71 protein-coding genes and 1 tRNA gene (2 of these 72 cut by a window edge) are annotated in these 52,549 nt (G+C 61.8%); 42 read left to right on the plus strand and 30 right to left on the minus strand.

The window, feature by feature from the left end; genetic code table 11:
• The 3 genes in view from X743_RS163510 to X743_RS163500 are tightly spaced (at most 4 nt apart) and all read right to left on the minus strand, a layout consistent with a single transcriptional unit that may run on beyond the window.
• Window positions 1-182, minus strand: the 5' end (the start) of a protein-coding gene (locus tag X743_RS163510; protein WP_023764204.1) for a 3-keto-5-aminohexanoate cleavage protein. It extends 748 nt beyond the left edge of the window; only the first 182 of its 930 coding nucleotides appear in the window; it begins with the start codon at window positions 180-182; the stop codon falls past the left edge of the window.
• A 4-nt stretch (window positions 183-186) separates the two neighbouring features.
• Complete coding sequence (locus X743_RS163505; RefSeq protein ID WP_023764205.1) at window positions 187-1,572, minus strand: aspartate aminotransferase family protein; 1,386 nt, start codon at window positions 1,570-1,572, stop codon at window positions 187-189.
• 1 nt (window position 1,573) lies between these two features.
• Window positions 1,574-3,214, minus strand: coding sequence for a N,N-dimethylformamidase beta subunit family domain-containing protein (locus X743_RS163500; protein ID WP_023764206.1), 1,641 nt, complete (start codon window positions 3,212-3,214; stop codon window positions 1,574-1,576).
• A gap of 157 nt (window positions 3,215-3,371) precedes the next feature.
• Here X743_RS163500 and X743_RS1000000174100 point away from each other — a divergent pair, with 157 nt between their 5' ends.
• From X743_RS1000000174100 to X743_RS163485, 3 genes are all read left to right on the plus strand, one after another.
• The gene (locus X743_RS1000000174100; RefSeq protein WP_008875526.1) at window positions 3,372-3,620 is read left to right on the plus strand and encodes a ParB N-terminal domain-containing protein; all 249 of its coding nucleotides are present in this window, start codon (window positions 3,372-3,374) and stop codon (window positions 3,618-3,620) included.
• 168 nt (window positions 3,621-3,788) lie between these two features.
• A complete protein-coding gene (locus X743_RS163490) occupies window positions 3,789-4,274 on the plus strand; it encodes an SRPBCC family protein (RefSeq protein ID WP_023764207.1) in 486 nt (161 codons plus the stop codon).
• 81 nt (window positions 4,275-4,355) lie between these two features.
• Window positions 4,356-5,306, plus strand: a complete 951-nt coding sequence (locus tag X743_RS163485) for an alpha/beta hydrolase (RefSeq protein WP_023764208.1) — start codon at window positions 4,356-4,358, stop codon at window positions 5,304-5,306.
• Window positions 5,307-5,351: 45 nt separating this feature from the next.
• Here the strand turns inward: X743_RS163485 and X743_RS163480 are convergent, their stop codons facing one another.
• Complete coding sequence (locus X743_RS163480; RefSeq protein ID WP_023764209.1) at window positions 5,352-6,395, minus strand: 2OG-Fe(II) oxygenase family protein; 1,044 nt, start codon at window positions 6,393-6,395, stop codon at window positions 5,352-5,354.
• A gap of 114 nt (window positions 6,396-6,509) precedes the next feature.
• Here X743_RS163480 and X743_RS163475 point away from each other — a divergent pair, with 114 nt between their 5' ends.
• The 6 genes from X743_RS163475 to X743_RS163450 all read left to right on the plus strand — a co-directional run bounded on the left by X743_RS163475 (window position 6,510) and on the right by X743_RS163450 (window position 11,362).
• A complete protein-coding gene (locus X743_RS163475; RefSeq protein ID WP_023764210.1) occupies window positions 6,510-6,908 on the plus strand; it encodes a GFA family protein in 399 nt (132 codons plus the stop codon).
• Window positions 6,909-7,058: 150 nt separating this feature from the next.
• The gene (locus X743_RS163470; protein WP_013895824.1) at window positions 7,059-7,256 is read left to right on the plus strand and encodes a hypothetical protein; all 198 of its coding nucleotides are present in this window, start codon (window positions 7,059-7,061) and stop codon (window positions 7,254-7,256) included.
• 227 nt (window positions 7,257-7,483) lie between these two features.
• Window positions 7,484-8,356, plus strand: coding sequence for an undecaprenyl-diphosphate phosphatase (locus X743_RS163465; protein ID WP_023764211.1), 873 nt, complete (start codon window positions 7,484-7,486; stop codon window positions 8,354-8,356).
• A 143-nt stretch (window positions 8,357-8,499) separates the two neighbouring features.
• Window positions 8,500-9,126 (plus strand): transglutaminase-like cysteine peptidase, encoded by a 627-nt coding sequence (locus X743_RS163460; RefSeq protein ID WP_023764212.1) that lies wholly within the window; start codon window positions 8,500-8,502, stop codon window positions 9,124-9,126.
• Window positions 9,127-9,285: 159 nt separating this feature from the next.
• Window positions 9,286-10,077, plus strand: coding sequence for a phosphodiester glycosidase family protein (locus tag X743_RS163455; RefSeq protein ID WP_023764213.1), 792 nt, complete (start codon window positions 9,286-9,288; stop codon window positions 10,075-10,077).
• 217 nt (window positions 10,078-10,294) lie between these two features.
• Window positions 10,295-11,362, plus strand: a complete 1,068-nt coding sequence (locus X743_RS163450) for a GH25 family lysozyme (RefSeq protein ID WP_023764214.1) — start codon at window positions 10,295-10,297, stop codon at window positions 11,360-11,362.
• Between the two features lie 33 nt (window positions 11,363-11,395).
• Here the strand turns inward: X743_RS163450 and X743_RS163445 are convergent, their stop codons facing one another.
• Window positions 11,396-11,584: a hypothetical protein gene (locus X743_RS163445; protein ID WP_023764215.1), complete on the minus strand. Its 189-nt coding sequence runs from the start codon at window positions 11,582-11,584 to the stop codon at window positions 11,396-11,398.
• 399 nt (window positions 11,585-11,983) lie between these two features.
• Window positions 11,984-12,373 carry a VOC family protein gene (locus X743_RS163440; protein ID WP_023764217.1) on the minus strand — a complete coding sequence of 130 codons (390 nt, stop codon included), beginning with the start codon at window positions 12,371-12,373 and terminating at the stop codon, window positions 11,984-11,986.
• 111 nt (window positions 12,374-12,484) lie between these two features.
• On the opposite strand from X743_RS163440, the gene X743_RS163435 reads away from it, so the two are divergent.
• Window positions 12,485-13,450: a DUF3592 domain-containing protein gene (locus X743_RS163435; protein ID WP_023764218.1), complete on the plus strand. Its 966-nt coding sequence runs from the start codon at window positions 12,485-12,487 to the stop codon at window positions 13,448-13,450.
• 13 nt (window positions 13,451-13,463) lie between these two features.
• Here X743_RS163435 and X743_RS163430 read toward each other — a convergent pair whose 3' ends face one another.
• A complete protein-coding gene (locus X743_RS163430) occupies window positions 13,464-13,823 on the minus strand; it encodes a hypothetical protein (protein WP_023764219.1) in 360 nt (119 codons plus the stop codon).
• Between the two features lie 194 nt (window positions 13,824-14,017).
• Here X743_RS163430 and X743_RS0135480 point away from each other — a divergent pair, with 194 nt between their 5' ends.
• From X743_RS0135480 to X743_RS163420, 3 genes are all read left to right on the plus strand, one after another.
• Complete coding sequence (locus tag X743_RS0135480) at window positions 14,018-14,296, plus strand: TfoX/Sxy family protein (protein WP_051508506.1); 279 nt, start codon at window positions 14,018-14,020, stop codon at window positions 14,294-14,296.
• A 95-nt stretch (window positions 14,297-14,391) separates the two neighbouring features.
• Window positions 14,392-14,913 carry a hypothetical protein gene (locus X743_RS163425; RefSeq protein ID WP_023764221.1) on the plus strand — a complete coding sequence of 174 codons (522 nt, stop codon included), beginning with the start codon at window positions 14,392-14,394 and terminating at the stop codon, window positions 14,911-14,913.
• 58 nt (window positions 14,914-14,971) lie between these two features.
• Complete coding sequence (locus tag X743_RS163420; protein WP_245264161.1) at window positions 14,972-15,520, plus strand: hypothetical protein; 549 nt, start codon at window positions 14,972-14,974, stop codon at window positions 15,518-15,520.
• A gap of 29 nt (window positions 15,521-15,549) precedes the next feature.
• Here the strand turns inward: X743_RS163420 and X743_RS163415 are convergent, their stop codons facing one another.
• The 8 genes from X743_RS163415 to X743_RS163380 form a co-directional block, all read right to left on the minus strand.
• Window positions 15,550-15,756 carry a type II toxin-antitoxin system HicB family antitoxin gene (locus X743_RS163415; protein WP_023764223.1) on the minus strand — a complete coding sequence of 69 codons (207 nt, stop codon included), beginning with the start codon at window positions 15,754-15,756 and terminating at the stop codon, window positions 15,550-15,552.
• 4 nt (window positions 15,757-15,760) lie between these two features.
• Complete coding sequence (locus X743_RS163410) at window positions 15,761-15,961, minus strand: type II toxin-antitoxin system HicA family toxin (protein WP_023764224.1); 201 nt, start codon at window positions 15,959-15,961, stop codon at window positions 15,761-15,763.
• 6 nt (window positions 15,962-15,967) lie between these two features.
• Window positions 15,968-19,756 (minus strand): vitamin B12-dependent ribonucleotide reductase, encoded by a 3,789-nt coding sequence (locus X743_RS163405; RefSeq protein WP_023764225.1) that lies wholly within the window; start codon window positions 19,754-19,756, stop codon window positions 15,968-15,970.
• Window positions 19,757-20,420: 664 nt separating this feature from the next.
• Entirely contained in the window at window positions 20,421-20,732 is a 312-nt protein-coding gene (locus X743_RS163400) for a PilZ domain-containing protein (protein WP_023764226.1), read from the minus strand.
• 108 nt (window positions 20,733-20,840) lie between these two features.
• A complete protein-coding gene (locus X743_RS163395; protein ID WP_023764227.1) occupies window positions 20,841-21,329 on the minus strand; it encodes an NUDIX hydrolase in 489 nt (162 codons plus the stop codon).
• Between the two features lie 213 nt (window positions 21,330-21,542).
• Complete coding sequence (gene gpt / locus X743_RS163390; protein ID WP_013895807.1) at window positions 21,543-22,043, minus strand: xanthine phosphoribosyltransferase; 501 nt, start codon at window positions 22,041-22,043, stop codon at window positions 21,543-21,545.
• A 116-nt stretch (window positions 22,044-22,159) separates the two neighbouring features.
• The gene (locus tag X743_RS163385; RefSeq protein ID WP_023764228.1) at window positions 22,160-22,993 is read right to left on the minus strand and encodes a universal stress protein; all 834 of its coding nucleotides are present in this window, start codon (window positions 22,991-22,993) and stop codon (window positions 22,160-22,162) included.
• Between the two features lie 139 nt (window positions 22,994-23,132).
• Window positions 23,133-23,876: a competence/damage-inducible protein A gene (locus tag X743_RS163380; RefSeq protein ID WP_023764229.1), complete on the minus strand. Its 744-nt coding sequence runs from the start codon at window positions 23,874-23,876 to the stop codon at window positions 23,133-23,135.
• Window positions 23,877-24,029: 153 nt separating this feature from the next.
• On the opposite strand from X743_RS163380, the gene X743_RS163375 reads away from it, so the two are divergent.
• Window positions 24,030-25,046 carry an alpha/beta hydrolase gene (locus X743_RS163375; protein ID WP_023764230.1) on the plus strand — a complete coding sequence of 339 codons (1,017 nt, stop codon included), beginning with the start codon at window positions 24,030-24,032 and terminating at the stop codon, window positions 25,044-25,046.
• 53 nt (window positions 25,047-25,099) lie between these two features.
• On the plus strand, window positions 25,100-25,387 hold the full coding sequence (locus X743_RS163370; protein WP_023764231.1) for a hypothetical protein: 288 nt from the start codon (window positions 25,100-25,102) through the stop codon (window positions 25,385-25,387).
• A gap of 111 nt (window positions 25,388-25,498) precedes the next feature.
• Here X743_RS163370 and X743_RS163365 read toward each other — a convergent pair whose 3' ends face one another.
• From X743_RS163365 to X743_RS163350, 4 genes are all read right to left on the minus strand, one after another.
• Window positions 25,499-25,738, minus strand: coding sequence for a DUF2188 domain-containing protein (locus X743_RS163365; protein ID WP_013895802.1), 240 nt, complete (start codon window positions 25,736-25,738; stop codon window positions 25,499-25,501).
• A 28-nt stretch (window positions 25,739-25,766) separates the two neighbouring features.
• A complete protein-coding gene (locus X743_RS163360) occupies window positions 25,767-26,045 on the minus strand; it encodes a DUF982 domain-containing protein (protein WP_013895801.1) in 279 nt (92 codons plus the stop codon).
• A gap of 170 nt (window positions 26,046-26,215) precedes the next feature.
• Window positions 26,216-26,533, minus strand: coding sequence for an SH3 domain-containing protein (locus X743_RS163355; protein ID WP_023764233.1), 318 nt, complete (start codon window positions 26,531-26,533; stop codon window positions 26,216-26,218).
• Between the two features lie 130 nt (window positions 26,534-26,663).
• On the minus strand, window positions 26,664-27,767 hold the full coding sequence (locus X743_RS163350; RefSeq protein WP_023764234.1) for an NADH:flavin oxidoreductase/NADH oxidase: 1,104 nt from the start codon (window positions 27,765-27,767) through the stop codon (window positions 26,664-26,666).
• A gap of 158 nt (window positions 27,768-27,925) precedes the next feature.
• Here X743_RS163350 and X743_RS163345 point away from each other — a divergent pair, with 158 nt between their 5' ends.
• The 7 genes from X743_RS163345 to X743_RS1000000169785 all read left to right on the plus strand — a co-directional run bounded on the left by X743_RS163345 (window position 27,926) and on the right by X743_RS1000000169785 (window position 32,671).
• Window positions 27,926-28,522, plus strand: coding sequence for an NUDIX domain-containing protein (locus X743_RS163345; RefSeq protein ID WP_023764235.1), 597 nt, complete (start codon window positions 27,926-27,928; stop codon window positions 28,520-28,522).
• A gap of 49 nt (window positions 28,523-28,571) precedes the next feature.
• On the plus strand, window positions 28,572-28,757 hold the full coding sequence (locus X743_RS163340; protein ID WP_023764236.1) for a hypothetical protein: 186 nt from the start codon (window positions 28,572-28,574) through the stop codon (window positions 28,755-28,757).
• A 649-nt stretch (window positions 28,758-29,406) separates the two neighbouring features.
• Window positions 29,407-30,597 (plus strand): site-specific integrase, encoded by a 1,191-nt coding sequence (locus X743_RS163335; RefSeq protein WP_084555433.1) that lies wholly within the window; start codon window positions 29,407-29,409, stop codon window positions 30,595-30,597.
• Window positions 30,594-31,088, plus strand: a complete 495-nt coding sequence (locus X743_RS163330; protein ID WP_156934386.1) for a hypothetical protein — start codon at window positions 30,594-30,596, stop codon at window positions 31,086-31,088. Before X743_RS163335 ends, X743_RS163330 begins: the two co-directional genes overlap by 4 nt.
• A gap of 70 nt (window positions 31,089-31,158) precedes the next feature.
• Window positions 31,159-31,455, plus strand: a complete 297-nt coding sequence (locus tag X743_RS163325) for a hypothetical protein (RefSeq protein WP_023764239.1) — start codon at window positions 31,159-31,161, stop codon at window positions 31,453-31,455.
• Entirely contained in the window at window positions 31,456-31,650 is a 195-nt protein-coding gene (locus tag X743_RS1000000170360; protein ID WP_084555434.1) for a hypothetical protein, read from the plus strand.
• 367 nt (window positions 31,651-32,017) lie between these two features.
• A complete protein-coding gene (locus X743_RS1000000169785; protein WP_023764241.1) occupies window positions 32,018-32,671 on the plus strand; it encodes a hypothetical protein in 654 nt (217 codons plus the stop codon).
• 17 nt (window positions 32,672-32,688) lie between these two features.
• On the opposite strand, the gene X743_RS163315 is transcribed toward X743_RS1000000169785, so the two are convergent.
• Window positions 32,689-32,892: a hypothetical protein gene (locus X743_RS163315; protein WP_031257474.1), complete on the minus strand. Its 204-nt coding sequence runs from the start codon at window positions 32,890-32,892 to the stop codon at window positions 32,689-32,691.
• A 41-nt stretch (window positions 32,893-32,933) separates the two neighbouring features.
• Between X743_RS163315 and X743_RS1000000171925 the strand changes: the two genes are divergently transcribed.
• From X743_RS1000000171925 to X743_RS163270, 12 genes are all read left to right on the plus strand, one after another.
• Entirely contained in the window at window positions 32,934-33,188 is a 255-nt protein-coding gene (locus X743_RS1000000171925; RefSeq protein WP_156934387.1) for a helix-turn-helix domain-containing protein, read from the plus strand.
• 45 nt (window positions 33,189-33,233) lie between these two features.
• Window positions 33,234-33,785 carry a hypothetical protein gene (locus X743_RS163310; RefSeq protein WP_023764244.1) on the plus strand — a complete coding sequence of 184 codons (552 nt, stop codon included), beginning with the start codon at window positions 33,234-33,236 and terminating at the stop codon, window positions 33,783-33,785.
• Entirely contained in the window at window positions 33,782-34,006 is a 225-nt protein-coding gene (locus X743_RS1000000172720) for a hypothetical protein (protein WP_023764245.1), read from the plus strand. Before X743_RS163310 ends, X743_RS1000000172720 begins: the two co-directional genes overlap by 4 nt.
• Before the next feature lie 10 nt (window positions 34,007-34,016).
• Window positions 34,017-34,436 carry a hypothetical protein gene (locus X743_RS25860; protein WP_156934388.1) on the plus strand — a complete coding sequence of 140 codons (420 nt, stop codon included), beginning with the start codon at window positions 34,017-34,019 and terminating at the stop codon, window positions 34,434-34,436.
• On the plus strand, window positions 34,433-34,663 hold the full coding sequence (locus tag X743_RS163300) for a hypothetical protein (protein WP_023764247.1): 231 nt from the start codon (window positions 34,433-34,435) through the stop codon (window positions 34,661-34,663). The genes X743_RS25860 and X743_RS163300 overlap by 4 nt, the downstream gene beginning before the upstream one ends.
• A 186-nt stretch (window positions 34,664-34,849) precedes the next feature.
• Window positions 34,850-35,230, plus strand: coding sequence for a P27 family phage terminase small subunit (locus X743_RS163295; RefSeq protein WP_023764248.1), 381 nt, complete (start codon window positions 34,850-34,852; stop codon window positions 35,228-35,230).
• Between the two features lie 4 nt (window positions 35,231-35,234).
• Window positions 35,235-35,492 (plus strand): hypothetical protein, encoded by a 258-nt coding sequence (locus X743_RS0135495; protein WP_023764249.1) that lies wholly within the window; start codon window positions 35,235-35,237, stop codon window positions 35,490-35,492.
• Window positions 35,489-35,743 carry a hypothetical protein gene (locus tag X743_RS163290; RefSeq protein WP_023764250.1) on the plus strand — a complete coding sequence of 85 codons (255 nt, stop codon included), beginning with the start codon at window positions 35,489-35,491 and terminating at the stop codon, window positions 35,741-35,743. The genes X743_RS0135495 and X743_RS163290 overlap by 4 nt, the downstream gene beginning before the upstream one ends.
• Window positions 35,740-35,985: a hypothetical protein gene (locus X743_RS163285; protein WP_023764251.1), complete on the plus strand. Its 246-nt coding sequence runs from the start codon at window positions 35,740-35,742 to the stop codon at window positions 35,983-35,985. The genes X743_RS163290 and X743_RS163285 overlap by 4 nt, the downstream gene beginning before the upstream one ends.
• A 2-nt stretch (window positions 35,986-35,987) precedes the next feature.
• A complete protein-coding gene (locus X743_RS163280) occupies window positions 35,988-37,409 on the plus strand; it encodes a hypothetical protein (RefSeq protein ID WP_023764252.1) in 1,422 nt (473 codons plus the stop codon).
• Window positions 37,351-38,820, plus strand: a complete 1,470-nt coding sequence (locus X743_RS163275) for a hypothetical protein (RefSeq protein ID WP_023764253.1) — start codon at window positions 37,351-37,353, stop codon at window positions 38,818-38,820. Before X743_RS163280 ends, X743_RS163275 begins: the two co-directional genes overlap by 59 nt.
• Before the next feature lie 7 nt (window positions 38,821-38,827).
• Entirely contained in the window at window positions 38,828-39,562 is a 735-nt protein-coding gene (locus X743_RS163270; protein WP_031257477.1) for a LamG domain-containing protein, read from the plus strand.
• Between the two features lie 52 nt (window positions 39,563-39,614).
• Here the strand turns inward: X743_RS163270 and X743_RS1000000171930 are convergent, their stop codons facing one another.
• The 3 genes from X743_RS1000000171930 to X743_RS25815 form a co-directional block, all read right to left on the minus strand.
• The gene (locus X743_RS1000000171930; RefSeq protein WP_156934389.1) at window positions 39,615-39,812 is read right to left on the minus strand and encodes a hypothetical protein; all 198 of its coding nucleotides are present in this window, start codon (window positions 39,810-39,812) and stop codon (window positions 39,615-39,617) included.
• A 184-nt stretch (window positions 39,813-39,996) separates the two neighbouring features.
• A complete protein-coding gene (locus X743_RS1000000173235) occupies window positions 39,997-40,242 on the minus strand; it encodes a hypothetical protein (protein ID WP_245264176.1) in 246 nt (81 codons plus the stop codon).
• Between the two features lie 83 nt (window positions 40,243-40,325).
• On the minus strand, window positions 40,326-40,613 hold the full coding sequence (locus X743_RS25815; RefSeq protein WP_156934390.1) for a hypothetical protein: 288 nt from the start codon (window positions 40,611-40,613) through the stop codon (window positions 40,326-40,328).
• A 119-nt stretch (window positions 40,614-40,732) separates the two neighbouring features.
• On the opposite strand from X743_RS25815, the gene X743_RS1000000170370 reads away from it, so the two are divergent.
• From X743_RS1000000170370 to X743_RS163250, 4 genes are all read left to right on the plus strand, one after another.
• Window positions 40,733-41,029, plus strand: a complete 297-nt coding sequence (locus tag X743_RS1000000170370; RefSeq protein WP_084555449.1) for an HNH endonuclease signature motif containing protein — start codon at window positions 40,733-40,735, stop codon at window positions 41,027-41,029.
• A gap of 246 nt (window positions 41,030-41,275) precedes the next feature.
• On the plus strand, window positions 41,276-41,716 hold the full coding sequence (locus X743_RS163260; protein WP_023764258.1) for a DUF3102 domain-containing protein: 441 nt from the start codon (window positions 41,276-41,278) through the stop codon (window positions 41,714-41,716).
• Window positions 41,717-41,844: 128 nt separating this feature from the next.
• Window positions 41,845-42,333, plus strand: a complete 489-nt coding sequence (locus X743_RS163255; RefSeq protein ID WP_023764259.1) for a hypothetical protein — start codon at window positions 41,845-41,847, stop codon at window positions 42,331-42,333.
• Between the two features lie 59 nt (window positions 42,334-42,392).
• On the plus strand, window positions 42,393-42,722 hold the full coding sequence (locus X743_RS163250; protein WP_023764260.1) for a hypothetical protein: 330 nt from the start codon (window positions 42,393-42,395) through the stop codon (window positions 42,720-42,722).
• 11 nt (window positions 42,723-42,733) lie between these two features.
• Here X743_RS163250 and X743_RS163245 read toward each other — a convergent pair whose 3' ends face one another.
• On the minus strand, window positions 42,734-43,354 hold the full coding sequence (locus tag X743_RS163245; RefSeq protein ID WP_023764261.1) for a hypothetical protein: 621 nt from the start codon (window positions 43,352-43,354) through the stop codon (window positions 42,734-42,736).
• Window positions 43,355-43,423: 69 nt separating this feature from the next.
• On the minus strand, window positions 43,424-43,705 hold the full coding sequence (locus tag X743_RS163240) for a helix-turn-helix transcriptional regulator (protein ID WP_023764262.1): 282 nt from the start codon (window positions 43,703-43,705) through the stop codon (window positions 43,424-43,426).
• Window positions 43,706-43,896: 191 nt separating this feature from the next.
• On the opposite strand from X743_RS163240, the gene X743_RS163235 reads away from it, so the two are divergent.
• Both X743_RS163235 and X743_RS163230 read left to right on the plus strand, forming a co-directional pair.
• Window positions 43,897-44,595, plus strand: coding sequence for a hypothetical protein (locus X743_RS163235; RefSeq protein ID WP_023764263.1), 699 nt, complete (start codon window positions 43,897-43,899; stop codon window positions 44,593-44,595).
• 145 nt (window positions 44,596-44,740) lie between these two features.
• Window positions 44,741-44,992: a hypothetical protein gene (locus X743_RS163230; RefSeq protein WP_023764265.1), complete on the plus strand. Its 252-nt coding sequence runs from the start codon at window positions 44,741-44,743 to the stop codon at window positions 44,990-44,992.
• A gap of 54 nt (window positions 44,993-45,046) precedes the next feature.
• On the opposite strand, the gene X743_RS163225 is transcribed toward X743_RS163230, so the two are convergent.
• The 3 genes from X743_RS163225 to X743_RS163215 form a co-directional block, all read right to left on the minus strand.
• Entirely contained in the window at window positions 45,047-45,430 is a 384-nt protein-coding gene (locus X743_RS163225) for a hypothetical protein (protein ID WP_156934392.1), read from the minus strand.
• 348 nt (window positions 45,431-45,778) lie between these two features.
• Window positions 45,779-45,864 (minus strand) — tRNA-Leu (locus X743_RS163220).
• A 284-nt stretch (window positions 45,865-46,148) separates the two neighbouring features.
• The gene (locus X743_RS163215) at window positions 46,149-46,814 is read right to left on the minus strand and encodes an outer membrane protein (protein ID WP_023764267.1); all 666 of its coding nucleotides are present in this window, start codon (window positions 46,812-46,814) and stop codon (window positions 46,149-46,151) included.
• A 273-nt stretch (window positions 46,815-47,087) separates the two neighbouring features.
• Between X743_RS163215 and ade the strand changes: the two genes are divergently transcribed.
• Window positions 47,088-48,905 (plus strand): adenine deaminase, encoded by a 1,818-nt coding sequence (ade, locus tag X743_RS163210; protein ID WP_023764268.1) that lies wholly within the window; start codon window positions 47,088-47,090, stop codon window positions 48,903-48,905.
• A gap of 20 nt (window positions 48,906-48,925) precedes the next feature.
• Here the strand turns inward: ade and X743_RS163205 are convergent, their stop codons facing one another.
• Both X743_RS163205 and X743_RS163200 read right to left on the minus strand, forming a co-directional pair.
• Window positions 48,926-50,086, minus strand: coding sequence for an alpha/beta hydrolase (locus X743_RS163205; RefSeq protein ID WP_023764269.1), 1,161 nt, complete (start codon window positions 50,084-50,086; stop codon window positions 48,926-48,928).
• 141 nt (window positions 50,087-50,227) lie between these two features.
• Window positions 50,228-51,301: an alpha/beta hydrolase gene (locus X743_RS163200; protein ID WP_031257478.1), complete on the minus strand. Its 1,074-nt coding sequence runs from the start codon at window positions 51,299-51,301 to the stop codon at window positions 50,228-50,230.
• Window positions 51,302-51,712: 411 nt separating this feature from the next.
• Between X743_RS163200 and ilvA the strand changes: the two genes are divergently transcribed.
• Window positions 51,713-52,549: the 5' portion of a threonine ammonia-lyase IlvA gene (gene ilvA / locus X743_RS163195; protein WP_023764272.1), read on the plus strand. It continues 420 nt past the right edge of the window; only the first 837 of its 1,257 coding nucleotides appear in the window; the start codon lies at window positions 51,713-51,715; its stop codon lies beyond the right edge, outside the window.

Consider the following 52,549-nt stretch of genomic DNA (forward strand, 5'->3'; position numbering starts at 1 on the left):
GCGGTCGGGCGGCCATCCCTGGGGTCGCGGGCGTGGAGGTGCAGGATCGAGGCACCGGCTTCGGCAGCCGCGATGGCATCCGTCGCGATCTGGTCCGGTGTCACCGGCAGATAGGGCGACATCGACGGCGTATGCACGGAGCCGGTGACCGCGCAGGTGATGATGACTTTTCGCGGCGCCATTCCCTTACCCCCGGCCTTCGACCGGCAGGTCGAGCTCGGAAGCCAGAACCTCCAGCGCATCACCGATGATGGAGATGATCTCGCCGACCTGTTCGCTGGTCACGATCATTGGCGGCGCGACCATGAAATTGTCGCCGTCGACGCCACCCTTGACCCTGCGGCCATAGATGATCAGCCCGCGCGCATAGGCAAGGTCGAGCAGCCGCTGCGTCGCTTTCTTGCCCTGGTCGATCGGCCGCAGCGTCTCTGGATCGGCGACCATCTCGGCGCCGGTGAGCAGACCCTTGCCGCGCACGTCGGCGATAAACGGGAAGCGCTTGGCAAGTCCCTTCAATCCGTCCATCAGCACATCGCCCATGGCAGCCGCATTGGCGATCAGGTCGAGCCGGTCCATTTCACCCAGAACCGCAAGGCCGGCGGCGCAGGCCAGCGGATTGCCGGCATAGGTGTGGCCATGCTGGAAGCCGCCGGAGGCGAGCAACGGCTGCACCAGCCGCATCGGTGCGGCGAGCGCGCCGAGCGGCGCGTAGCCCGAGCCCAGTCCCTTTGACAGCGCGACGATATCGGGCCTGCAGTTCCAGTGGTCGCCGCCGAGGAATTTGCCGGTGCGGCCGGCGCCGCTCATCACTTCGTCATGGATGAGCAGGATGCCGTAGCGGTCGCAGATCTCGCGGATGCGGGCATAGTAGCTGTCCGGCGCCACCAGGGCTGCTGTGGCGGCACCGCCGATCGGCTCCATGATGAAGGCGACCACGCTTTCCGGCCCCTCTGTGAGGATCTTCTCCTCCAGCATGTCGGCATAGCGAACCCCGCGCTGCTCCATTGAAAGATTGTCGCGGTCGCGCCAGGCGGTCGGCGCCGGCACGGTCGGCATCGGCCGCATCATCGGCGCAAAGGTTTCGGACAGCGCATCGTCGCCGGTGATCGAGAGCGAACCCAGCGTGCCGCCATGGTAGGAGGGGAAGCGGGTGATCACCTTCCAGCGGCTGGCCTGTCCGGTGGCGACCGCCCATTGCCGCGCCAGCTTGATGCAGGATTCGGTCGCTTCCGAGCCGCCCGAGACAAAGAAAATGCGGTCCATGCCCTCCGGCAGTTTCCCCGCGAGTTCCCGCGCGAGTTCTTCCGCCGGCTCGTTCTCGAAATGCAGCCGATAGGCGAAGGTGGCGCGGTCCATCTGCCGCTTCATGGCATCGAGCACGTTGCGGTTGGAATGGCCGATATTGGCGACCATCGGCCCGCTCGATCCATCGATGAAGCGGCGGCCGTCCTGCGTCCACATGTAGATGCCTTCGGCGCGGTCGATCAGCGGTCGGCGCAAGCTGGAGAGATAGAACAGATGCGAGTCTCGCCGGACTTCAGTCGGTTGAGCGGCGGTCTGGGTTTTCGACATGTCAGGGCTTTCCGAGATAACGATCGAGGACATTTTTTGTGACGCGTTCGACCATCGGGTCTTGTCGTAGCAGGCCGGCAACCCATTCGCAGCTTCCGGCGTGGAACACCTCGCCCTTGCCGCGCGGAAAATTGACGATCATGCCGTTGCCGCGTTTGACTTTCTCCAGATTGGCGTCGCTGCCCTCGCCGAACAGCGTTTCGGCGCTGAAGCGGCCATCCTCGTCGGTGAGGAACTGGTCCTCGATCGGGATATCGGCGCTTTCCTCGACCTGGGAGGCCATGCCGACGGCGAGAACCTGCAATCCATCCGGCGCGCCGCTGTGTGCGGTGGGGTAGGGCAGCCCGCCGCGTATCTCGAAGTCGAGCCCGTCCACCTCATAGCCATAGACGTGGCTGTCGGCGCCCAGCAGGTCGCCGTAGTAGATGCCGGTGCCGGCAAAGGCCCAATGCTCCGGCCGATAGACTGGGAAACCGCGCACGCCGCGCGGCGCGCAGCCGCCCCAGCCGGCATAGAGGCCACGGGTGGCGTTCAGCCCGAAGGTTGCCGAGCCCGGCCGGCCGATTTCCGGCGCTTCCCAGGAATTGGTGGCGCGGGTCAGGTCGCCGCCGCGATAGGCGGGATCCTCGGCGCGGGCACGGTATTTGTAGCAGACCTGGCGGCGCCCCTCGTCCTCCAGCCGCGTCTGCCACATGAAGTTGCCCGCAAAGCGCGCCGCATGGCCACCGCGGTCCACATAATTGTCGACCGCGTCGCGCATCTCCCAGGTCCAATACTCGTCATGGCCGACGAAGACAGCGCAGTCATAGCCGTCGAGGATGTCGGGCGAGAAATGCAGGTCGTGCTGGCTGGCGAGGTCGACGGCATAGCCGGCCCGCTCGGCGAAGCGGAAGAAATGGCTATCGTAGCTGGCCCAGCCCGACGAAGCGTATTTCTTCGAATGGCCGGTGGCGAGCGCCCATTCCATGTGCGGATAGCGTGGCACCGTCTTCGGCGGCACGGCGACCTCCAGCGGCACGCGCGGCGCATCCTTCGGCAGCACGACGAAGCCACGGCACCAGGGGCGCTGCGTCGACACGATGGGCGAATACTGATTGCGGTCCGGTCCGGTGATGCCTTGATAGTGGTTGGAGCCGCCCCAGGTGTTGTAGGCGAGCCAGGTGCCCGTCGCCGCAACCTGCAGCACGCGGCCGGGCTTCTTGCCGGCCTGGGGGCTAACGATGAAAAGGTGGTGGGACTGGATCGGCTTGCCGTCGCGCCCGTCAGCGGTCAGTGTTGCCCGATAGGCGCCGGACGGCCAGTCGCCGCCGACCCGGAATTCGAACGAAGCCTCCCAGCCGCAGCCCTCTGCCGAGCATTGGTCCGGACTGTCCTGCCAGCGTGCCGCGATGCCCGATTTCTCGAACACTTTCGTCTCGGTGCCGCCGTCGCGGATGATCGTCATGCCGAAGGATGGAGCCGTCGAACTGACATGCAGCGTCACCGTCTCGCCGGGACGATAGGAAAATCGGTCCGAGTAGCACCAGATCTCGCCGCGCTCGCCGTCCATCCCAGGCCATTCGTAGTAATGGCCGCGCACCGCGTGGCGGCGCTGCTCTGGCGTTAGTCCGAAATCGGGGAATTCCGTGGGCAGATGGGTCATGAACACCGAAGAAGTGGCAAGCCGTCATTTCGGCGATCTGCAGGGCAAGCGTCAAATGGAAACGATCGGGCCAGCATTCGTTGGCCGCGCTCTTGGCCGCCGTTGCCAAAAAGACTATTTCCACAAACGGCGGCGTTTTTCCGCCACGGGGATCGGCATGCTCAGAGTGCAAAAGGTCAAGGTCGACGACATCTACGTGCCGACGGCGCGCAAGAAGACATTGCACCCCGAGACCGTCCGGCATCTCGCCGAGGACATACTGGAGAACGGCATGAAGACGCCGATCCAGGTCCGCCACGACGGCAAGCGCCATATACTGGTCGAAGGCCTGCATCGGCTCGAGGCCGCGAAGTGGCTCGGCGAAACCGAGATCGACGCCTATCTGGTGCAAGCCAAGCGCCACTGACACGGGCCGCTTTCCCGCCCACCCTCCAATCATACAAGCAGTGGCCAGATTTTCTCCAGTCGCCAGATTTTTTCACTGGCGGTGTCGGGTTGCGTTGCATCGGCTCGTCCTTGGGACGGAAGCCGGATCAACCCCCAGATCAAACAGATCAAACCCGAGGAGACCACCGTGGCCACCAAGCTCGACATCGCCCCCGACAACGACCGCGAACTGGTTCTTGCCCGCATCATCGATGCATCGCGCGACAGCGTCTATCGCTGCTGGACCGAGCCGAAGCTGGTCACGCAATGGTTCTCGCCAAAGCCGTGGACGACGCCGCGCGCCGAGATGGATGTGCGCACCGGCGGCTCGACTCTGGTTGTCATGGCTAGCCCGGACGGCAATGAGTTTCCCAACCCCGGTGTCTTCCTGGAAGTCATTCCCGGCAAGAAGATCGTCTTCACCGATGCCTACACACAGGCTTGGAAGCCGTCGGAAAAGCCATTCATGACCGTCGTGCTGACCTTCGAGGACGAAGGCGATGGCAAGACCCGCTACATCGCGCGTGTCCGGCACTGGAGCGTCGCCGACCGCGAGCAGCACGACGCGATGGGTTTTCATCAGGGTTGGGGCCAGTGCGCCGACCAGCTTGAAGACCTCGCCATGACGCTTTGACACCACAAGACGCTTTGACACCACAAGACGCTTTGAACCGACAGGACCGCTTTGACACCGGCAGGACTCGAGGAGACCGATATGTCCAGAACCCTGTTTTTCGCCATTCTTGCTTCGGCCGCGGCGCTTCTCGCCTGCCCGGGCACCACCAATGCAAAGGAACCTGCCATGACGACCGAAACGAGAACACCGCTGAAGCCGGAAAAGTCCGGGCTGTTACCGATCAACGGCCTGAATTACTATTACGCCGTCTACGGCAAGGGCGAGCCGCTGCTTCTGTTGCATGGCGGTCTTGGCTCTACCGACATGTTCGCGCCGATCCTGCCCAAATTCGCCGAAAATCGCACCGTCATCGGCGTCGACCTGCAAGGCCATGGCCGCACGGCGCTCGGCGACCGGCCATTCAGCGTGGAGGCGATTGGTGACGACATGGCCGATATCGTCAAGGCGCTCGGCTACGACACGGTCGACGTCATGGGCTATTCGCTCGGCGGCGGTGTCGCTTTCCGCATGGCTGTCCGCCATCCCGAGATGGTGCGCCGCCTTGTGCTGGTCTCGACCGGCTATGCCACGGACGGTTTCTATGACGAGATGCGCCCGCAGCAGGCTCAGGTGAGCGCCGCCGCCGCGCCGTTCATGAAGGACACGCCGATGTACAAGTCCTACGTCGCGGTCGCGCCGCATCCGGAAGACTTCCCCAAATTGCTTGACGCGCTCGGCAATTTCATGCGCCAGAACAGGGACTTCTCGGCCGATGTTCCCAAGCTGAAGATGCCGGTCATGCTGGCCTATGGCGACAGTGACATGTACAAGCCCGAGCATGAGGTCAAGTTCTACCAGATGCTCGGCGGCGGACTGAAGGACGCCGGCTGGATGCGCGAAAACCTGTCGCGGAACCGCCTGGCGATCCTGCCCAACCGCACACATTACGACGTCTTCTTCGCCCCGGAACTGACGGCCGCCGCGCTGCCGTTCCTCAACGGCGAGACCAAGGTGAAGAGCTGGGACGAGGTCGTCAGCGAAACGGAATAGCCTGTCATTTCCCCGCCGGTCGTCTCTGCAAATGGCCGGCGTTGCCTATGAAGCCTTGGCGCGGCGCGGCTGCCTGAGATGCTTGATGCCGCTCATCTCGACGAAATTCGTTGCCGCTTCCCAGAGATAGTCGCCATAGAGAAACGGCTCGAATGGCTCGGCGCCTTTCAATGGCAGCGGCGCAATTTCGGCATCGACGCGGGGTTCGTAGAAGAACGGGATCGACAGCCGCACCGTCTTCGGCGCGATCACCCGGTGCCGCGTCGCACGGACGCGCCCGCCGGTCCAGCGCTCCAGCAACTGACCGAAATTGACCGCCAGCGTGCCGTTGGCCGGCGGTACGTCGATCCATTCGCCGGCGAGGTTTTTGGCCTGCAAACCCTCGACGCCGTCCTGCGCCAGCAAGGTGACGAAACCGGAATCGGCGTGCTCGCGCCCGATGATGGTGCGCGTCTCGCCCTTGTGGATCACGGAAAACTCCGGGCCGCTGGTGTCGACGCCGGCATTGGCATCGCGCAGGGGATAGCGGATCAGGCGCAGCGTCGAGATGCCGTCATCGAAATAGGCATCGAAGATCGTTTCCGGCAGGCCAAGCCCGCGCGCGATCGACCGCATCAGCGCATTGCCGACCATCTCCATCGCCCGGTAGTAGTCCGCCGCCGCGGCGCGCCAGCCGGGCAGGGCATCTTCGGCCGGTAGCGGCGTCGGCTCGCGCAGCGGATCGTCGGAGGCCGAAAAACCTCCGGCATCGGCGATATCCGGTCCGATGATATCCGGCCCGATGTCGATGCCTTCCTTATAGGAAATGGCTGTCGGCTGCAGCGGGAACCAGCCGCGGTAGACGTTCTTCCTGGTCGGGTCGAAATTCCAGCGCAGCAGCTTCTGCTTCTCGGCTTCGGACAGCGCGAAGATGCGCAGCAATTGTGCTCGCCTGTCCGGCGTCAGCCAGTGATCGCCGGGAAAATCGCGGACGGCCATGAAACCGATCCCCGAGGCGGCGGCCATGATCCTGGTGTCGGCACGGTCGCGAGCAGGCGAGGGCGGCTTGAACAGGTCGGCAATGCCGATGGTCTCGATCTCTTGCGCCACGACAAACTCCATCGCATTCCGATTATCGATGGCATCGTATCAAGGCTTTTCAATTGACCCTGTCGGCCGCGCGACTACCTTGCCGCTTATTTTCTCGATTTGCGGAACAAGACGATGGCTAAACATCAGGGCGGCTGCCTGTGCGGAGCGGTGCGCTACAGCACTGACGCGGCTCCGATCAACGAACGCATCTGCCACTGCCGGCTTTGCCAGAAGGCGATCGGCGCCGCCTTCAACGCGCGCGTGCTGTTTCGCATCGACGATGTGACGATCGAGGGACCGCTGGCGACGGTGAACAGCTCGCCTGATCTCAAGCGCGGTTTTTGCCCGAGCTGCGGCACCACGATGTTTTCGCGGCGCGATTCCGCCGGCATCATCGGCATCACCACCGGTTCGCTCGACGACCCGTCGGCCTTCAGGCCGCAAATGCACATTTTCACCGCCTCGAAACAGCCTTGGGTGGTGCTCGACGACGGCTTGCCTCAATATGAAGGCGCTCCGCCACCAGCCTAGACTTCCCTCGCCACGCGGCGGCGCCGGGACAGTAAGGCGATGACCAAAATTTAATCCAAAACATCACGCGATAGCCGGCAAAACGTCATTGGCGGGCCATGATTGTCTTCCTATCTATGCTGCGCGGGCCGGCATTCGAGGAGACGACGGATGAACGACAGCATCAGTACCCTGGACGAGCTTTTGAGCGATCCGATGGTCCTGCTTGTGATGGAGCGCGATCGTGTGCGCCCTGAACAGGTGCGCATGCTGCTCGAACGGGCTCGCCGGCCTTCCGTCGACGAACCCGTCGTTCCGCCGGCGCATGTGATCGCCAGGACCTGCCAGAAACTCTGGCTGTGTCCGTAATCGCCTTGTCTTTTTTCTCCTGTGAGAACACTCCCTGTGAGAACTCAGGCCGGCCCTTTGGGACCGGTCCTGACCGACGCGCGTTCGGTGCTGTCTTACCAGCTTACAAATCCGTAAGTTGATTATCCCGTCCATGACGGTAAGGCTTGCCCGCGACAGGCCAAGCGCGACGGGCCAAGGCTGGTCGCTCCCGCGCAAGTTCGATCTCTCAGGCACACGGACCCGACATGGCTGACATCTGCACCCAGGGCCTGGATACGGGCTTTGTCGGCCTGGGATATGCCAGGGTCGCCTTTCTCGGCCTTGTGCAGGGCATTACCGAACTGCTGCCGATCTCCTCGACCGCCCATATGCGCATCGTGCCGGCGGTGCTCGGTTGGCAGGATCCCGGGTCGGCCTTTTCTGCCGCCATGCAGCTTGCGGCCCTTGCCGCCGTGGTCAGCTATTTCTGGGGCGACGTCAGGGACCTGCTGTTCGGTTCTATCGACGCCCTCACACGCCGCGATTTTGCCGACCGGCATTTCCGGCTGGCTTCCTGGATTGTGTTGGCGACGGTCCCGATCGTCATTGCCGGCGTGGCGCTGTCGGGCATCCTCAATGCCTGCGGTTCGCCGCTGCGCAGCCTGAGCGTGATCGGCTGGTCCTGCATCGCCATGGCGGTCCTGCTGGCGCTGGCCGAGATTTTCGCCCGCCACCGGCGCACCATGGACGAAGCTTCGCTCGCCGATGCACTGCTCGTCGGTGTCGCCCAGATCGGCGCGCTGATACCCGGCGTCTCGCGCTCGGGCTCGACCCTGACGGCAGCACTTGGGCTCGGCTTCAAGCGGGCCGAGGCAGCGCGCTTCTCGTTCCTGCTCGGGCTGCCAGCCATCGCTCTTGCCGGCCTCAAGGAGCTTTGGGAACTGCACAAGGTCCATCTCGATGCCCACGGATGGTCGGTTCTCGCCACCGGACTGGTCGTCGCCTCGATTTCCGCCTTCTTCGCCATCTGGGGACTGATGCGCGTGCTGGAACGGTTTTCCGCCTGGCCTTTCGTCATCTATCGTGGCCTGCTCGGCATCGTCTTGCTGCTGGGCGTTGCGATGGGGTGGCTTGCCTAGGCTCGCGGTCGGCTTTGTGTTGCGCGGGAGCAACCCTGAAACCTCCACGCTTCGGCCCGCAGAGATGTGATCAGCTGGCTTGATTGACTTCGGTAGGTAACAGCCTTTAACGTTCTGTTAACAAAACAGATGGGCGGGGCCGGATGGCATCCTCGAAGGGTTGGCGCCGAAAGGCGAAGGGGCTGGGGCTGGCGGTTGCTCTGACCGCGTTGTGTTCAGCAGCGAGTTTCGCCTACGCGGCTCCTGTTTCCATGGTTGTCGGCGGCTCGACCTCCCAGCCGATTGGCCACTATGATTTCTGCAAGATCCATGCCGCCGAATGTTCGATCCGCTCGCACGACAGCGTGCCGGAACAGATGACCGGCAAGCTGCTGCACGAAATCTCAGCCGTAAATCTCTCGGTCAACACGCGCGTCAAGCCGATGAGCGACGTGGACAATTACGGCAAGGACGAGTGGTGGGCCTATCCGGACAACGGCTTCGGCGACTGTGAGGATTACGCGCTGGAAAAGCGGCGTGAACTGAACAGGCTGGGCATTGCCATAGCCAATCTGCTGATGACGGTGGTTCGCAAGCCTGATGGCGAAGGTCATGCCGTGTTGACGGTGCGGACGGACAAGGGCGACTTCATCCTCGACAATCTGACCGACAAGGTCCGGCTCTGGAACGAGACCAGCTACCGCTACCTGAAACGGCAGGCGAGCGACGACACCGGACACTGGGTCTCCATTCTTGGTGGTGACGAACAGCTGGTCAGTGCCGTCAAATAGTCTCGTCGGCTCCGCGGCCAGTCCCGTCGGCTCCGCGGCTAGTCCCGTCGGCTCCGCGACATCCCATCGCCGGTTCTGAACCGCGCCGTTCCAGGCCGAGCTTCCACAATGCCGGCCGGCGATGCTATCCACGGTGGCTCGTTGGAGCTGGGTAGGTGCATGGATTTTCTGACGCTTTTCAATTCCGCGCCGCTGCTGCTGGCGTTGCTCAAGGCCGCGTTGCCGCAGGCGGTCGCCACGACGATGGCATTCGGCCAATGGTTCGCGTCGGTGCCGCCGTGCCGCGACTTTACCTTCGAGGCGACCAGCTATCTGGTCTGCGAGGTCGACCCCAAGCAATATTCGGTCGAGCTGTTCTGGAAAGACCAGACAGGCAAGCCATTTCAATCGCTGCACAATCTCGACGCCGCCCAGCGCATGGCTGGCCGCACGATGCTGTTTGCCATCAATGCCGGCATGTACCATCCAGACCTCAGGCCGGTCGGCCTCTATGTCGAGCGTGGCCGGGAAATGGCGACGGTCAAGACGGGATCCGGCAGCGGCAATTTCTCGCTGCAGCCAAATGGCATCTTCTACGTCAGCGACGGCAGGGCCGCGGTCAGGGCGACCAGGGATTTCGTCAGGAAGCGGCCGCCCACCGACTATGCGACGCAATCGGGACCGATGCTGGTGATCGACGGCCAGCTTCATCCGAAATTTCAGGCCGACGGCACATCGCGCAAGACCCGCGACGGGGTCGGGGTGCGCAAGGACGGTGTCACGGTCTTTGCCATTTCGAACGGCACGGTGACGTTCCATGCGTTCGCCCGGCTGTTCCGCGATGCTCTCGGCTGCGATAACGCGCTGTTTCTCGACGGTACGATATCGAGCCTGCTCGCCCCGGCGATCGGCCGCAACGACGACTACTGGAATCTGGGGCCGATGATCGGCGTCTTCAGGAAAAGTGGCTAGGATATGGCCAGGTTCGCGCGGCCCGCCAGCCACGCAGCCTGACGACAATCGTCGCGACCATGATCGCCGCGATGGCGCCGGCGGCGAATGTCCGAAACCGGCCACAGGCATGGTAAAAAACTTGATTCAATCTTTATTGGTAATTTCTCATTCATAACTGGTCCGGTTGTCCGTCGGCCATTGCCCTCGGTCTGTTGCGTTTCGAGTACAGGTCCAGATGCGGTTACCAGGCGTCGTCAGTTTCATGATCGCATCGCTGTTCCTTGCGGGCTGCTCGTCGACATCGGGGATGGACGCGCTCGACGTGCAGAGGCCATCGAACGAGACGACCAGTTCGGTGGTGCGGCCAAGCGCGCCGATCGCATCCGTCCCTATGGCGAAGGTCGGCAATGCGCGCAGAGTGGCCGAGGCCGCGCCCGCAGACGACAATGTTCAGCCTTTCGGCCTGGCGGAGGAGGAGACGGTAGCGTTTCCAGCGCCCGAATTGCCCGACAGCGCCGATGCTCCGGTCGAGCCGGCAGCCCTGGTCTCGCCGCCGAAACTGCTGACGCGGGCGGCCCCTGCCATGCTCGCCGGTCCAGTCACGCGCTACGGCTTTCGCGACGCCAAGCCGATCAATTTCGGCCGCTCCTCGCCACGGCACCTTGCCGTGCATGGCGTCGACGTGTCGCGCTGGCAGGGCAACGTGAACTGGGAGAAGCTGCGCGCCCAGGGCGCCAATTTCGCCTACATCAAGGCGACCGACGGCGGCGACCATCTCGATCCGATGTTCATGAAAAACTGGCGCAACGCTGACGCCGCCGGGCTGAAGCGCGGCGCCTACCACTTTTTCTACTGGTGCCGCACCGCCGGCGAACAGGCCGACTGGTTCATCCGCAACGTGCCGAAGGTGGACGGCGCCTTGCCGCCGGTGATCGATGTCGAGTGGAACGGCGAGTCCAGCTGCAAGCGACGCCCGTCGCGCGAAAAGGTGCTGGAGAAGATGCAGGTGTTCATGGACAAGCTCGAGCGCCATTACGGCCAGCGGCCGATCATCTACACCGCGCCCGATTTCTACCGGGACAATCTCAGGGGCCAATTCCTCGACCACCCGTTCTGGCTGCGCGCGGTGGCCAGGCATCCCTCAAAGGTCTATCCCGACCGCAAATGGCTGTTCTGGCAATATTCCGGCTCCGGCCTGTCGCATGGTGTCACCGGCCGCATCGACCTCAACGTCTTCAATGGCGACGAGCGGCAATGGCGCGCCTGGGCCGGCGGCCGGCAGATGGTGGCCGACGCGGACTAGCGCTTTTCGCGCGTTGCTGCTCGTTCCGGCTGCCTATTGGAGCTGGTTGCTCCGGTCGTTCCGCTCCTCGCTCAGCCGCAGGCTCCTCCTCAAGGCCATGATCTCGGCAATCGCTGCATCGATCATGGTGAGAAGCGTGATCGTATCGTGCTGAGTGGGATCGGCCCTGACATAGGCGAGCTGGTTGACGATGTCGGTGTCGTCCTCGGTTTCGTCGCTCATGGCCGCGTTCCGGTTGTTATCTTCCAGACGTTCTCATTCCACCCGATCCGTCGTCAAATTGCACCTATATCACTTCGTCGTGTGCATGGCCGCCCGACCGCCCATCCAACCGGTCCTTTCGCCTTATCTTGGGTGGCGGCGACGCGATTCGTCGAAGGTGGCAAAGGCCAGGACACCGGAAAATGATGCGAAGCTGAGCAGGACTGCGGCGACAACCATGAAGTCGTAAGTCGACATGTTCGTTCTCCCTGGGACGATAGCCGAGGAGACAGCACTGACGACGAGCCTGCGTTGATTTGGATCAACTCGCAGGGCGCCATGCGCGACACTGGGTGACTGTGGCAGAGCCGGAGACTGGCAGGAGCGAGGTACATGTCGCCCTTTCGTCATCCTTGCCGCTTATCGAGGCGGCTGCACCGAAGCCTCGTTGATCATCGCCTCGATGTTGTAGCCGTCAAGGTCGAGCACAAAGCAGGCGTAGTAATTCTCGGCATAGTCCGGACGCCGGCCGGGCGCACCATTGTCTTTGGCTCCGGCCGCCAGTGCTGCCCCATGGAACGCATCGACCTCTGCCTTGCTGCCGACGCGGAAAGCGACGTGCAGATGGGTGAGCGGTGGCGCCTCGCCGGTTCGCTGGATCTCGAACAGGCAGCCATCGCCGACATCGAAAGCCCAGAATACGCCTTCCTTGCCGAAGGACAGGCGATAATTCAGGGGCGCGAAAGCGCGTTCATAGAAGAGCTTGCTCTTCTCCAGATCACCCACTTCGATGGTTATGTGATCGATCATTTGGTGCTCCGTCTGGGATGTGATGGGGTTGCCTCGCGATTTTGCGAATAAGCGAGACATTGCCGTCGCGGTAATATCTAGTGCCGGTTCCTGCACTCCGGGGGGATCAGGGTGGAACTCAAGATTCTGCTTGTCGGCTTTGTCTGCGCGGTCGCCGCCATGTTGTCGTTCATCACCGTCGTGAAATGGCGGGAGGTGCAGGCGCTCAGCCACTGGTTGCCGACGCCGGGAAAGATCGTCTCGTCGCGCGTCGAGGCGCGTGAAGTCAGAAGCTCGGGCGCTGGCTCGGACAGCAGCGATACCACCGAGATGCGCAATTTTCCGGCGATCACCTTCGAATACAAGGTGGGCGGCAAGAAATTTCAAGGCTCGCGCTACAGCGTGAAGGAAAATCTGGGGAATTTCGAGGTCACCGAGACCCTTGCGCAGTTTCCGCGCGGCGCCGAGGTGACCGTGTTCTACAATCCGGCCGATCCGAGCAAAGCCGTCATCGAGCGCACCATGCCGGACGGCGCCTTCAAGTTCATGTTCCAGCTTTCGGCCGGGCTGGTGATCGGCGCGCTGGTTCTGGTGTTTTCCGTCGGTGGTCTGCTGGAGGCGATCCGGCCGCATCTGCCCAAGCCGCAGAACCTCGGCGCCGCGGCACTGCTGCTGTTCATGGGTCTGTTTGCGCTGCGCATGGGTTTCGCCCAGAAGTCGCTTGCCGAGCAGGTCGCGAAATGGCCGGTCGCCGCCGGCCGCATTGACACCTCGGGCCTGCAGGCGCTCCGAAACCATAGCAACTATCGACGCTGGCGCACCGTCTTCAAATCCCGCATCGTCTACAGCTACGGCGTCGCCGGCCAGCGCTACACCTCCGACCGCATCACCTTCGGCGCCACGGTAACCGCTTCGCTGCCCGCCCTCGTCAGCGGCCAGGCACGAAGCTATGTCGAGGGCAGCAAGGTCGAAGTCCACTACGACCCCGCCAACCCCGGCTCGGCGGTGCTGGAATGCCGGGTGCGCGGGCTCTGGCTGCTGTGGGTCTGTTCGGCAGGCTTTCTTGGCGGTGCGGCGTTGCTGGTCGGGCTGGTCTGAGACGCTGATTTTTTCAACAGCGCACGAGCGGTCCGCTGTCGAAGCCAGGCCAGGTGAACCGCAACATGGCGCCATGCCTCTCGATATGGATAACACGAGCGAACGGCTCCTCGAGTGTCGGGTCGGAGCCGTAGCACTGGCTCGCATGCACCACCCAGCCCGTGGCTGTTTTGCGAAAGGCCGCATGCTCGCAACCGAATTCGGGAAGCGACAGGGCCGCTTTGTCCACCGTGAAAACCGTCTGGCGTTGAACGTCGGCGGCCGCGCTACAGTTCAGCCGGTCGTGGGACCAAGTCCCGACATAAGGTGGCGCGGCCAGCGCGGTGCCGCTCGCGCATGCGGACATTGCCATGGTCATTGCCAAACGCCGCATCACCTGTCTCCTCGATCCGCCATGCTCGATCGTATAGCAGTGGTGGGATTTGTGCGGAGTATTCGTCCAGCAGAAAATGCGGCCATTCCGGATTCCGCTTTTGGCCGGACGATGCGACTGTGGGCCAACGGTCCAAACAAATCGCCAAATCCTGGAGACTATCTCATGCGCCTTCAACGCTCTGAGGCCCGGCGATGAGCACTCGCATCCAAGACATGAGGAACCTCGGACCGGCCATGGCGCGGATGCTGGCGGAAATCGATATTCTCTGTGAGGAGGATCTGCGTGGTTTCGGCGTGGTTGAAGCTTACCGCCGGCTGAAGTTCCGGTTCGGACGGCAGGTGACGATCCTCGCACTCTATGCGATGGAGGCCGCACTTCGCGGTTGCGATTGGCGAGCGCTTGATACCGAAACCAAGGAGCATCTGCGTGAGCAGGCGCACCAGAACAGCCAACCGGCAGGGAGCGGATAAACGCAGCCGCGCCGGATTTCGCTTATGCTTTTGCGCGGATGATGCGACTGTGCGGGCCGGCACACGGCCGGGCAACGCTTTCCCAGAGACATTTGATGATCACCCGCAAACTGGTCTTCGTTTTCCTCGGCCTGCTCGGCCCGGTGCAGGCAGCGACCGCCAAGGAGTGCCTGCTGAGCCATGCCACCTATCGTGAGCCGCGCTCGGGCGCGGTGATGCAATTCCGGCCGATCGACAACGAACCGGCGGCCCTGACGGCCGAAGTGTTTTCGCTGATCGTTCCCAACACCGGCACGAGCTTGCCGGCCGACATCACCTGGACCAATGGCAAGAATTCGTTTCCGCTCGGCACCATCCGCCACGCCTGCACCGATGACGACCGCGAGGCGGGCCTGCAGGATGGCAGCGGGCTATGCAGGATATGGGATGGCCAGGTCTATGCCTTGACCGGCGGCGGCGCCGAGCAGTTGAACGCGCGCGAAGCGACACCGGCGCCGAAAGGGCTGCTTTTGCCCGATTTTGGCGTGGCCTTCACCGAATGGGCCGATTTCGCCAACGCCAATCCGGAAGGCTCGGCATGGGATGCCTTCGCCTTGACAGGATGCAGCGATGAATAGTGCCGTGAGATCGATCGCCTGGGCCTGCGCCCTGTCTGCGTCCGCGACGCTATCAGCCGTGGCGGACGAGCCGGCGCCGTCGCGCCCACCGATCGACAAATGCGTATGGGAGAAGCTGGCCGACAAGACGGTCGGACTGGCCGCCTGGGCACAGCGCTGCGATTTCGGCTTCCGCCAGATCCATTTCGAATTCGTCGGCAACGCGCTCGCCATCAAATACAGTGACGGCGGCGCGGCCGATCCGCTGGTCGAGCTATTCGACATCAAACCGGGCGAGACCGCCGAGGCTGCCTTGCAGCGCCTGTTGCTGGAAAAGGCCGACAAGACCGTCAGCGATCGCTGTGTGCTCACGCCCTACACGGAGGGCAGCGTGCCCGCCGGCGTCAAGCGCTACACATTCAGCCCCGTCGCCGCCTACGCGAAAGAGCTGAAAGCGCTCACCAATCCGGACGAAGTTCCCGAGCCGCCCTGCGGCGACTGGGGCGAAATGCCTGACGGCATCCAGTATTTCGAGGTGCCGGCGGGCGAGGGGCAGAAAGTGCTGTTTGTGCGTGTGGGCCAGGACGAGCCCCTGTTTGACGAGCAGACGCTGCGGGTGTTGCCGTAGGGCTGAGATTCGGATCGCAGCGTTTACGTTTACGCCTCTACGTACTCGGCGAGGCTGACACCTTTAGGCACATCCAGTCCATCGGCGCGCAAGCCTTCGATGTGGAAGCGTATTGCGTCGCGAATTTCGATTTCCACTTCCGGCACCGTCGCAGCGGTCGCGATGCAGCCGGGCAAGTCGGGCACATAAGCAGAAAAATTGCTTCCCGCTTTCTCAATCACCACCGCGTAGCGCATACCATCACTCCTTCAAACCGGACTGCTTGAGGATGCTGTTCAGTGTTCCTGGTGCAACCTCTTCAGACGGTTTGCCGGCCACGGTGACGCGGCCGGCTTTGACCCTGTGCTTATATTGGCGATGGCTGCCTTTGGTTGCAACCAGATACCAGCCGTCGGCCTCCAGCAGGCGAATGACTTCGCGAACCGTAAGCCGAGGTGGCATCAGGCCTCAGCTGCACCCGCTCGTGGCGCCGCACGTATCGCACTTCTCGCAAGTCCCGTTGCGCACCATGGTGAAGTTCTGGCACTCGGAGCAGGAATTGCCGGTGTAGCCCTGGAGCAGTGACTTGGCGCGGCGGTCGGCGGCGAGTTTCTTCGCCTCGGCCGCTTCGTTCGCTGCCGCGTCGGTGAACAGGGCCGCGGTCGCATCCGCTGAAACGCTGGCCGCGTCGGCCGCTTCCTCGAAGGCGATGTCTTCCGCCAGTTCCTTGGCCCTGTCTTCATAGTCGCGCTTGTAGGCGACCGCCTCGTCGCTGGCCGGCTTCAGCGCCAGCACGTTGGAGCCGGAGAAGGCTGTCGGCGCCGAGCGGGCAGGGGTGCCGGTGGAACCGCCGGCAAAGCCCTTGGGATCGTTGCCGCTTGCCCTGGAAACCAGCTTCACCGGCGAGCCGCGGGTCAGGCCCTTGGAAACGGCGTCGGTCTTGCCTTCGCTGATGTTGCGGCCAAGTGCGGTGTTGGAAAAGTCCGACTGGTCGACATGGGCGAGGTCGTTGCGGCCGAGATAGGAAATCGCCAGTTCCCGGAACACGTAGTCGAGGATCGACGTCGCGCTCTTGATCGCGTCATTGCCCTGCACCATGCCGGCCGGCTCGAACTTGGTGAAGGTGAAGGCGTGCACATATTCATCGAGCGGCACGCCGTACTGCAGGCCGAGCGAGATGGCGATGGCGAAGTTGTTGAGAAGGCCGCGCAGCGTGGCGCCTTCCTTGTTCATGTCGATGAAGATCTCGCCGAGGCGGCCGTCATCATATTCGCCGGTGCGCAGGAAGATGGTGTTGCCACCGATCTTGGCCTTCTGCGTATAGCCCTTGCGGCGGCCGGGCAGCTTTTCCTGCTCGCGCGACACGCGCTCAATGATGCGCTCGACGATCCGCTCGGTGATCTGCGCGGCGCGGGCGGCGGCCGGTGCCTGGATCAGCTGATCGAGGGCTTCGTCCTCGTCGTCCTCGACATCGGCGAGCAGCGAGGAGTTCAGCGGCTGCGACAGCTTCGAGCCGTCGCGGTAGAGCGCGTTCGCCTTCAGCGCGAGCTTCCACGACAGCATGTAGGCGCCCTTGGCGTCTTCCACCGTCGCGTCGTTCGGCATGTTGATGGTCTTGGAGATGGCGCCCGAGATAAAGGGCTGCGCCGCCGCCATCATCTGGATGTGGCTGTTGATCGAAAGCGAGCGCTTGCCGATCTTGCCGCAGGGGCTTGCGCAGTCGAACACCGGCAGGTGCTCGGCCTTGAGGAAGGGCGCGCCTTCCAGCGTCATGGCACCGCAGACATGGATGTTGGCGGCCTCGATGTCCTTCCTGGAGAAGCCGAGCGCCGGCAGCATCTCGAACGAGAAGTCGTTGAGCTGCTCGTCGGTGAAGCCAAAGGTCTCCTTCACCCAGTCGGCGCCGAGCGTCCACTGGTTGAAGACGAACTTGATGTCGAAGGCCGACTTCAGCGCGGCATTGAGCGCCGCGATCTTCTCGTCGGTGAAACCCTTGGCCTTGAGCGAACCGGGATTGATGCCGGGCGCCTGGTTGAGGTTGCCGTGGCCGACCGCATAGGCCTCGATCTCGGCGAGCTGGGCTTCGGAATAGCCGAGCGTGCGCAGCGCTTCCGGCACGGCGCGGTTGATGATCTTGAAGTAGCCGCCGCCGGCGAGCTTCTTGAACTTCACCAGCGCGAAATCGGGTTCGATCCCGGTGGTGTCGCAATCCATGACCAGGCCGATCGTGCCGGTCGGCGCGATCACGGTTGCCTGTGCGTTGCGGTAGCCATGCTCCTCGCCAAGCTCGATGGCGCGGTCCCAGGCGGCTTTCGCATGATCGGCCAGCGCCTGCTGCTTGAGGTCGGAGGCGACCAGCGGCACCGGATTGACGGCCAGCTTCTCATAGCCGTCCTTGTCGCCATAGGCGGCGCGGCGATGGTTGCGCATGACGCGCAGCATGTTCTGGGCGTTGCGGTCATAGTCCGCGAAGGCGCCGAGCTCGGAGGCCATTTCGGCCGAAGTGGCGTAGGCGGTGCCGGTCATGATCGCGGTGAGTGCGGCGCAGATGGCGCGACCCTCGTCGGAATCATAGGGAATGCCCGAGGTCATCAGCAGGCCGCCGATATTGGCGTAGCCGAGGCCGAGCGTGCGGTATTCGTAGGAGAGCTTGGCGATCTCCTTCGACGGGAACTGCGCCATCATCACCGAGATTTCGAGCACGATGGTCCACAGCCGGACCGTATGCTCATAGGCGGCGATATCGATCGTGCCGTCGGCATTGCGGTAGGGCAAAAGGTTGATCGAGGCGAGGTTGCAGGCCGTGTCGTCGAGGAACATGTATTCCGAGCACGGGTTGGAGGCCCGGATCGCACCGGCCGACGCGCAGGTGTGCCAGTCGTTCATCGTCGTGTTGAAATGCAGGCCCGGATCGGCCGAAGCCCAGGCGGCGTAGCCGATCTTTTCCCAGAGGTCCCTGGCCTTCAGCGTCTTCAAGACCTTGCCGTCCTTGCGGGCGGTCAGGTGCCAGTCGCCATCCTGCTCGACGGCGCGCAGGAAATCGTCCTTCAGCGACACCGAATTGTTGGAGTTCTGGCCCGAGACCGTCAGGTAGGCATCCGAATCCCAGTCGGTGTCGTAGGTCTTGAACGACATCGAGGTGTAGCCCTGCTTGGCGAACTGGATGACGCGGTAGATGTAGTTCTCCGGCACCGCCGACTTCTTGGCCGCCTTGATCTCGCGCTTCAGCGCGGTGTTGATGGCAGGATCGAAGCAGTCGTCGTCATGGCCTTCGCAGTTGACGCAGGCCTTCATGATCGCTTCGAGATGCTTCTTGACGATCTTGGAGCCGGTCACCAGCGAGGCCACCTTCTGCTCTTCATTGACCTTCCAGTCGATGAATTCCTCGATATCGGGGTGGTCGGCGTCGACAATGACCATTTTCGCCGCGCGGCGCGTCGTGCCGCCCGACTTGATGGCGCCCGCCGCGCGGTCGCCGATCTTGAGGAAGCTCATCAGGCCGGAGGAACGGCCACCGCCGGACAGCTTTTCGCCTTCGCCGCGCAGAAATGAGAAGTTCGAGCCGGTGCCGGAGCCATATTTGAACAGGCGCGCTTCACGCACCCACAGATCCATGATGCCGCCCTCGTTGACGAGGTCGTCCTGCACGCCCTGGATGAAGCAGGCATGCGGCTGCGGATGCTCGTAGGAGGACTTCGACTTGGTCAGCTTGCCGGTGAAGGGGTCGACATAGAAGTGGCCCTGGCTCGGACCGTCGATGCCATAGGCCCAGTGCAGGCCGGTGTTGAACCATTGCGGCGAATTCGGCGCCACGCGCTGCGTGGCCAGCATGTAGGCAAGCTCGTCACGGAAGGCGAGCGCGTCGTCCTCCGACTTGAAGTAGCCGCCCTTGTAGCCCCAATAGGTCCAGGTGCCGGCCAGCCGGTCGAAGACCTGGCGGGCGTCGATCTCGGAACCGAAGCGCTCGGCTTCCGGCAGCTTGGCAAGCTCGGCCTCGTCGGCGACCGAGCGCCACAGGAAGGAGGGGACGTCGTTCTCTTCGACCTTCTTCAGCCGCGCGGGGACACCGGCCTTGCGAAAATACTTCTGTGCCAGGATGTCGGCGGCGACCTGGGAGAACTGCGCCGGCACATCGATGTTGTCGAGACGGAACACCACCGAACCATCCGGATTCTTGATCTCGGAAAGCGCCTTGCGGAATTCGATCTCCGCGTAAGCAGATTGTCCCGGCTTGGTGAAACGACGCTCGATGCGCATTGGTCCTGTCCCTTTTGTCTATATATAGCGCTTTCGTCAGGGGATTTCTGCCCCGGATGCGAAACACGCATGTCCGCCGTCTGCCGGCGTTCGAAAACGGCCGGCTCTCCATTTCGCGGTCTCCGTCGGTCCTTGCTGGTCAGGCTCCTTGCGAAGCACATGTCCAGCGGCCCGGCGGACCCTCGCGGGTCCCTCAAATCTGATTTTTTCGATTCCCTCACTCGAGGGAAATTCACACTATCTAGCGTCGAACCTACCTGCAAACACTAAATATAGTGTTAACAGACAATTTATTCCAGTCCGACAATTCTCCCTTTCGTCGCCCCGCCACCCACAATCCCAACGCTTCCGCCGGCCTCGTAAACAGGCGGAAATGCGGGCAAAACTCACATAATCCGGGAAAAAGACCGGGCTCAGAACTTTCCGGTCGCGCTCTCAACAGGAGCACATGGCCTATAAAAGGCGACTCGTTTTGCGCCGTCAAGGATTCGTTTGCGTAGCTTTTGTGACCCCAACATCTTGTGTGTCACATATGTGGATAACGGGGACAGATTGACCCGCCGCGATCACTATTTTTCCGGCGACGGGATGCGCGCCGCCGATGGTCGGCGCGACGGCACTCGAAAACGCTTCAGCTCACAGCAAAAGCGGCAGCCCCGAAAAATCAGCCGTAGTGCAACTTCGGCTTTGGCTCGATGCCGGTGAACTTCACGCCAATCCGGTCGTTGCGGCGCCAGCGGACCTCGCAGCGATAGGCGACGCCGTCGAGCGGCACATAGAGAAGGAAACGATCGGGAACCCGGGACTCGAGCGGTACCTTCAACTCGGCGCCGCCCGCATGCTGATTGCGCACGGTAACGCCGACTTCCGAGTTTTGAATGCCGGTGATGATAGTTCCGCCCTTGAGCACGCGCGGACGATGCTCGCGCTGCGGCTCGCCGGGACCTTGCTGAAGGTTGTCTACGGGCTTCATCATCAATCAAACGCCAGATTGATCGATTTGTAGCGGAGAAAAATTAGCAAACCATTCATGGGCACAACCACAAGGTTGTGAATCGGCCATGATGCACGCGTAAGGGGTGGGTTAGGAGAACCTGTGCGGGTCGGCGCAGAAATAGGCGATGATCTGGCAGAGGTCCGGTTCGTTGACCATGCGCACCGCTTCGCCGGAATTGACCCATTTGCGGGTGCGGGCGCGCTTTTCCTTCCAGCGGTCGGCGATCTTTTCGACGTGCAGCGGAAACACCAGCACCTCGCAGGGCACTTCTTCACCCGAAGCCAGCACCTTGGCATAGAAGTAACGGCCGGCTTCGAGATGGGAGACGGTTCCGCGCAATCCGGCTTCCTCGCCGGCCTCGCGCGCTGCCGCCTCGCAGAGCGGCTCCCTGGCCTCCGGCCAGCCCTTGGGCAGCACCCAGCGGCCGGTGTCGCGGCTGGTGATCAGCATGATCTCGACACCGTTCCCGGTATCGCGCCAGGGCAGGGCGGCAACCTGCAGACGGCACGGCGCAGTGCCGAAGAGTCGCCGGACCCTTTCGGCCAGATGGTTGTGCGTCGTTGGCCTCGTCAACATCGGAGAAGCTAGCCCCAGCCTCCAGAATCGTTTGCCGTCTCACGAATCTTACGGCGAATCGTAATCTATAAAAGTAAAAAACTTCATATAGACCGGTAAAAATTGCGCCATCGCCCCCTGATCCCACAAAATATTGTGCCTTCAGCTGCCTATTTGGCAGCAAAAGGCACTTGCCGAACTCGTGCCGAGTAGAACGGGGGTTTGTTCTGCGAATCAGCCGGCGTGATCGTCGGCGATCGGCTTCTGATAGGTGAAGCCCATATCCCAGGGGAAATAGATCCAGGTGTCCTGGCTGACCTCGGTGACGAAAGTATCCACCAGCGGCCGGCCCTTGGGCTTGGCGTAGACGGTGGCGAAGTGGGCCTTCGGCATCATTGCCCGCACGATGCCGGCGGTCTTGCCGGTATCGGTCAGGTCGTCGATGATCAGCACGCCGACGCCATCGTCGGCCAGCAGAGCCGGCGTGACCTCCTTGAGCACCTGCAACTGCCCCTGGCTGGTGTAGTCGTGATAGGAGGCCACGCAGACCGTCTCGATGACGCGGATGCCGAGTTCGCGCGAGATGATGGCCGCGGGCACCAGTCCGCCGCGCGTGATGCAGACGATGGCCTTCCATTGACCCTTGTTGGTGCCGGCAAGCCGCCAGGCGAGCGCGCGGGCGTCGCGGTGGAACTGGTCCCAGGAGACCGGGAAAGCTTTTTCGGGAAGGGACATGTCTCGCGCACTCCGCAGCACGCGAGGACCGCGTGCGAGAAAACAGGGGAATGCGCGCGGAATTAACTGGAAAACCTTGGGCTTGGCAAGGGCGGTCGGCAGTGATCGCTGTGGACTTATCGCGACAGGAAGGCCGCCACCTGCGTCGTGCGCAACACCGTGCGCGTCACGCCGCCGAACAGGAGCTGGCGCAGCCACGAGTGGCTGTAGGCGCCGAGAACCAGAAGATCGGCGCCGGTCTCGGCGATCCTGTTCTGGATCATGTCGTCGACCGAGGTGCCGCCCGATTTCTGCACCGAGACGCTGACCGTGGCACCGTGGCGTGACAGCGCCGACGCGATCTCGGCACCGGCGGCTTCCGGGCTTTCGTCGAGTGTTTCGGGCGGATCGATGACCAATATGTCGGTTTTCTCCGCCTCGATGATGAAGGGCAGGGCGTCGAAGGCGGCGCGCGCAGCCTCCTTGCTGCCGTTCCAGGCAAGCAGCACGTGCTTGAAGGTCGTGACCAGCGGCCCCGCGTGCGGCACCACAAGCACCGGTCGTCCGGCATCATAGACCAGCGTGTCGACATCCGCGCCCGGATCGCCCCCGGTATCGCGCTGGGCTGCGACAATCAGGTCGGCGGCGCGCACCGTCGAAATGCCGGTCAGCGCGCTGTCGCCGGAGAAGCTCTCCAGGCTGCGCCATTCGAAAGAGAGGCCGGAATCCTCGATGCGCCTGAGGAAGACGGCCTGCAGCTTGTCGGCGCGCTCCCGGTTCATGTCGGCCGACACCTGCAGGAACTCGGTATCCGGAAAGCCGGTCGCCGATGTGTAGGGCACCGGAAGCGCCTCGGCATGGATGCCGATCAGATGGCTCTGGAAACGGCTGGAGAGCGGAATGGCGCAATCAAGCACACGCTCGGCGTCCTGCTCGTTCTGCAGAATGGCAACGATGGTCTTGAAGCGCATGGCGATCCCTCAATCTGGCGAGGCGTTCGATCTCGCGTGCAGGGAAACGCCGCGATGTCTTGCTTGGTTCCGGCTGGAGCCATTCCCTGGGGGAATTGCGCCAAAAGGGAATTGCGTCAAAACAAGGAGATAGAGCGGATCAGCCCGCCTTGGCGGCGAAACCAGCGACCATCGCCTCGACATCGGCGCGCGCGGCGTCAAGCGCGTCCTGGCTGCGGGCGCGCACGACCAGTTCGGTCCAGAACTTACCGTCGCCATATTTCGGATAGGAGCCGATGATGGTGTCCGGATGCGCTTTCTGGATCTCGCCCAGCGGTCCGCCGACAAGGCCTTCGCCAAACGGACAGTGCACCGTCGCCGACAGCATCTTCGTACCGGCTCTCAGCGTCGGCACGACATTGTCGAGCATGGCCTGGAAGATCGAGGGCACGCCGGCCATGACGTGGACGTTGCCGATGCGGAAGCCGGGCGCCACGGACACCGGGTTGTCGATATGGTCGGCGCCGCGCGGCATCCTCGACATGCGCTTGCGTGCCTCGGTGTATTCGATGCCGCGCTCGGCATAGCTCGCTTCCAGCAGCGCATAGGCCTTGGCATCGTATTCGCAGGGCACGCCGAACGCCTTGGCAATCGAATCGGCGGTGATGTCGTCATGGGTCGGGCCGATGCCGCCGGTGGTGAACACATAGGTGTGGCGTGCGCGCACGGCATTCACCGCCGCGACGATCTCGTCCTCCTCGTCGGGAACGATGCGCACTTCCTTCAGGTCGATGCCGATAGCCGTCATGATGTCGGCGAGGTGGCCGATGTTCTTGTCCTTGGTGCGGCCGGACAGAATCTCATCGCCGATGACAAGCATGGCGGCGGTCACGATTTCAGGCATGGAAAGCTCCGGCAGGACGGGTCGCCTGAAATAGCGCGGCGCGCGGCTGTCGGCAATGCCGGCCGAGCGGTGGTATCCGGCAATGTCCGGTCGATGCGAGGTTGCGGCGCGACCGGATGCAGCTAAGCTGACCTCGTTTGATCCGGGTGAACGATGCTCCTGTCGATACTGTCGTGGCTGCTGGCCGTTCTGTTGCTGCTGGCGATCCTCGCCATCGGCTGCCTTGTGCTGGTGACATTGTGGATCGCGGCCAAGGCCGAAAGGCTGGTGCCGCCGGTCGGAAAATTCATCGAGATCGACGGCAACCGCATTCACTATGTCGATGTCGGCGATGGACAGCCGATCGTCTTCCTGCACGGGCTTGGCGCTCAACTCCACCACTTCCGCCACACGCTGTTCGGACATTTCGGCCCGGGCTACCGGCTGATCGCGCTCGATCGTCCGGGATCGGGCTATTCGGTTCAGGCGCGCGGCGCGACGGGCCGGTTGCCCGAACAGGCAGAGCTCGTGCGGCGTTTCATCGAAACGCTGGGCTTGGAGAAGCCGCTGGTGGTAGGCCATTCGCTGGGCGGCGCCATCACGCTGACACTGGCCGTGGAACATCCCGAAGCGATTTCGGGCATCGCCTTGCTGGCGCCGTTGACCCATATACAAGCCGCCATGCGCGAGAACTCCGGCTTGCTCAATATTCCATCACCACTCCGGCGCTGGATCATGGCCTACACGGTCGCGATACCGACGAGCCTGCGATATGCGCGGCCGACCATGGAATTCATCTTCGCACCGCAGGCTTTTCCAGCAGACTACATGGTCGACGGCGGCGGCTGGCTCGGGCTGCGGCCAGCCCATTTCCAGGCAACATCCGCCGATGTCGTGGCCATCGAACGCGATCTCGGCCGCATCGAGCAACGCTATGGCGAGATCGCCATGCCCGCCGGCATCCTTTTCGGAACCGCCGATGGCGTCATCGACATCGGCATCCATGGCGAGCCGATGCAAGGCAAGATCGAAGGGCTCGACTTCGAACCCGTCGACGGCGTCGGCCACATGCCCCAATTCGTCGAACCGGAACGGGTCGCGGCCTTCATCCAACGCATGGCCGCTCACGCATTTCGTGATGCAACTTCACCGCCGCTTCACAAGGAATTCAAGGAACCATTCGGCGGATGACCGGTTTGCCAAGTGTCGCACCCAAGGCGACAAAGACAAAACGGAGTGATCCAATGTACAAGAAACTTCTCGCAGCGTCCGTTCTGACGATCGGTCTCGCCACATCTGCCATGGCGCAGTCGTCGGACGGCACCTATTCCAACGATCAAGATTGGCTTCACCACAACTGGCTCTGGGGCAACGAAGACTCCTCGAGCGTTGACCGGACCACGACAGGAAGCATCAATGCGGACGGTTCCGGGCTGAACACCTACGGCAACACTGGACCCTGCGCCTTCAATACCCCTGGTCCAGATGCCAATGCCCAGGGCAACATCAACGACCAGTACTGCGGCAAATAGCCGGCCGGGGCCCCGTGCTGGCCGCGGGACGTCCTTCTCTCCTTACGTCCGCGGCCGGCGCGCGACGATCAGGCGATCAGGCTTAAGGTCGCATATCAATAGGCTGCGAAATCAGTCGGAGACCTCGGTCTGCGGCCGATCGCGGCCATCAGCCAGTTCCTCGTGCCATTTGCCCTCGGCATCCTCATATTGGATGCCGTCCGTGGAGCCCGCCACCTGTTGCTCGGCTGAAGCGATTTCGGCTGCGCGCAACGCGTCCTGATGCGTGGGAAACGTCTCCGAGAAAGTAGCGCCGACCTTGTAAGCCCAGCCGCCGTCATGTTCGACGATCTTGTAAGTCAGCTTCGCCATGAAAATCTCCGGTTGAAAGTCCGCCTGCTCAATGCAGCCGGTCGTCGGACAGTCTGTCGTCTGGCACCAGCACTTCCGATTCCCTTGCGGCCTCGATCAGTGCTCGACGCGCATCCGCTGTCGAACGATAACCTTCCAGCACTTTGAGGCAAGTGTCGAGGGCATCACGATGGCGCGGGCCGCGATTGAGCGGCCACACCGTCATCAGGCATTCCGCCGCCTCCTGGGCGCTGCGGATTTGCCGATATTTGCCGACATGGCCCAACTCGACCACGACGGGCGTTTCAAAAGGTTTGTTGTCCATCATGGCCGCAACGCAAAGCAGCCAATTTGGTTGCAAAAATGGCCTTCAGCCTGCGCCCAAAAGTCGCGTCGCGCTTGCGACACGCTTCAGTCTTCGTCTTGTGCATGTCCTGCATGTCCCAAAATCACGTGTCCCAAAACCGGATCCAGTTTTGGGCGACATGCGCGGCCACCTCAGTAGCCGCAATCGTTGCGCAGCCAGCGCGCGTTCGCCCATCCGGTCGTGCCGCCGATTTCGACCCGGTACCAATTGCCGCGCCGGTCGAAGATCTCGGTGTGATCGCCATTGAACAGCTGCCCGATCATCCGCGACGACGAGTTTGGCCGCGTCCGCACGGCGAGAAAGCCGCTGCCGGTCGCCAGATTGTAGCGGCCGGAAAGGCCGTGCACCGTACCTTCGCAATATTGCGCGACGCTCGCCGTTGACCCGCCAAGCCAAAGCCCGGCCGCAGCCACGAACGCAGCTGCCGGCAAGAACGCCTTCATCGACATGATGTCCTCCCCAAGCCCGGCCGCGCCCGCCGCAGCCTCACCCAACGTAACAGGTTGCGGCCGGAATTGAAGCGGGCGAACTGCCCAGGATCGCGGGCAGGAGCGCGCCGGTTTCAGGAAAACGGGCCAGTCACCCCGCCGCTTTCATCCAATGTTCCATCGTCGTCACCGAGCGGGCGAGCTGCGGCGCCGGATAGATCTTTTCGCTGAACGTGGCGGCCGCACGCCATCCCCAGCGCGGGTCGGCGAGGAAGGCGCGCGCCAGCGCCACCATGTCGGCACGGCCCTCGGCGATAATTGTCTCGGCCTGCTTCGGATCGTCGATCAAGCCGACCGCGCGGGTCGGGATACCGGCGCCCTTGCGCACGGCTTCCGCCAGGTGCACCTGGTAGCCGGGGCCGCTGGGCAATTTCTGCAATGGCGAATTGCCGCCGCTGGAGCAGCAGAGATAGGCGACACCCTCGGCCTTCAGTGCTTTCGCCACCTCGATCGCGTCCTCGACGTCGAAGCCGCCATCGACCCAGTCCTTCACCGACAGCCGTGTGCCAAGCATCAGCTTCGGCACCGCTCGTCTCACCGCCCTGGCGATTTCGACGACAAGACGCATCCGGTTTTCCAGCGAGCCGCCCCAGCGGTCCGTGCGCTGGTTGGACAGCGGCGACAGGAACTGGAAGATCAGGTAGCCATGCGCGGCATGCAGTTCGATGAAGTCGAAGCCGGCGCGTTCGGCCCGCCTCGCGGCCTCGGCGAACCGCTCGATGAGTTGCAGGATCTCCTCGTCCTCCAGGGCGTGCGGCACGTTCCAGCCGCTGTCGTAGGCGATGGCCGAGGCCGAGACGGTCTGCCAGGGATCCTCGTTTGGCTGCAGCGGGCCGCCGCCCTCCCAGGGCTTGCGATTCGAGGCCTTGCGGCCGGCATGGGCAAGCTGCGTGCCGAATTTCGTGCCGGGCGCGGCGACACGCCTGGCGGCGTCCAGCGTCCGCCGCGCGGCGGCTTCATTGTCCTCGGAATAGAGGCCGAGGCAGCCATGGGTGATGCGCCCGCGCCGCTCGACATCGGTCATCTCCACCGTGACCATGCCGGCGCCGGACATGGCAAGGTTCATCCAGTGGTAGAGATGCCAGTCGCTGGCCGATCCATCCTCGGCGGAATACTGGCACATCGGCGCCACGGCGATGCGGTTGGGGAAGGTCAGCCCGTCGAGCGTGATCGGCTGGAAAAGCGATGTCGTCATGAAGAAAACTCCGGGGAGGGGAATGCGCTATTTAGGCAGCGGATCTCTTCCATACCACACACGAGAGAGTGAAGCGCACTGGACCAATCGCTGGTCCGATTGCGCCGGAGCCGGTTCGCGGCTACGCCTGCATCCGCCAGCAAGCACCGAGGTATCCCATGGAAGATCGCGTTCGCATCCGCTCGGAAGAGGTTCTGTCCGACGACTGGGCGGTCCTGAAGAAGACCGTGCTCGACTATCGCCGCCGCGACGGGCAGTGGGAGACGCAGATCCGCCAGACCTATGATCGCGGCGACGGCGCGGTGATCCTGCCCTACGACCCTCAGCGTTCGACCGTGCTCCTGGTGCGCCAGTTCCGCTATCCGGCCTACGTCACCGGCCACCGTGAACCGCTGATCGAGGCCTGCGCCGGCCTGCTCGACGAAAACGATCCCGAGACCGCCATCCGCAAGGAGGCCGAGGAAGAGCTCGGTTACCGGCTGAAGGATATCGAGCGGCTGTTTTCGCCGTATATGAGCCCCGGCAGCGTCACCGAGCGGCTCTGGTTCTTCATCGCCCGCTATTCACCCGCCGATCGCATCTCGGCGGGCGGCGGCGCGGCCGAAGAAGGCGAGGACATCGAAGTCCTGGAAATGCCGCTCGACGAAGCGCTGGCCGGCATTGCCGATGGCCGCATTATCGATGCCAAGACGATTATTCTGATCCAGCATCTGAAGCTGAACCCGATGGCGCCGGCTGGCTCGAAAGCAACCTAATTCAGGCGCGAGCGTTCAAACAGGGATATGGCGCCAATCGAGAGTGCATATGGGCCCTGGTGAAAAGGCTACTCTGCCGTTCGAGGCTGAACGCGAAGCCCGTCTCGCCAAGAATGCCCGTCTCAGGGAGCTTCGATCTCATGCGTCTTGGCTTGCGCTCGATCCTGACGCTCCGTTTCATGACGAGATCGACCTCTCAGCTGTCTTCGAGGAAAACACATTCGGCAACCGCTAGGTAAGCGGCGTTTTTGCGGCGGATTCTTATGGGAGCGGGGAGCTTCTGGCGCTGCTGTGAAGTGGGCGGAGGTTTTCTATTTCCCAAATATCGCGCTTGAAAGACGAAGGGCCTGAGCCGCCACTATCGCGATCCAGGCCCTTGGCCGTCGGGTTCATCAGTGACATTGCGCCTACTGGAGGCCTGTCACAAGCTGGACCTTGGTCCCCCGGTCTAATGCCTGTTAAGCGGCCCGGCTGCTTTTCCTTCGGGGAGACAACAGCCGGGCCATGCCGGGAAAGTCGAGAGCCCCAGCCTAGCTTTGGAGGTCCCGGGCTGCATGGGTGAAAAGCAGCACGACAAGCAGAACGATGACTGCAGATGCAAACTCGGTAACGAGAGCCGTCCCAACAAACGTTGTTGGCGGTCGGTATGCTCCAAGAGAAAACGGCCGACGTTATGGTGCGGACGACGGGAATCGAACCCGTACGATCAGAGATCGAGGGATTTTAAGTCTCTTTCTAAGCGTCTACCCTTGGGTATCCATAGACGCTCAAAGCCTTGTGAATAAAGGAAAGACCGAGGGTTTACAGTCACGGTTTGTTCCTATACGTTCCGTTGAGTAGACACGTCGCGGCTACCCGCACGGCTACCCAAGGGAGACAAGGCAATGCCCGTGCTTTCCGACAATTTCGTCAATTCTGCTGTCCTGCCCCGCGATCGAGACGAACTGGTAATTCGTGACAGCAAGCTGTCTGGCTTCGCGCTCAGGCTTCGCCGCAAGGCCGATGGCAAGGCGTCTAAGACGTTCCTCGTTTTTCAGGAGTTGCCCGGCCGAGATGGCGCCCGCAAGCGTCGCAAGATCATCATTGGCGATCATGCGACCTATCCTGCCGAGAAGGCGCGCGCCGAAGCTCAGAGCATGCTCCAGGCGATCGATCGCGGCGATGATCCTGCAGCGGCGCGCGCGGCGAAAAAGGCGCAACCGATATTCGAGGATCTTCTCAAGGATTTTGAGACAACGCACATCGAGAAGAAGAAGCCCGAGACGCGGAAGGATTATCGCGGACGCATCCGGCGCAACATCTTGCCGGTGTTCAAAGGCCGACGCGTTGCCGACATCACGGCCGAAATGGTGCGGTCCTTCCATGCCAAGAAACACGGCAACCCCACCGACGCAAACCGCTCTTTGGCGGTACTGTCTGTCATGATGGGCCGCGCCATGGAACTCGGATGGCGCAAGGACAATCCCTGCATGGGTGTTCGGAAAAACAAGGAAACGGCGCGGGAGGAATGGCTTGACGAAATGGACCTTCCCAAATTCGTCAAGGCGCTGGCCAAGGTTTCAGGTTCCCATGCCGATCTAATTCGGTTCCTTGCCGTCTCAGGCTGGCGTGTCTCGGAAGGCCGGTTGATGACGTGGGACATGGTAGACTTGCCGCGCCTCGTTGCGCGTCTGCCCGACACCAAGACCGGCGCATCTGCCCGCGCTCTGTCCACCGATGCCGCGACGATCATCGATCAGCAGGTGCACCGTATTGGCTTTGTATTTTCGGGAAGAGGCGGAAGGCAGCCGGTGTCCTACAAGCGTCTTCGCGAAGTCCTGAGCGCTGTTTGTGAGGCGGCAGAGATCAAGACAATCACGCCGCACGCGCTGCGCCATACGGCGGCCACCTGGGCCGCGCTGAGCGGTGCTGAAGCCCATGAACTACGGGAGGCGTTCGGATGGAAGACGCTGGCGATGACCGGGCGTTATGTGGCACGCGCTGAAAGCCTGGGCCGGCGCGGTGCCCAACGTGCCGCCGACGCGATGAACGTCTTGCAGAAGCCGAAGGCTGACATCAAGGAGTTCGGCCGGTGAGGATGCTTTACGAGAGATCTGATGCCGAAGCTATCTATGACCTCCGGCATAGGGGTAGGGACCGCGACATCCTAATCGAGATTGCCGCCATTCTTAGGCGGGAGGTTCCTCAACCGGATGAGACATTCCTGCACTTTCTCGCGGATCAGATCGATCCGCGAATCAAGAACACGTTCACCAATACAAAATTGATCCTGCGCGAGACAAAGGCACGACAAAAACACCCAAAGGACGATGTCGGCCACTTTCTGGAGCTTCACATCGACATATTCAATGAGCCAGCCGTCGAGGCAGTTGTTAGTTGTGCAATGGACCGTTTCCAGTGCAGCCGTGCAACTTGCTACCAGAAGCTGAGCAAGGCCCGAGCGCGACAGGTCAAAAATCCGGAAATGTTCGAGGACATCAAGAGAGTGTGCCATTCGCTTCGAGAGCGGGGCGTCTCTGACTACGCACCGCTCGACTTCGGTCTAAAATTGTCGAGCAATCTTTAGACCGCTTTGTTGTAGCCTTGCGCGCCTTTGTGGTTAGAAAGGGTTCCACCTCAACTCAAAGGTGGACACAATGGACAACCAAGCAGCAAGGGCGTTCTCAGCCCGCATTGCATTCTGGACTTCCCAAGGACTTACCGGTCTAGCACTCTACCAGCGCCTCGCCACCGACGACGAATTGCCGGCAGTCTTCGACTCCGAAGACCTCGCCGCGATCATTGGCATCTCGCCGCTGAGCGTGAAGAAACAGCGCCATCGGGGGGCCGGCCCGAACTATATGAGATTGTCGCCGAAGGCGGTGAGGTACAGCCGCCCTGACCTTTGCGCGTTTCTGGCTTCGAAATACGTGAACGTTCGGAGGGCCGCATAAATGACCGGCCTCCGCACCGACGATCATGCCGCCTGCGATTCCTCGAAAGTCGAGATCGGCTTGAGGTTCATCCAGGACACGCCGCGCCACATTCGCGGCCCGGCTATCCCAGCACTTAAGGCGTTGGGACTGACCACCAAGGAAAGCTGTGAGGCTATCCGCCAACACCATCTGGCGCTGGCGAGGGCAACCTGATGGAGCACCTCGAAAGTCGAAAGCCGGACGCGTTCGTTGAAACGCGAGCCGGCTCCGAAATGTCTTGCTTGGCAGCTACAGACAGTTCGGACAGTAGCACTCGCCGCCGGCAACAGCAATGCTCGCCAGACCCGAAATGGCATTCTCAGCGTGCGTGGAACCGCGCCAATCCCGCCGCTCGCCGCGCCCATGCTGTCGTTGCCCAGGCGCGCAAAAAGGGCAAGCTGATCGTCTGGCCCTGCGAGGTTTGTGGCAACCCCCAGGTTGATTGTCACCACCCAGATCCAGAAGCGGACCAGATGCTTATAATCTGCCTCTGCCGCAAGCATCATCGCCGCCTTCATGTGCTCCTGCGCAAAGGTGCCTGATGGGCGAGGACAAGGGGCGTGCGCGGCGCGGCAAGCGGACACAGATCGGCGGGCAGTTCTCATGGCGATTGATCGACATGCAGCGCTCGCCGGCCTTTCGCGCGTTGTCACTGTCTGGCCATAGGATCTTGGCCAGGCTTGAAATCGAACTGGCCAGCCATGGCGGTGACGACAACGGCAAATTGCCGACCACCTTCGACCAGTTCGAAGAATACGGCGTGCATAGGATGGCCATCGCACCAGCCATCCGCGAAGTGGTCGCGCTGGGCTTTGTGGAGGTCACCGAGCGCGGCAGAGCCGGCAATGCAGAGTGGAGGCGTCCGAACGTCTATCGCCTCACATACCGCCCTACGCGGCTGACCGAGCCAACGGACGATTGGCGTAGCATTGACACGCGAGAGCATGCGGAACTTGTGGCTTCTGCTGCGAGAAAGGCGTCTGACAAAACAAATCCCCAGTATCGAAAACCGTACCACACGTCGGTACGGAAACCGCACCTCTCAGAGCCGTTTCATAGTACGGAAACCGTGGGCACTAGCCATAGTACGGAAACCGTGGGCACCTCTATATCTCGGGACCAGTCCCCTGGTGATGTAGGCAAGGTTTCCGATGCTTTGTTACGAACCCTGAAGCGCAAGGGTCTGGCCTCATGAGCGGGCTCAAGACCGGATCAACCCCCGCGGACTACCAGGCGGTCTGCCGCCTCGACCAGACGCCGCATCCTGCTGCTCCGCTCGATGTTTTCGGCCACCAATTCTTCGGTGCGTTTGAGAGCGATCTCGGTCCGTTTGATGCGCCGCTGGGCATTGGCGATCTCGGCCGCCATCCTGAGTCCGTGGTGTTCTTTGTCGTTCATCATGGGTTTGTAACCCATGGATGGCGATATCGTTCCCTGTTGGGCGAAACGGGTGCCACATGAGCACCGCACGCAAACTCGCTCAGGTTCGGTCGAAGCTTGCAGAATTGACGTTGCTTGTCGCCGAGCTTGAAGAGGCAGAGCAGAAGCAGTCTTGCCCGATCTGGGTCGAAACCGGTGAAGCCGCCGAGTCGTTAGGTGTGGCGCTCGATACGGTCCGAAGCCTTTGCCGGCGAAAAGGATATGGCCGGCGAAGCGGTGGACGTTGGCAGGTCGATCTCGCGGCGCTCCGCGAATATTTTCGCCGAACGTGACAAACGCGAAGCGACCCATCGCGTTTCAAGTGCGACATCAGGGTCATGAACCTGACGCGCAAAATCTTCCCTGCCGCAAGCGATGCAGCCTTTTACCGATCGGCGTTGCGATTGCCGAAACCGAGCGCCGACTTTGCATCAGCGGAGAAGGCATTCCGCAAAGCCTCAGTGGATCTGCGCGCTCTTGTCGGGCGCCGCGAGAGCCTCAAGATCGAGCAGACTGTCGACAATCCTGGCCGAATGAAGCTCCCGACTGCCGTGCTGCATGCAACGCTGAAGAGCCTCGCCGAGGACGTGGCGGAGGCTGAGGTGCGAGAGCGCGAAACGCGGGTCGAATTTGAGGCGCTGCGGGCGGTTTATCGTGACCATGCTCGGGCATCCCTTGGTGGCGATATCGAGGGCCTTGGAGCGCTGATCAATCAGCATCTCGGCGACGTTCTGGAACTGCTTGAAGTTGCGGCCGGCCTCACCAGTCAGGCGCGGGAAGCCGGCATCGAGTTTTCCGGACTCATCAGCGACGCACCTATCGCGCGACGACTGATCGAGCCGATGGCGAACACAATCAGCAAAATGATTTCGAAAGGATCTCGGTCATGACCGACGCGTGGAACAGATTGATCTCCTATCGGGAAGGCGAACGCTGCCGGCATAACGGCAAGTTGTTCGAAGCTCGTTTCGATCTTTGCCGCGGCCTGAAGCCGATCGGCCCGCACGCGGAAAAGTTTTGGCGGACCTTGCCCACATTGCCCGTGAAGGCAACGGCGACCGTCAGGAAGCAGCCGGGCGGATATTTGACGCGCTCGATGAGCCATCGCTGAGGAAAGCACCATGGCTAAACGCACCACCACGAAGTCGTCAGAAGCTAAATTCCTCAACGAGGTCAAGAAAGTCACTGACCTATTGACCAGGACTCATGACTTCCAGGATCTCGCCAAGCCGCTTTCGACGCGCATGACGTTCCAGCTTATCGCCGAGTTTCATGTGATCATGCGGGACAAATATGAACAGCTCGAAGCGCGCATTGCTGATCAGGCAGACGGCATTGTGTCGGGCGCCAAGTATGCAGGCACCTGGCAGAGGCAGGTCACCTATCCTTTCGGCGCGCTCGTCACCCGCTCCGGCGCCTTGTGGCACTGCAATGTGGAAAGCAACGGCATCGAGCCCGGAGACGGCGCGGCTTGGACGCTTTGCGCCAAGTCGGGCAGCGACGTTCCGAAGACCATCAAGCAAATGAAGGAGGCGAGATGATCTTCGCCACGAAACCCATCGAGCAAGTCGACCTCGACCTGTCTGAAGACGGAATGCACGTCGTCGGCACCGGACATACGGGAGACCCAGACGACACCGCATTCCTATCGATGCGCCTGCGTCCTGAATACTTCGACGGCGACAAGCAATTGGCGCTCGATGTCACCTCAGCGCTTGTGCGCTCGCTTGTCGAGCATTTCGGCTACTGGTCGGAGATGCGCCAATGACGGCCAGCGACAACAACCCCGCCAACCGGCCAACAGACCAAGCCCTCCGGGGGGACTTGCAGGACTCAGGGGCACGATTCCCTAGACCGCTTGCGATAGCATCACACGCAGTTGCGTTCCCCCGGTTCGTTCCACGCGCGCGAGGTTTGCGTCATGGGCGCTAGGGGGCCGGTTTCAGCAGCAGGATTGAACGTTGTCCCGATCGGCAACCAGTCGGGCGGCAAGGCTGTCCGTGCACCGAAGGTTCCCGCACCCGCCCATCTCTCGCCCGCGTCCAAGAAATGGTGGGCTGAGGTGAACGCCGAATACAGTTTGGAGCCTCATCACCTTCGATTGCTCCAGGCCGCCTGCGAGAGCTGGGAGAGAATGCAGGCAGCCCGCGCCGCAATCGCACAACACGGCCTTACCTTCACCGACTCTCAGGGCAACCCCAAGGCGCGTCCAGAAGTGGCGATCGAACGCGACGCGAAAGTCGGCTTTGCGAGGCTGCTTCGTGAACTGGATCTCGACGGGGAACCCGCACCTGACGCCCGGCGCCCGCCTTCCATCAGAAGCAATCGGGATTGACGCAATGCCAGTCAAGCGACGCGCAGGAAAGAAGCACATTTCAGCGGAGGTCAATGCCTGGGCCGAGATGTTCCAGACCGGCTCGGATGGTTTCGGCGACTTGTTGGAATACGGCTACGCCATCGAGCACAACGACCCACAGAAACTTAGGGACGCGCGCGAAGCCTGGACGCGCCTTGGTGCCGCGTTCTTAGCCAGCCGGCCCGAATGGTGGCCGTCGACGCCAGCTTGGGCGCTGGAAAAATTTGGAGATCCCAGATGAAGCGCCGCATCCCGAAGTCCAAGCGCCGGCACCCGATCACTGTGGAGGCGATCGAGGCCTACAAGGCACGCGACTTTAGCGCCCTGCATCGGGCGCTCGGCCTCAAACCTTGGGAGATGTCCCCGCTGCCAAATCATCCCTTGGGCTGTGACCCAGATTGGGAGATGCCGGCGTCTGCCAACAACCTGTTCGCACTCTCGTTTCCGCAAGCGCTCGAACTGCAGCAGCGGCTGGAGGAGGCCTGTCAATGACTGGCAAGTCATCGACATATTGGACCGAGCGCGCGGAAGCGGCCGACGAGGCACGCAAAGCGCAACAACTCGAGATCGCCCGCAACATGATCGTCGCCGGCATTGAGATGGCTCTCTTGGTCAGCGGCTCGGGATTGCAGGCAATCGAGGAGGTCGAACACGCAGTGAGCGGCTGGCTCGCAACACATAACGCAGCGCTGACGGCCGAGGTCGAGGCGATCGAAACTAAAGGGAGTGCCTGAACATGGTTGCGACGGTCGGCTCGATCAGCATCGATCTTTCGACGAACGCGCGGTCATTCGCGGACGGCTTCAAACAGAGCGCCACCACGGTCGAGCAGCAAAGCGCCAGGATGGCGAAGAGCGTTTCGAACGTCGAGAAAGGCGTCAATTCGATCGGCGCTTCGCTCAAAAACTTCGGCACCGGCCTTGCTGCCGGCGCTGGCCTTGCTGCCGTTGCATCTTTGAGCGGCGCATTTGAAAAACTGAAGCAGACGATCAGCGATTACGACAAGATCGCGACCGATTCCAAGACCGCCGGCCTGAAGACTGACACTTTCCAGGCCCTGACGTTTGCAGCGAAACAAGCGAATATCGAATATGACAGCATCAATTCCTCGCTGGACATCTTCGCCAAGAATGCCGGCCTTGCTGCCAATGGCCAGGGCGCGCTGTATTCCGGCCTGAAGAACCTCAACCCGCAACTGCTGCAGGCCATCCTCAACACTAAGGACCAGGAGGAACGGCTCAAGCTTGTCGCCGATGCGATGGCGAACACCAGTGATGCGACACAGAAAGCCGCGCTGTCGACCGTCATCTTCGGCAAGGGCGGCATCGAGATGTCCCGCATCCTTGAGCAGGGCCGGGCGTCCATTGAAAAGTTCAAACAGTCCGCCCGCGATATGGGCATCATTATCCCTGACGAACTGCTGCAGAAGGCGGGCGAACTTGACGACAAACTCGACGTCCTGTCGAAGGTTATTGACGTCCAGCTTGGCGAGGCGCTCATCAACGCGGGCCCGGGCCTGGTGGCGCTGACAAGCGATATCGCCGGGCTCTCGAAAGAGATAAACGGCATTTCGCAGGCTCTGACCGCGTTTAGCAACAATCCCAGCGCTACGAATTTCAGGGATCTGCTTTCCCAAATCACAGGGCTGACAATCATCCCCGGCAGCATTGCGGATAAGGTGATCAATGGTCCGCTGAAATTCACGGCGGCCGACACGTCCGCGCTGGAAAACAGCATCAGTTTCGTTGAACAGAAACTCGCGGAACTAAAGCAGCAGGCCGAGCAAGGCGCCGACGTCAAATTGGAGATCGACGAGGCCATCGCGAACCTCAACGACCTAAAGGCTAAACTGGCGGAAGTGCAGGGCACCGCCGGTGCCGCGGCAAACACCATCACAGGGCAGTTTGCCCAGGCGTTCCGTGCGGCAGAGAACGCGTCAATGGATGCGCTCGCGGCCATGCAGGGAGGTTCCGGCGGCGCGCTGCCGACCGTGACGCGATACGGCAGCAATCCGAACAAGATCACATCAGGAATTTTGGGACACGGTCACCACGACGACGAGCAATCTGACCGCCAGGCTTCGCTTCGCCAGGCCGCTGGTGCCGAATTCGCAGTGGTCACTCCGCAAGCTCTATGCCAACGGAAAGCTGATCTATGATGCGACCAACGGTTATCGCGCATCCGGTCTAAGGTTTCGCTTCTATGACGGGCGCTCCAGCCAGGGGCGCGATCCGGCAATGGTGCGCGAAGAGGGCGCAGAGAACGTCTCCGCCCATCGTGGCTACCTTGATGTCGTGGTCGAGAACTATGACGTCTTCGGCTTCGGATCGCCGCCAGTGTTCGAAGGTGAGTTTGTCCAGGCGATCGGCGACAGCGCGTCTGTGGAAAGCTTCCAAGGCTTTTCGTCGGATGCCGTCAACACGGTGGCGGCGGTCGATTGGGAAAGTTCGAACTGGTACGGCTATTCCGCCTCATCGGGGCTCATCAGGCGCTTCTCTACGTCATTCCTTCGCGAGATATATGCGGTGCCGCTCAACGGCCTCGGCCGAGCCTATTCGGGCCTCGATGAGAGTTTTTTCCGCTATATCCCGGAGATCGATCGGCTCATTGCCGTTGGTGTTGTGGTCGGTCCCCTGGGCGGCATGTATCCGTTGCTGATCGATCCCGTCTCGGGCTCCTCCGTTGCCGAGGGTGCGGACTCTGCCGGCGATCCAGGTCAGTCGGTAAATGCCGCCTGCGCGCTCATGATCGGGAACACCGGGATCATTGCCGTGTCGTCGTTCCATCTCGGCTACACGTCGCTTTACAAATTCACCTCGACCACCATGTCGCAAGTCTCGATCTCGGGAACAACCTGGGATGGGCGCGGCCGGCCGGAATGCTTCACGCCAGGCAATATTCGGGATGCCGACGCGGACATATGGGTCTGCGCCGGCAATAGCCTATGGAAAATGGTTGTCACCTCGACCGGCTTGACCACGCTGCTGACAGAGCATGCGACGTTCGCGGACGCTCCCCTCTATGCCATCTGGCACGACAATGACGTGATTGTCTGGACCGACAACGCGGAGGCAATTCGCATCGACGGCACGACCGGCGCCGTGGTGTGGACAAAGGCAGTTGCCTACCAATTGGAAGCGGCTTCGGCCCGGTCTCTCGCCGGTCCCGATGAGCAACGACTCGATGATGAATTGTTCGTCCAGACCACCACAAACTATTATTTCACCAACCTCGACACCGGCCTGACAAGGACCGTCAGCAAGGCGACCGAAGTTTCGTCCTGGCGATATGTCTATGATGGGCTGAGCGACACTGCCATCACGACCGACAACGTCGTCCTGCCGCAGCGGCGCCGGTTTAATGTCGCCGGCAACGGCACGCTTAGGAACCTCTCCGATCTGCTTTCAGATCTCATGGTCTATGGCGGGGGATTTGACCCGTCGGAAGTCGTCATCGAGGGCGACATCAGCGATCAGATCCAAGGTGCTGTTTTCGACGTGACCGCAGGCGTCCGCGATATCGCGCGATCGATCTGCGAGCCCTATTCCATCGCCATTTTTGAAAGGTGAAACGCCAATGATGCTTTCAACAGGACAGATGTTCAGAAACCCGGCGGTCGGAGGTGGTGGCGGTTCCGATCCAAACTTCGCAAATGTGGTTCTGCTCTGCGGCTTCAATGGCGTTGACGCGGCCACATCGTCCACAGACGAGAGCAGTTCGGCCAAAACGCTGACATTCACCGGCAACGCCCAACTCGACACGGCGCAACAGAAGTTCGGCACTGCCTCCCTGCTGCTCGACGGATCTGGCGACACGGTCTCCGTGCCGGACAGCGCCGACTGGGTGTTTCCAGGGGAGTTCACGATTGAATTTTTCGCGCGCAGCGCCTGGCCTGCTGGAATTGACTATTTCCTCATTCAGGACAGCGGCGCCGGAAACACGTCGTTCCGTTTCTCTCATAATTCGAACTCTGCCGTGGATTTCCTATTCTCGACGGATGGATCGAACATCGCGCACCAGGTCAATACCACCAGCGCCGGCCTAACCTCCGGCGTTTGGTCTCACTTCGCCATCGATCGTGACTCGTCAGGTAAGATGCGCCTCTACATCGACGGCGTGATGAAGGGTTCCAAGACGGGCGCGACGGGAACGAACTTCAACAGTAGCAGTGTGCTTTCGCTCGGCGGACATGTCGTCGGCTTTGGCTATTTCAATGGCTGGCTCGACGAACTGCGCATCACCAAAGGCGTTGCGCGCTATGGTTCGGATGGCGGCTTCACCGTGCCGGCTGCCGCCTACCCGAGGAGCTAGCCGGCCCGGCGGCGCGAATCGCTTCGGCCGCCTTTGCCAGCCGGCCGCCTCCTCAAACCACTCCGGGGTGGAGTATCTGGCCAATATCGACGGTTGGCAGCTGCGGCTCATCGTGAACGGCGCCTTTCAACAGAACGCCGACGCCGGCAACAGCGGCGAGGATGGCAAAGGTCACCAGCACAACGCCAAGCCGAGCGCTCTTTGGAGGTGCCTTCACGGCTTCGACCAGGTTATCGAACGTGGTATCCATCCGCGGAAGCTAATCGAGGATCGGCGAACAACCGGTTAACGTCGGATCAGTCGATGATGATTTGCCCCTCGGCATCAGGCGCGCTTCACCGCCTAGCCTTCCTCCAGCCGGCCGCCTGCGCCTCGGCTTCAGAGCAGAACCAGCGCTCGCCATATTCAGGGCTGATCCTCGTCTCGAAATAGTGCTATTGGCCGGGGACGTGATAGATGTGCTCGCCGCTGCCGATCGAGATATTCCCCTTGATGTAGCAACCGGCAGTTGCCCCGAAATTGCTGATCGAGGTGACGAGGCTAGAAGAATTCCACCACAGGTAATTGCCAGCCGCAGCGCCGCCGAATGCAGCAACGAGCATCCAAGCCAAAGGCATCCGATTCCTGCGATGTTGCGCCGGTTGCGACTTCCCCCACGGACTTTCGAACTGATCGCCCATAGCCCTCTCCCGAGGGCAGAATGCGACTCTTGCCGTTTGGAGTCCAGATACGCCGTCGGACCTAGCCGGCGAAGGCGTGGACGCTACCAGCGCCCTTCGTCTCGCGCCCGATCGTCGACGGCTCGCTGCATGGCTTCCTCGCGCCCGCATCCGTGCTTCCGCGAATAATAGGAGATGAGCGACTGTCGGCGCTCTTCTGTCATCATCGCGAACACGTTTCGAAAACGCCGTTCATTTGGTGACATTGCCTTTGGGCGTTTTCGACCCGTGATCAATAGAAACACGGCAGCGACCACTGCCATCGCGACGACGGCTATCCCGATGGCGGGCATGTTGCCCATGGCGAAAGCAACGATGTGCTTAATGTCCAAATGACCTTGTCCTTGTGCACCGCACCACTTTGGCGGGCCCGACGGCGTAGTCAAGCATCCTCTAATGCAAGGATTGACGTTCTCTCGCGGGCATGATCCCTTTTGTTTGGGGGATATGCATGCCGACACTAAAAGATCCGCAATACCGGGCATTTGCACGACGCGAGGTTCATAGGCGTCAGGGTGGGAGATGCTTGTACTGTCACCGCGAGTTCACCGAGGCTGGCGAACTGGCAATGACCCTTGAGCACTTGAAGGCCAAGATGAAAGGCGGAACCGACCATCTCAAAAACTTGGCGGCCGCTTGCTGGCATTGCAACCAGCATCGCGGCAAGCAGATGAACACCACCAAGCTGCTGAAAGAGGCGAAGATGGCCAAGAGGGCAGCGGATGCTCGCTCCGAAGAAGAAGGCTAAGAAGGCTTATCCGAACAGCGATCGTTTCGGAGAGGACGGCCGGCGCCTCTACAGCGCCTACGCTCAAGCGGACGGAAAGAAACGCGTCACTCGGCGCAAACGGGCAGCGCCGTCTCATGTTCATAGGCGGGGCCTCGATCGCGGCGGTTGTGAGCGCCTTGCTCTATCTGATCGGCGCTGGCTAATTGGCTTGCGTATAAGTCGAGACTTATGCAATATCCGCCACGTTCACAGCGAGGCGCGGCATTGCTTGCGAGAACACCCTTCACCGAAATCGAGATCGAGGGCGTCGGCACCTATCGGCTGCCCAACCAATGGCAAGGACAGCGACTCCGGCGCCTTCGCGGCGAGGAGCGTCACACCGCTGTCCTGGCGATCGGTTGTGGGATGACGGTGCGCCAGTTCAACAAACTGCCTGCCGATAAGCAGCATGAGGTGCATCGCGCCTATCTGGCGCTGATATCGCCTAGCAACGTCGTGCCGCTGGCAGACCCGCCGTCGGCCGACACTCGAGCCATTCCCCGCGGCCACCTGTCGATCCACCAGAAGCTCGCCGTCGGTCGCTGGCTACTTCACAACAAGACGTCGCTGCCTCACGGGCATTTCGGGCCGTGGCTCGACAAGCAGGAAGGTCTGTCGCGGTCGATGGCCTCGCAATGCATGCGGCTGGCCATAGGCGGGCGCTAGGACGCGCGGCAGACGGCGGCGGCGTAGGACGGCGGCCGGCGGAAACGAGCGCTGGTGAGGCTTTACGTCGGTCACTCGCTCACCTTTCCGCCATTCTTTTGCGCCGATTGGCCAATAAAGAACGTCCGATGGACCTTCGACTGAAACGGGCAATTGCTGTCTGCATGTTGGCGGTCTGGTCCACCGCTGACGCTGCGATGGCTTTCGAAAACACGGGGGAGCCTGTTCGCAACACGACTAAGCCTGTCGTGATTGTTCGCGAGCCCTGGACCGCTGATGCCTTCATCGACGGATTCACCAGGGAGATCGCAGATCTGCCGTTCATCAGGGCATACGCTTACTCCGAAGCGATCGACAGGTATTGCTTTCCTGAGAAGCCCGATGCGGGCTCAATCTTGAGGGAGACAGCTCGTTCTCAGGATTCATTCAAGCCGGGAATGCTCGCCAGCGCTGAGCGCGATGCGGCAGACCATCTCCGAGGCGAGTATCTGGCTTGCGCTCCGGCGGCGAAATTCGTCGAGCGAACGGTCGCTCAAATACCAGCACTGGCAAATAAGTTCACATTACTGATGAGACAACTCGCCCACGCCAAGGAATTGAAAGCTGCTGGTCATTGACATCGAAATCGGGAATATAATCCTCCCGTTGCGGCGATCACCCTCAAACGGAGTTCGCCATGCCTCAAAAGACCCTCGCCGAAACCCTTGCCGCCCGCGAAACTCTGCACGTCAACTGCAGTCACCCCATGTGCTGCAAGTCGACAAAACTCGACGTCCAGGCGTTGATTGACCGGCTCGGGCCTGATCACGGATCGATGCACCAGGATCTCGTCGGGCTGTTCGGCTGTTCGGATTGCAAGGCAGCTGGCCGCGATCGTCGGCCGGTGTTCTTCACCTTCGTGCCTGATTACGAACGCCACCAGCAGGCGCGCATGAAGGACTGGAAGCCGACCTTCGAAAGAGGGGCGGGAGATTGCGAAGCCACGCCGGGTCAATGCGGCAGGTGATGTCGCCCTTTTTAAAAATCGTTGCTACGGACATTCATCGATGCCCGCAGCGTCGTTCGATATGGCGCTTCCGCATAGACAACAAGTTCAACTTCGAACTCGACAGGAACGATCTCCGGCGCGTCATTATGGAAGGTGATGTAGACCGTGACGTCGGCAAAGGGCGGCGGTCCGTTGCGATCCTCCCACCCTGGAATGCGCACGATGCCTTTGAGAGTTCCCATCCTTGTGTCGCGCTCTACCGACTTTCCGGAAATGGAAACCTTCGACATCGCCATCCCAGCGGCAAATTGGCTTGCATCCATTCGCACAGCGATGACGTCAGACGGAAATCGATTCCAATTGACTACGTGCAGAACCGCATCCTCGAGGCTGTTTATGACGTGGGCGGCGCTTAGAGTTGCCGATGCGTGGCCCAAGGCAAATTCCGTCTGCCTTCGTTGTTCCCGCAACTGGCCAAGTAACGGTCCGATCGCGACCGCGGCGGCGACCGCCGCCATCCATCCGCTCGCGGCACCGAACCATTCCCTGACACAGATGGCGGCGCCTTCATCTTTGCCGCAGACTGCGGAGTGAGCTGGCCAGATGCTCCAGACCGCAAGCGTGGCCACAGCAATGGCGACAAAGACCATCGGACCTTGCCATCCCAGATCTTCTTGTCCTCGCTTCACGGCGGCCTTAACTCCGTTTGCAAACCTGTATTAGCCGTTCCCGACAAAACCGCCGTCGGCTGGTGCGGCCTTGCGAATCCTCACGCCAGCGCCGCCACCATTCTCGGGGATGAACTCGACGCCGGCCGATTCGATGGCGCGGCAGATAGCGTCTGCTGTATCTTGGCGGCCGCCCAATTCGCCGTCAGCTGACTCCAGCCGTTTAACGGTGGGCTCGGAAATTGATGATGCGCGCGCGAGGTCGGCCTGAGACCATCCTAGCAGTGCCCGAGCTGCTTTCACCTGCCGTATCGATACTTTTAGTATTGACATGCCATTCGCCTTAGTTCGATACTATTCGTATCAACAAGTCGCTCGGCGAGCAATACCGCGCCTAGCATGTGAATAGCGGGCACGACGGATCTTGTGATTTCCCTCGGACTCCCGATCAAGCGAAGATTCCTATTGGCGGGAGCCTGGGCGCCAAGGGCGAGCATTCAACGATCAGGCGAGAGGAAAATGAAATGCCGAACACCCATGTTCCGGCCGCCGGCGAAGCTATGCCCGCGGCCAATGTTTCCCGTCGCCTATTGCTGGCGGGCATAGCCTCAATTCCGGCAATAGCGGGCGCTACAGCGGCGCCGACCGCGCCTGACTTGTCGCCGATCACCAGGAGCTTGCAAGTTGCTCTCTTGGACTACCAGTCGGCTGAAGACCACTACAGCGCTTGCGAGGTACGCGAAGCCGCCATTGCCGAAGCTCTCGGCGAAAAGCTCTTTCCGGAGTGGAAGGCCCCCGGCGGCATCCGCTCCCGTTGGTCACACATTCCCATGGTTTTCCGTACCTCCAAGGCTCTTGAAGCTGAAATCAAGCGCAAGCGGGACCAGATCGAAAAATCCTTTGCTGGCGGCATGATGAACCGATCAGCCTATGACGGATGGATGCGCGACATTGAAGCTCAAGGCACCGAGGGGGTCGCGTCGCTCCGAGAAGGTGAAGCCGTCATCGAGGCCAGCGGGCATCCCGAAGCGTACCGTCAGACCGACGAAGCCTTTTCTACCGCAAAGGAGGCCTTTGGCGTTGTGCTTCGCCATCCCTGTCAGTCGATCGAAGATGTTCGAGCCAAGGCTTCCTCTCTCCTTCGCGGCAACAAACGCCTAAGCACTGAGTTTGACGAGGGAGAACTTGTTGCCTGCCTCTCATCGCTCTGCGAGGTGCAATGATGAGAGCGCTAATCCCGACAGGTCGAGGCAGTTACATGCGCGCCGGCACGATCACCTTAGCCGAACTACTTCGCCGCTATGACATGGCTGACGGTGGTCACCAGACGATGACAAGGGAAGCGGTAATCGCCGCCTTCGTGGCGTCATGAGCGAGCAAGCCAGGGGAATTGATCGGGACGAACGTGACCGTCCGCCTCAGGGCTGGTTTGTGCTCGACGTCATGCGCTGCAAGGCCCGAAAGTGGGACTGGACGGCCCTTATGACCGATGTGCATCCCGATGAAGACATTCGGGCGTGGATCGTCGCGAGAAGTTGCTGGGTCAGCATTCCCGGCAAGCACCGAAACCGCGATGCCGCTTGGGATATGTTGGAGGCGATGTCGGCAACCCGGCATTGAGATTCGGCAAATTTGCCGACCTACAGCCCGCTGCCTCACGGTGGCGGGCCTTTTTTATTGGGCCAGCATACTGAAGTCGGTAATTGCGCAATCGGAAATGTTCAGCGAGCCCGTCGCGTAGCCTACATTGTAGCCGCCAAAGCCGTTCTTCGCGCGATATTCCATGAGAACGGTGCGATGCCCGCTCTTGTCTGGCTCAGATGTCTTTGTCTCTGAGTGCTGAAAAGACTCCGGATCGCGAAGCCTCTCCGTGACCAAGCGGACTAGCTCGCGGCTTGAGCCGTCCCATGCGCTGAAGCACTGAGAGCCATCCTTCCGTTCTTCTTGCACCGCGACGTCGGTGTGACCCCCTTTTGAGCAAGTCTTCATCAATGCGAAAGCAGCGACTGCGATCAGAATCCAAGTCGTAATTTTCTTTACTGCCTCATTCTCTGACATGCGACTTTTCGGTTGAGATGAGACGGCTGACGGCTGACCGGGTGCGATGCCGTATCGCTCCCTTAGAAGGCCCCGCGCAGTTTCGAACTCAGGTTGCTCTATATCGCCCCGTGCTCGCATGGCAGCGAGTTCGGCCATCGCCTTGCTGAAATCAGGATGTTCCCCCACAGGCCACGGTCCCCAACCGACGCGAGCTTATTAGGCATTTCTCAATTAGCCAAGGCGCTGCGGCATACGGGCGACGCGCTGCCATTTCGTTGTCCGGCTACCCCTACGGCTACCCAAACGGCATTTTTCAAGGGTAGCCAGTGAATCCATAGATAGGCAATAATGTTAACGATTTCAACGTGGTGCGGACGACGGGAATCGAACCCGTACGATCAGAGATCGAGGGATTTTAAGTCCCTTGCGTCTACCAATTCCGCCACGTCCGCAGGCCAGCCCTTTTCAGACGCCAGACGCAGGCCGTCAAGTCGTGTTCTTGGCAGTCCGAACGCCGCTCATCCCAGAGGAAGGGGCGTAACGATACTGGTGTGATCGCGGAATTTAGCGCGCCGCGCGCAATGCGTAGGGTGTTTGCACGGCGGACTTGATCCACCGAGGCCGGCGTCTACCAGGCCCAACCCATTCCCCCGCCCACTGGGGGCGCCGGCCGCCCCTCTCATCGCAATTGCCAATCACGCCATATCGGTCGTTCGCCGACCGATATTGGCGATGTTCAGAACTTGTAGCTCAGATTGACGCCGACGGTGTTCAGCTTCGTATCTTGGTCGCGGTCGGTGAAGCCGTTGGATCCATCAAAGTGCTCCGAGCCGAAATCGTAGTAGCGATACTGCGCGCCGACGACGAATTTGTCGGTCAACGCATAGTCGACGCCGGCGCCCACGGTCCAGCCGACATTCGTACGTGTTTCGGAGAAGGCGGCGCCCGCGGCTTGCGAGGTTTCGATGCCGGCGAAGGCGACGCCGCCTATGCCATAGACAAGCACGCGGTCCATGGCATAGCCGGCCTTTGCATTGACCGACCCGAACCACTTGACGTCGGTACCGAACGTGTTTCCCGCGCCTAGGTCGGCCGTCCCGTCGACGGAGGAATAGTTGAGGTCGGCCTCGGCGCCGATCACCGCCTGGTCGAATTGCCACAGCCCGGCGACGTGGCCGCCGACGAAGCCGCCGTCGATGTCGGGCGAGACGGAAAACGGTCCGCCGTCGGTTCCGGAGATATCGGATTGGCCCCAGCCATAACCCGCCTGCATACCGGCATAGTAGCCGGTCCAGTCGAAGCCGGGCGCGGTCATCGGCACATCGACTGCCGGGTCGGCTGCCAAAGCCGGCACGGACAGGGCTGCAAGAAGACCGGCACTTGCGACGATAAGGCGGTACATCGAACTCCCCGGACGAAGAGCAAGAAAAATCCTTGCAGGCAACGTAACCTGATTTGCCGCAAAACGGAATCAGATTTCCTATGCCGCCTGCCGCACCCCTCCGGTGGCAAGCCGAAGCCCCGCGACCGGCGAACTCCATCGCCTCGCGGAATGGATTTTGGCCGGTGGGCGCGATAGCCGTGGTGAAGGTTGCGTAGGCCTCACCCTATCCGCGGTTTGGCGCTGGTCAAAACCAGGCAGGATTGGCACAGTCGCGCAAACAGGAGTTCCTTCATGGCAAAGAAGCCGGCGGCGCATGCGACGAAACCCAAGCCCTGGACCGAGATGGCGACCCATCTCGTCGACGTCGCCATGGGTCGCAAGCCCGCCGATCTCGTCATCCGCAACGGCCGCTGGGTAAATGTTCATTCCGGCGAGATCATCGCCGGCACCGACATCGCCATTGCCGGCGGCCGCTTCGCCTATTGCGGACCGAATGCCAGCCACGCGATCGGCCAGGGCACCAAGGTGGTCGACGCCGGCGGGCGCTATCTGGTGCCCGGGCTCTGCGATGCGCACATGCATGTCGAGAGCGGCATGGTGACGGTGACCGAGTTTTGCCGCGCCGTCATCCCGCACGGCACCACCTCGATGTTCATCGACCCGCACGAGATCGCCAATGTGCTGGGCCTGCCCGGCGTGCGGCTGATGCATGACGAGGCGGTGGCGATGCCTGTCAACGTGCATGTCCAGATGCCGTCCTGCGTGCCCTCGGCGCCGGGGCTCGAACATGCCGGCGCCGAACTGACGGTCGCCGATGTAGCGGAAGCGATGAGCTGGGAAAACATCATCGGGCTCGGCGAAGTGATGAATTTCCCTGGTGTCGTGGCCAACGATCCGGTGATGTCGGGCGAGATCGCGGCGACAGTTCATGCAGGCAAGACGGTCGGCGGGCATTATGCCTCGCGCGATCTCGGCCTGCCGTTCCACGGCTATGTCGCCGGCGGCCCCGAGGACGACCATGAAGGCACGCGCGCCGAGGACGCTATCGCCCGCGTGCGTCAGGGCATGAAGGCGATGCTGCGGCTGGGCTCGGCCTGGTACGATGTCGCCTCGCAGATCAAGGCGGTGACCGAAGGCGGCATCGATCCGCGCAATTTCATCCTGTGCACCGACGACAGCCATTCCGGCACGCTGGTTCACGAAGGCCACATGGACAGGGTGGTGCGCCACGCCATCAGCCAAGGGCTGAAGCCGGTGACGGCGATCCAGATGGCGACGATCAACACCGCCCAGCATTTCAGGCTGGAGCGCGAGATCGGCTCGATCGCGCCGGGGCGATTGGGCGACCTGCTGATCGTCTCCGATCTCGCCGCGATGACCATCGACGAGGTCTATGCGCGCGGCGTCAGGCTGGCCAAGGGCGGCAAGCTCGACATCGACATTCCCGCCTATGACTATCCGAAGACGGCGAAGAACACCGTCAAGTTGGGCAAGAAGCTGAAGGCCGGCGATTTCGACATTACGGCGCCCAAGGGCGCCAACGAGGTGCGGGTGCGGGTCATTGGCGTCATCGAGAACCAGGCGCCGACGCGGGCGCTGGAGGCCGATCTTCCAGTCGAGGACGGGCTGGTCGCCATGGATCGCCGCAACGACATCTGCCAGATCGCGCTGGTCGAGCGGCACAGGGGCACCGGCGGCGTCACCAATGCCTTCGTCTCCGGCTTCGGCTATATGGGTGACTGCGCCATGGCTTCCAGCGTGGCGCATGACGCCCACCACATCATCTGCGTCGGCACCAACAAGCAGGACATGGCGCTGGCGGTCAACCGGCTGGGCGAGGTCGGCGGCGGGGTCGTGCTGTTCTCCAAGGGCAAGGAACTGGCGCTGGTCGAAATGCCGATCGCCGGCCTGATGTCGGACGAGCGGGCCGAGATCGTCGCCGCCAAGGCGGACAAGCTGACCGAGGCGATGCGCAAGATGGGCTGTTCCCTGAACAACGCCTACATGCAGCACTCGTTGCTGGCGCTGGTCGTCATTCCGGAGCTCAGGATCTCCGACGTCGGCCTGATCGACGTCACGACGTTCCAGAAGGTCGATCTTTTTGTCTAGATCAGCCGCCGGTGGCCTGCTTAACCGCCGGTAGCGATGGTCAGCACCTTGAACGGTGTCGTGATGATGACTTCGGCGGCGGAGCCGACGGCCTTGCCCAGGCCTTGGCCGATATTGGCAAGCTGGGCGGGGTTCTCATCGGCAGCCAGGCCAGCCGGCGTACGCAGCCGGTCACCGAGCAATTGCACCAGGAACGGGTTGTCGGCAAATTTCGCGTGGTTGAGGCCTCCGTCGCCGCCCTTGGTCTTGGTCAGGTCGACGACGGACACACCATAGCTGGCGAGATCGGCCGCGTTGCCGTAGTCGCCGACACGCGGTTTGTCGCCGGAGATGAATGAAGACAGTTTGAGCGCCCGGTCATCGCCTGAAAGCAGCACGGCAAACGGCTTGTCTGGCTTGCCATAGCGGATCATCTGCTTCTTGAACACGTCGACATCGATGTCCGGCGAAGCCAGAATGACGTAACCGAGCTTGCCGCCGAGATCGCGGTCGCCGGTGATGGCAAGCTGGCGCAGCGCCTCCATCGTCAGCCAGGTTCCCATCGAATGCGCGATGATGTCGATGCTCTTGACTCGGGTCTTGGCGAGCATCCTGAGCGTCGCCTCGAGATCGTCACGGGCGGCGGTTGAGCTGTCCTTGTCGTAGATATAGCCCGTGGTCTTGGCGCTCGAGGCCCAGGAAAACAGCACCGGCGTGCCCGGATATTTCGTGTCGTGGGCGATCTGCGTCAGCCGGTAGATGCCGTCGTCGAACCCGTTGTTGAAGCCGTGCACGAAAACCAGCGCGCGGTCGCCGCGCATGGCGATGTCGGCGCCGACCGCCTTGGCGAATTGCGGAGCGCCCTCATAGTAGGTGACGTCCTTGGCGGTGAAATCCTTCGCCGGATTGCTGTTGGCCGACCCCTTGGCCCGCTCGATGGCGCCGACCTGATGACTTCTCGGAACGGTGACGTCGACGCGGGCGTAGCTGGTGGTCAGAGAACGATCACCGTCGAACACCTGCCGCGGATCTTTCGTTGCCCTCTGGCGCGTCGTCGCAACGAAAATCTCATGCGTAGCCGCGATGTCCGAAGCTGGCGCGGCAACGGTGGTCTTGTTGAGGAGGTCATGCGTAGGGCCGGCGCAGCCGGCGATGGCGAGCGCAAATGCGACGACGAGCAAACCCTTCAAACGCACAGTCACACGCCGGCTCCCGTAGAGGGGGACGTCAGACGCATGACGTCGCTGACTATCCCGATAAGGCCAGAGGCCGGCGCGGTCCAGTTCAAAGTGGATTGATGGCTCGGCAATGGTGAGCGGGCACGGCAATCCGCTGCGCCGCATCTATTGTCCAAGCAGGCTGATGCGGTCGGTCACGTCGCGGTCGCTGGCAAAGCCGTCATCCTCGCGCAACCGCTGGCCAATCATCTTCACCAGGGCCGGATTGTCGGCGAACTTCGTGTGGTTGAAGCTGTCGCTGCCCTTGACCTTGGAGAGATCGACCACCGTCACGCCATAGGAGGCAAGATCGGCGGCGTCCTTGTAGTCGCCGACGCGTGGCCGCGCACCGGCGATCAGGCCGGAGAGCCTGAGCGCCCGGTCGTCGTCCGACAACAGCAGGATGAACGGCTTGTCCGGCTTGCCGTAGCGGCGCATCTGGCTCTTGAACACGTCGACATCGATGTCGGGCGAGGCAAGCACAACGTCGCCGAGCTTGCCGCCGAGGTCGCGGTCGCCGCTGATGGCCATCTGGCGCAGCGTTTCCATGGTCACCCAGGTTCCCATCGAATGCGCGACAATGTCGATACGCCGTGCGCCGGACTGCTGCAGCATGCGCAAGGTCACTTCGAGCTGGTCGCGGGCGGCACTGGCACTTTCCTTGTCGTAGACATAGTCGGTGGTCTTGGCGCCCGAGGCCCAGGAGAACAGCACGGGCGTGCCGGGATAACCGGAATCATGGACGATCTGGGTCAGGCGGTAGACGGCATCGTCGAAGCCGGTGTTGTAGCCATGGACGAAGACCATGACGCGGCCGCCGCGCGCGGCGATGTCGGCGTTGAGCGCGCTAGAGAATTTCGGCTGGGTGTCGTAGCCGACGACCTCGGAGGCCATGAAATACTTGGTCGGATCGTTCGATTTGCCGCGCGAGCGCCGCTCGATCTGGCCGGTCTGGTGGACGCCTGGCACGGTGACGTTGACGCGCGCGTAGTTCAGCGTCGCCGAGCGTTCGCCATCGAAGACCTTGTTTGGATCATCGGATTTCTTGCGCGTAGTGGCAATGAAGATCGAGTGGTTGCCGGCGATTTCCGTCACCGGTACGGCCATGACCGCGCTACCGAGCAGTTCCTCGGTTTGGCGGCCGCCGCAGCCTGCCACCAGCAAGGCAAGCGCAAGAATGCAAATCGTCTTCAAATGCACGTCAAAATTCCACGTCAAAATTCCACCGGGCCCAAACAAGGGCCGTCCACCCTCCGCGATATCTCCCCAGCAGGCCAAAGTGCGGCGGAAGTAAGTCGTGTCCAGCCGAAATCTCATCGGCGTCCGGCGACGGCCCTCCGACTGTTGCGCGAAAGCCAACGCGGCGGCGGGACGGCTGGAACGCCGCGCAAGGCCAACACCCCGGAGCCTCGGCCGGATGCCGCGAGCGGCACCGACGATGCGCGCCTGCACCGTTTGCAGAGGACATCAACAAACGCTTTCAAGTGACTGCAGTCATGACAGGAATATGTTGCAATTGGCGCGACGCCAATCCGACAATGGTCTTGCCCTGCCGGATGTGCAATAGGGTTGTGTCTAACTCGCCTGCGGGCGGTCCGGGATGATCTTGCCATGACCAGCTTTTCCTCGCGCGTCGCCACCGCCGCTGCCGCGATCCGTCAGATTTTTCCGGAGACGCCGCTGCAGGAGAATGACTATCTGTCGAAAAAGACCGGCGCGCGGGTGCTGCTGAAGCGCGAGGATCTGAGCCCAGTGCGGTCCTACAAGATTCGTGGCGCTTTCAACTTCTTCCGAAAGGCGCTTGCCGCCGGCAACCAGGCCGAACTGTTCGTCTGCGCTTCCGCGGGCAACCATGCGCAGGGCTTCGCGTTCGTCTGCCGCCATTTCGGCAGGAAGGGCGTGGTGTTCATGCCTGTGACCACCCCGCAGCAGAAGATCGACAAGACCAGGCTGTTCGGCGGCGACTTCGTTGAGATCAGGCTGGTCGGCGATTTCTTCGACGACTGCTACCGCGCCGCATTCGAATTCACCGAAAGCTCCGGCGCCCACATGGTGCCGCCCTTCGATCACAAGGACATCATCGAGGGACAGGCGACGGTCGCCTATGAGATCGCGGACCAGATGCCGGGCGCGCGCATGCCCGACATCGTCATGCTGCCGGTCGGCGGCGGGGGCCTGGCTGCCGGGGTGACGCATTACTTCGCCGATCAGGGTCGGGACGCGCGGTTCGTCTTCTGCGAGCCGGCCGGGGCGCCCAGCCTGCGCGAGAGCCTTGCGGCGGGAAAACGGCTAAAGCTCGCCAAGGTCGACAACTTCGTCGACGGCGCGGCGGTCGCCGAGATCGGCCGCGAACCGCTGCGGCATCTCAAGGAGTTCGCCGCCGACACGGTGCGGCTCATCCCGGAAAACCGGCTCTGCGCCACCATGATCGAAATGCTCAATGTCGAA

The sequence above is a fragment of the Mesorhizobium sp. LNHC232B00 genome, from assembly GCF_000502435.1.
GTDB lineage: Bacteria > Pseudomonadota > Alphaproteobacteria > Rhizobiales > Rhizobiaceae > Mesorhizobium > Mesorhizobium opportunistum.

Coding starts and splice junctions, on each gene's coding strand:
- X743_RS163505 (WP_023764205.1), bottom strand. CDS start 1,572: ATGTCGAAAACCCAGACCGCCGCTCAACCGACTGAAGTCCGGCGAGAC.
- X743_RS163500 (WP_023764206.1), bottom strand. CDS start 3,214: ATGACCCATCTGCCCACGGAATTCCCCGATTTCGGACTAACGCCAGAG.
- X743_RS1000000174100 (WP_008875526.1), top strand. CDS start 3,372: ATGCTCAGAGTGCAAAAGGTCAAGGTCGACGACATCTACGTGCCGACG.
- X743_RS163485 (WP_023764208.1), top strand. CDS start 4,356: ATGTCCAGAACCCTGTTTTTCGCCATTCTTGCTTCGGCCGCGGCGCTT.
- X743_RS163475 (WP_023764210.1), top strand. CDS start 6,510: ATGGCTAAACATCAGGGCGGCTGCCTGTGCGGAGCGGTGCGCTACAGC.
- X743_RS163470 (WP_013895824.1), top strand. CDS start 7,059: ATGAACGACAGCATCAGTACCCTGGACGAGCTTTTGAGCGATCCGATG.
- X743_RS163465 (WP_023764211.1), top strand. CDS start 7,484: ATGGCTGACATCTGCACCCAGGGCCTGGATACGGGCTTTGTCGGCCTG.
- X743_RS163460 (WP_023764212.1), top strand. CDS start 8,500: ATGGCATCCTCGAAGGGTTGGCGCCGAAAGGCGAAGGGGCTGGGGCTG.
- X743_RS163455 (WP_023764213.1), top strand. CDS start 9,286: ATGGATTTTCTGACGCTTTTCAATTCCGCGCCGCTGCTGCTGGCGTTG.
- X743_RS163450 (WP_023764214.1), top strand. CDS start 10,295: ATGCGGTTACCAGGCGTCGTCAGTTTCATGATCGCATCGCTGTTCCTT.
- X743_RS163445 (WP_023764215.1), bottom strand. CDS start 11,584: ATGAGCGACGAAACCGAGGACGACACCGACATCGTCAACCAGCTCGCC.
- X743_RS163440 (WP_023764217.1), bottom strand. CDS start 12,373: ATGATCGATCACATAACCATCGAAGTGGGTGATCTGGAGAAGAGCAAG.
- X743_RS163430 (WP_023764219.1), bottom strand. CDS start 13,823: ATGCGGCGTTTGGCAATGACCATGGCAATGTCCGCATGCGCGAGCGGC.
- X743_RS0135480 (WP_051508506.1), top strand. CDS start 14,018: ATGAGCACTCGCATCCAAGACATGAGGAACCTCGGACCGGCCATGGCG.
- X743_RS163425 (WP_023764221.1), top strand. CDS start 14,392: ATGATCACCCGCAAACTGGTCTTCGTTTTCCTCGGCCTGCTCGGCCCG.
- X743_RS163415 (WP_023764223.1), bottom strand. CDS start 15,756: ATGCGCTACGCGGTGGTGATTGAGAAAGCGGGAAGCAATTTTTCTGCT.
- X743_RS163410 (WP_023764224.1), bottom strand. CDS start 15,961: ATGCCACCTCGGCTTACGGTTCGCGAAGTCATTCGCCTGCTGGAGGCC.
- X743_RS163405 (WP_023764225.1), bottom strand. CDS start 19,756: ATGCGCATCGAGCGTCGTTTCACCAAGCCGGGACAATCTGCTTACGCG.
- X743_RS163400 (WP_023764226.1), bottom strand. CDS start 20,732: ATGATGAAGCCCGTAGACAACCTTCAGCAAGGTCCCGGCGAGCCGCAG.
- X743_RS163395 (WP_023764227.1), bottom strand. CDS start 21,329: ATGTTGACGAGGCCAACGACGCACAACCATCTGGCCGAAAGGGTCCGG.
- gpt (WP_013895807.1), bottom strand. CDS start 22,043: ATGTCCCTTCCCGAAAAAGCTTTCCCGGTCTCCTGGGACCAGTTCCAC.
- X743_RS163385 (WP_023764228.1), bottom strand. CDS start 22,993: ATGCGCTTCAAGACCATCGTTGCCATTCTGCAGAACGAGCAGGACGCC.
- X743_RS163380 (WP_023764229.1), bottom strand. CDS start 23,876: ATGCCTGAAATCGTGACCGCCGCCATGCTTGTCATCGGCGATGAGATT.
- X743_RS163375 (WP_023764230.1), top strand. CDS start 24,030: ATGCTCCTGTCGATACTGTCGTGGCTGCTGGCCGTTCTGTTGCTGCTG.
- X743_RS163370 (WP_023764231.1), top strand. CDS start 25,100: ATGTACAAGAAACTTCTCGCAGCGTCCGTTCTGACGATCGGTCTCGCC.
- X743_RS163365 (WP_013895802.1), bottom strand. CDS start 25,738: ATGGCGAAGCTGACTTACAAGATCGTCGAACATGACGGCGGCTGGGCT.
- X743_RS163360 (WP_013895801.1), bottom strand. CDS start 26,045: ATGATGGACAACAAACCTTTTGAAACGCCCGTCGTGGTCGAGTTGGGC.
- X743_RS163355 (WP_023764233.1), bottom strand. CDS start 26,533: ATGTCGATGAAGGCGTTCTTGCCGGCAGCTGCGTTCGTGGCTGCGGCC.
- X743_RS163350 (WP_023764234.1), bottom strand. CDS start 27,767: ATGACGACATCGCTTTTCCAGCCGATCACGCTCGACGGGCTGACCTTC.
- X743_RS163345 (WP_023764235.1), top strand. CDS start 27,926: ATGGAAGATCGCGTTCGCATCCGCTCGGAAGAGGTTCTGTCCGACGAC.
- X743_RS163340 (WP_023764236.1), top strand. CDS start 28,572: ATGGGCCCTGGTGAAAAGGCTACTCTGCCGTTCGAGGCTGAACGCGAA.
- X743_RS163335 (WP_084555433.1), top strand. CDS start 29,407: ATGCCCGTGCTTTCCGACAATTTCGTCAATTCTGCTGTCCTGCCCCGC.
- X743_RS163325 (WP_023764239.1), top strand. CDS start 31,159: ATGGACAACCAAGCAGCAAGGGCGTTCTCAGCCCGCATTGCATTCTGG.
- X743_RS1000000170360 (WP_084555434.1), top strand. CDS start 31,456: ATGACCGGCCTCCGCACCGACGATCATGCCGCCTGCGATTCCTCGAAA.
- X743_RS1000000169785 (WP_023764241.1), top strand. CDS start 32,018: ATGGGCGAGGACAAGGGGCGTGCGCGGCGCGGCAAGCGGACACAGATC.
- X743_RS163315 (WP_031257474.1), bottom strand. CDS start 32,892: ATGGGTTACAAACCCATGATGAACGACAAAGAACACCACGGACTCAGG.
- X743_RS1000000171925 (WP_156934387.1), top strand. CDS start 32,934: ATGAGCACCGCACGCAAACTCGCTCAGGTTCGGTCGAAGCTTGCAGAA.
- X743_RS163310 (WP_023764244.1), top strand. CDS start 33,234: ATGAACCTGACGCGCAAAATCTTCCCTGCCGCAAGCGATGCAGCCTTT.
- X743_RS1000000172720 (WP_023764245.1), top strand. CDS start 33,782: ATGACCGACGCGTGGAACAGATTGATCTCCTATCGGGAAGGCGAACGC.
- X743_RS25860 (WP_156934388.1), top strand. CDS start 34,017: ATGGCTAAACGCACCACCACGAAGTCGTCAGAAGCTAAATTCCTCAAC.
- X743_RS163300 (WP_023764247.1), top strand. CDS start 34,433: ATGATCTTCGCCACGAAACCCATCGAGCAAGTCGACCTCGACCTGTCT.
- X743_RS0135495 (WP_023764249.1), top strand. CDS start 35,235: ATGCCAGTCAAGCGACGCGCAGGAAAGAAGCACATTTCAGCGGAGGTC.
- X743_RS163290 (WP_023764250.1), top strand. CDS start 35,489: ATGAAGCGCCGCATCCCGAAGTCCAAGCGCCGGCACCCGATCACTGTG.
- X743_RS163285 (WP_023764251.1), top strand. CDS start 35,740: ATGACTGGCAAGTCATCGACATATTGGACCGAGCGCGCGGAAGCGGCC.
- X743_RS163280 (WP_023764252.1), top strand. CDS start 35,988: ATGGTTGCGACGGTCGGCTCGATCAGCATCGATCTTTCGACGAACGCG.
- X743_RS163270 (WP_031257477.1), top strand. CDS start 38,828: ATGATGCTTTCAACAGGACAGATGTTCAGAAACCCGGCGGTCGGAGGT.
- X743_RS1000000171930 (WP_156934389.1), bottom strand. CDS start 39,812: ATGGATACCACGTTCGATAACCTGGTCGAAGCCGTGAAGGCACCTCCA.
- X743_RS1000000173235 (WP_245264176.1), bottom strand. CDS start 40,242: ATGGGCGATCAGTTCGAAAGTCCGTGGGGGAAGTCGCAACCGGCGCAA.
- X743_RS1000000170370 (WP_084555449.1), top strand. CDS start 40,733: ATGCCGACACTAAAAGATCCGCAATACCGGGCATTTGCACGACGCGAG.
- X743_RS163255 (WP_023764259.1), top strand. CDS start 41,845: ATGGACCTTCGACTGAAACGGGCAATTGCTGTCTGCATGTTGGCGGTC.
- X743_RS163250 (WP_023764260.1), top strand. CDS start 42,393: ATGCCTCAAAAGACCCTCGCCGAAACCCTTGCCGCCCGCGAAACTCTG.
- X743_RS163245 (WP_023764261.1), bottom strand. CDS start 43,354: ATGGTCTTTGTCGCCATTGCTGTGGCCACGCTTGCGGTCTGGAGCATC.
- X743_RS163240 (WP_023764262.1), bottom strand. CDS start 43,705: ATGTCAATACTAAAAGTATCGATACGGCAGGTGAAAGCAGCTCGGGCA.
- X743_RS163235 (WP_023764263.1), top strand. CDS start 43,897: ATGCCGAACACCCATGTTCCGGCCGCCGGCGAAGCTATGCCCGCGGCC.
- X743_RS163230 (WP_023764265.1), top strand. CDS start 44,741: ATGAGCGAGCAAGCCAGGGGAATTGATCGGGACGAACGTGACCGTCCG.
- X743_RS163225 (WP_156934392.1), bottom strand. CDS start 45,430: ATGTCAGAGAATGAGGCAGTAAAGAAAATTACGACTTGGATTCTGATC.
- X743_RS163215 (WP_023764267.1), bottom strand. CDS start 46,814: ATGTACCGCCTTATCGTCGCAAGTGCCGGTCTTCTTGCAGCCCTGTCC.
- ade (WP_023764268.1), top strand. CDS start 47,088: ATGGCAAAGAAGCCGGCGGCGCATGCGACGAAACCCAAGCCCTGGACC.